The organism is Novosphingobium mangrovi, assembly GCF_022818885.1.
In the GTDB taxonomy this organism is placed as follows: domain Bacteria; phylum Pseudomonadota; class Alphaproteobacteria; order Sphingomonadales; family Sphingomonadaceae; genus Novosphingobium; species Novosphingobium mangrovi.
In genome coordinates this window covers 334977-390776 of the sequence record NZ_JALHAT010000003.1, presented here as the reverse complement: position 1 = coordinate 390776, position 55800 = coordinate 334977, and the positions used below count along the sequence as shown (strand labels likewise).

56 protein-coding genes (2 of these 56 running past the window's edge) are annotated in these 55800 nt (G+C 64.9%); 35 read left to right on the top strand and 21 right to left on the bottom strand.

Going from position 1 to position 55800, the window contains the following annotated elements; all coding sequences use genetic code 11:
• Window positions 1-485: the end of a patatin-like protein gene (locus tag MTR65_RS04135; protein WP_243797338.1), read on the top strand. The gene continues 1834 nt to the left of window position 1, outside the view; only the last 485 of its 2319 coding nucleotides appear in the window; its start codon lies off the left edge, out of view; the stop codon is at window positions 483-485.
• A gap of 15 nt (window positions 486-500) precedes the next feature.
• Here the strand turns inward: MTR65_RS04135 and dnaJ are convergent, their stop codons facing one another.
• A complete protein-coding gene (gene dnaJ, locus MTR65_RS04130; RefSeq protein WP_243797336.1) occupies window positions 501-1652 on the bottom strand; it encodes a molecular chaperone DnaJ in 1152 nt (383 codons plus the stop codon).
• Window positions 1653-1734: 82 nt separating this feature from the next.
• Window positions 1735-3648: a molecular chaperone DnaK gene (gene dnaK, locus MTR65_RS04125; protein ID WP_243797333.1), complete on the bottom strand. Its 1914-nt coding sequence runs from the start codon at window positions 3646-3648 to the stop codon at window positions 1735-1737.
• 193 nt (window positions 3649-3841) lie between these two features.
• On the opposite strand from dnaK, the gene MTR65_RS04120 reads away from it, so the two are divergent.
• A complete protein-coding gene (locus MTR65_RS04120) occupies window positions 3842-4405 on the top strand; it encodes a copper chaperone PCu(A)C (protein ID WP_243797331.1) in 564 nt (187 codons plus the stop codon).
• Between the two features lie 44 nt (window positions 4406-4449).
• A complete protein-coding gene (locus MTR65_RS04115; protein ID WP_243797329.1) occupies window positions 4450-4899 on the top strand; it encodes a vgr related protein in 450 nt (149 codons plus the stop codon).
• A 68-nt stretch (window positions 4900-4967) separates the two neighbouring features.
• Here the strand turns inward: MTR65_RS04115 and MTR65_RS04110 are convergent, their stop codons facing one another.
• From MTR65_RS04110 to hrcA, 3 genes are all read right to left on the bottom strand, one after another.
• Window positions 4968-5234 (bottom strand): YMGG-like glycine zipper-containing protein, encoded by a 267-nt coding sequence (locus tag MTR65_RS04110; RefSeq protein WP_213501746.1) that lies wholly within the window; start codon window positions 5232-5234, stop codon window positions 4968-4970.
• Window positions 5235-5412: 178 nt separating this feature from the next.
• Window positions 5413-5991 carry a nucleotide exchange factor GrpE gene (gene grpE, locus MTR65_RS04105; RefSeq protein ID WP_213501744.1) on the bottom strand — a complete coding sequence of 193 codons (579 nt, stop codon included), beginning with the start codon at window positions 5989-5991 and terminating at the stop codon, window positions 5413-5415.
• Window positions 5992-6008: 17 nt separating this feature from the next.
• Window positions 6009-7052: a heat-inducible transcriptional repressor HrcA gene (gene hrcA, locus MTR65_RS04100; protein WP_213501742.1), complete on the bottom strand. Its 1044-nt coding sequence runs from the start codon at window positions 7050-7052 to the stop codon at window positions 6009-6011.
• Between the two features lie 84 nt (window positions 7053-7136).
• Here hrcA and rph point away from each other — a divergent pair, with 84 nt between their 5' ends.
• Genes rph through MTR65_RS04080 form a run of 4 tightly spaced genes read left to right on the top strand, consistent with a single transcriptional unit; the run spans window position 7137 to window position 10582 of the window.
• Window positions 7137-7853: a ribonuclease PH gene (rph, locus tag MTR65_RS04095; RefSeq protein WP_243797325.1), complete on the top strand. Its 717-nt coding sequence runs from the start codon at window positions 7137-7139 to the stop codon at window positions 7851-7853.
• 24 nt (window positions 7854-7877) lie between these two features.
• The gene (gene rdgB / locus MTR65_RS04090; RefSeq protein WP_243797322.1) at window positions 7878-8507 is read left to right on the top strand and encodes an RdgB/HAM1 family non-canonical purine NTP pyrophosphatase; all 630 of its coding nucleotides are present in this window, start codon (window positions 7878-7880) and stop codon (window positions 8505-8507) included.
• Window positions 8508-8519: 12 nt separating this feature from the next.
• Window positions 8520-9671: a radical SAM family heme chaperone HemW gene (hemW, locus tag MTR65_RS04085; protein WP_243797319.1), complete on the top strand. Its 1152-nt coding sequence runs from the start codon at window positions 8520-8522 to the stop codon at window positions 9669-9671.
• Window positions 9668-10582 (top strand): tyrosine recombinase XerC, encoded by a 915-nt coding sequence (locus MTR65_RS04080; RefSeq protein WP_243797317.1) that lies wholly within the window; start codon window positions 9668-9670, stop codon window positions 10580-10582. The genes hemW and MTR65_RS04080 overlap by 4 nt, the downstream gene beginning before the upstream one ends.
• Here the strand turns inward: MTR65_RS04080 and MTR65_RS04075 are convergent.
• Together MTR65_RS04075 and gshB are read right to left on the bottom strand one after the other, a co-directional pair.
• A complete protein-coding gene (locus tag MTR65_RS04075) occupies window positions 10579-11181 on the bottom strand; it encodes a DedA family protein (protein ID WP_243797315.1) in 603 nt (200 codons plus the stop codon). The genes MTR65_RS04080 and MTR65_RS04075 overlap by 4 nt on opposite strands.
• 39 nt (window positions 11182-11220) lie before the next feature.
• The gene (gene gshB, locus MTR65_RS04070) at window positions 11221-12207 is read right to left on the bottom strand and encodes a glutathione synthase (protein ID WP_243797313.1); all 987 of its coding nucleotides are present in this window, start codon (window positions 12205-12207) and stop codon (window positions 11221-11223) included.
• Window positions 12208-12316: 109 nt separating this feature from the next.
• Between gshB and MTR65_RS04065 the strand changes: the two genes are divergently transcribed.
• Window positions 12317-12526, top strand: coding sequence for a hypothetical protein (locus MTR65_RS04065; protein ID WP_226635498.1), 210 nt, complete (start codon window positions 12317-12319; stop codon window positions 12524-12526).
• Between the two features lie 35 nt (window positions 12527-12561).
• Here the strand turns inward: MTR65_RS04065 and MTR65_RS04060 are convergent, their stop codons facing one another.
• Window positions 12562-12924: a YraN family protein gene (locus tag MTR65_RS04060; protein WP_243797310.1), complete on the bottom strand. Its 363-nt coding sequence runs from the start codon at window positions 12922-12924 to the stop codon at window positions 12562-12564.
• Entirely contained in the window at window positions 12921-13748 is an 828-nt protein-coding gene (rsmI, locus tag MTR65_RS04055) for a 16S rRNA (cytidine(1402)-2'-O)-methyltransferase (protein WP_243797308.1), read from the bottom strand. The genes MTR65_RS04060 and rsmI overlap by 4 nt, the downstream gene beginning before the upstream one ends.
• Window positions 13749-13787: 39 nt before the next feature.
• Between rsmI and MTR65_RS04050 the strand changes: the two genes are divergently transcribed.
• The 3 genes from MTR65_RS04050 (at window position 13788) to MTR65_RS04040 (ending at window position 18178) form a co-directional block, all read left to right on the top strand.
• On the top strand, window positions 13788-14957 hold the full coding sequence (locus MTR65_RS04050; RefSeq protein WP_243797306.1) for a penicillin-binding protein activator: 1170 nt from the start codon (window positions 13788-13790) through the stop codon (window positions 14955-14957).
• 91 nt (window positions 14958-15048) lie between these two features.
• Entirely contained in the window at window positions 15049-17061 is a 2013-nt protein-coding gene (parE, locus tag MTR65_RS04045) for a DNA topoisomerase IV subunit B (protein WP_243797536.1), read from the top strand.
• Between the two features lie 304 nt (window positions 17062-17365).
• Window positions 17366-18178 (top strand): hypothetical protein, encoded by an 813-nt coding sequence (locus MTR65_RS04040; protein ID WP_243797303.1) that lies wholly within the window; start codon window positions 17366-17368, stop codon window positions 18176-18178.
• 9 nt (window positions 18179-18187) lie between these two features.
• Here MTR65_RS04040 and MTR65_RS04035 read toward each other — a convergent pair whose 3' ends face one another.
• Window positions 18188-18913, bottom strand: coding sequence for an NYN domain-containing protein (locus MTR65_RS04035; RefSeq protein ID WP_243797301.1), 726 nt, complete (start codon window positions 18911-18913; stop codon window positions 18188-18190).
• Between the two features lie 38 nt (window positions 18914-18951).
• Window positions 18952-20154 carry a glycosyltransferase family 87 protein gene (locus MTR65_RS04030; RefSeq protein WP_243797298.1) on the bottom strand — a complete coding sequence of 401 codons (1203 nt, stop codon included), beginning with the start codon at window positions 20152-20154 and terminating at the stop codon, window positions 18952-18954.
• Between the two features lie 148 nt (window positions 20155-20302).
• Here MTR65_RS04030 and MTR65_RS04025 point away from each other — a divergent pair, with 148 nt between their 5' ends.
• From MTR65_RS04025 to ygiD, 5 genes are all read left to right on the top strand, one after another.
• Window positions 20303-21148 carry an AAA family ATPase gene (locus MTR65_RS04025; RefSeq protein WP_243797295.1) on the top strand — a complete coding sequence of 282 codons (846 nt, stop codon included), beginning with the start codon at window positions 20303-20305 and terminating at the stop codon, window positions 21146-21148.
• Window positions 21145-21576 carry a GFA family protein gene (locus MTR65_RS04020; protein WP_243797292.1) on the top strand — a complete coding sequence of 144 codons (432 nt, stop codon included), beginning with the start codon at window positions 21145-21147 and terminating at the stop codon, window positions 21574-21576. Before MTR65_RS04025 ends, MTR65_RS04020 begins: the two co-directional genes overlap by 4 nt.
• A gap of 4 nt (window positions 21577-21580) precedes the next feature.
• The gene (locus MTR65_RS04015; RefSeq protein ID WP_243797289.1) at window positions 21581-22462 is read left to right on the top strand and encodes a DUF817 domain-containing protein; all 882 of its coding nucleotides are present in this window, start codon (window positions 21581-21583) and stop codon (window positions 22460-22462) included.
• Window positions 22453-23631, top strand: a complete 1179-nt coding sequence (locus MTR65_RS04010) for a vWA domain-containing protein (protein ID WP_243797285.1) — start codon at window positions 22453-22455, stop codon at window positions 23629-23631. Before MTR65_RS04015 ends, MTR65_RS04010 begins: the two co-directional genes overlap by 10 nt.
• A 76-nt stretch (window positions 23632-23707) precedes the next feature.
• Window positions 23708-24523, top strand: a complete 816-nt coding sequence (ygiD, locus tag MTR65_RS04005; protein WP_243797281.1) for a 4,5-DOPA-extradiol-dioxygenase — start codon at window positions 23708-23710, stop codon at window positions 24521-24523.
• 51 nt (window positions 24524-24574) lie between these two features.
• Here the strand turns inward: ygiD and MTR65_RS04000 are convergent, their stop codons facing one another.
• Window positions 24575-25780 carry an exo-beta-N-acetylmuramidase NamZ family protein gene (locus MTR65_RS04000; RefSeq protein WP_243797278.1) on the bottom strand — a complete coding sequence of 402 codons (1206 nt, stop codon included), beginning with the start codon at window positions 25778-25780 and terminating at the stop codon, window positions 24575-24577.
• Window positions 25777-26322, bottom strand: coding sequence for a DOMON-like domain-containing protein (locus MTR65_RS03995; protein WP_243797275.1), 546 nt, complete (start codon window positions 26320-26322; stop codon window positions 25777-25779). The genes MTR65_RS04000 and MTR65_RS03995 overlap by 4 nt, the downstream gene beginning before the upstream one ends.
• A gap of 133 nt (window positions 26323-26455) precedes the next feature.
• On the opposite strand from MTR65_RS03995, the gene tyrS reads away from it, so the two are divergent.
• From tyrS to MTR65_RS03965, 6 genes are all read left to right on the top strand, one after another.
• Window positions 26456-27688: a tyrosine--tRNA ligase gene (gene tyrS / locus MTR65_RS03990; RefSeq protein WP_243797273.1), complete on the top strand. Its 1233-nt coding sequence runs from the start codon at window positions 26456-26458 to the stop codon at window positions 27686-27688.
• Window positions 27689-27796: 108 nt separating this feature from the next.
• The gene (locus MTR65_RS03985; RefSeq protein ID WP_039393781.1) at window positions 27797-28135 is read left to right on the top strand and encodes a PilZ domain-containing protein; all 339 of its coding nucleotides are present in this window, start codon (window positions 27797-27799) and stop codon (window positions 28133-28135) included.
• 121 nt (window positions 28136-28256) lie between these two features.
• Complete coding sequence (locus MTR65_RS03980) at window positions 28257-30488, top strand: TonB-dependent receptor (RefSeq protein WP_243797271.1); 2232 nt, start codon at window positions 28257-28259, stop codon at window positions 30486-30488.
• A 43-nt stretch (window positions 30489-30531) separates the two neighbouring features.
• Window positions 30532-31812: an MFS transporter gene (locus tag MTR65_RS03975; protein ID WP_243797533.1), complete on the top strand. Its 1281-nt coding sequence runs from the start codon at window positions 30532-30534 to the stop codon at window positions 31810-31812.
• Between the two features lie 15 nt (window positions 31813-31827).
• Entirely contained in the window at window positions 31828-32745 is a 918-nt protein-coding gene (gene cysK, locus MTR65_RS03970) for a cysteine synthase A (protein ID WP_243797269.1), read from the top strand.
• Window positions 32742-33464, top strand: a complete 723-nt coding sequence (locus MTR65_RS03965) for a dienelactone hydrolase family protein (RefSeq protein WP_243797266.1) — start codon at window positions 32742-32744, stop codon at window positions 33462-33464. Before cysK ends, MTR65_RS03965 begins: the two co-directional genes overlap by 4 nt.
• A 27-nt stretch (window positions 33465-33491) precedes the next feature.
• On the opposite strand, the gene hisI is transcribed toward MTR65_RS03965, so the two are convergent.
• A complete protein-coding gene (gene hisI / locus MTR65_RS03960; protein WP_243797263.1) occupies window positions 33492-33869 on the bottom strand; it encodes a phosphoribosyl-AMP cyclohydrolase in 378 nt (125 codons plus the stop codon).
• A 417-nt stretch (window positions 33870-34286) separates the two neighbouring features.
• Window positions 34287-35027, bottom strand: coding sequence for a ComF family protein (locus MTR65_RS03955; RefSeq protein WP_243797260.1), 741 nt, complete (start codon window positions 35025-35027; stop codon window positions 34287-34289).
• A 73-nt stretch (window positions 35028-35100) separates the two neighbouring features.
• Here MTR65_RS03955 and MTR65_RS03950 point away from each other — a divergent pair, with 73 nt between their 5' ends.
• The gene (locus tag MTR65_RS03950; RefSeq protein ID WP_243797257.1) at window positions 35101-35868 is read left to right on the top strand and encodes a methyltransferase domain-containing protein; all 768 of its coding nucleotides are present in this window, start codon (window positions 35101-35103) and stop codon (window positions 35866-35868) included.
• Window positions 35869-35913: 45 nt separating this feature from the next.
• Here the strand turns inward: MTR65_RS03950 and ppdK are convergent, their stop codons facing one another.
• Genes ppdK through MTR65_RS03935 form a run of 3 tightly spaced genes read right to left on the bottom strand, consistent with a single transcriptional unit; the run spans window position 35914 to window position 41621 of the window.
• The gene (ppdK, locus tag MTR65_RS03945; RefSeq protein ID WP_243797254.1) at window positions 35914-38577 is read right to left on the bottom strand and encodes a pyruvate, phosphate dikinase; all 2664 of its coding nucleotides are present in this window, start codon (window positions 38575-38577) and stop codon (window positions 35914-35916) included.
• A gap of 52 nt (window positions 38578-38629) precedes the next feature.
• Window positions 38630-40714 (bottom strand): glycine--tRNA ligase subunit beta, encoded by a 2085-nt coding sequence (gene glyS, locus MTR65_RS03940; RefSeq protein ID WP_243797251.1) that lies wholly within the window; start codon window positions 40712-40714, stop codon window positions 38630-38632.
• A 1-nt stretch (window position 40715) separates the two neighbouring features.
• A complete protein-coding gene (locus tag MTR65_RS03935; protein WP_039393797.1) occupies window positions 40716-41621 on the bottom strand; it encodes a glycine--tRNA ligase subunit alpha in 906 nt (301 codons plus the stop codon).
• 274 nt (window positions 41622-41895) lie between these two features.
• Here MTR65_RS03935 and MTR65_RS03930 point away from each other — a divergent pair, with 274 nt between their 5' ends.
• From MTR65_RS03930 to MTR65_RS03910, 5 genes are all read left to right on the top strand, one after another.
• Window positions 41896-42810, top strand: coding sequence for a TraB/GumN family protein (locus MTR65_RS03930; protein WP_243797247.1), 915 nt, complete (start codon window positions 41896-41898; stop codon window positions 42808-42810).
• An 11-nt stretch (window positions 42811-42821) separates the two neighbouring features.
• Window positions 42822-43688 (top strand): TraB/GumN family protein, encoded by an 867-nt coding sequence (locus tag MTR65_RS03925; protein ID WP_243797245.1) that lies wholly within the window; start codon window positions 42822-42824, stop codon window positions 43686-43688.
• Between the two features lie 135 nt (window positions 43689-43823).
• On the top strand, window positions 43824-44450 hold the full coding sequence (locus MTR65_RS03920) for a 50S ribosomal protein L25/general stress protein Ctc (RefSeq protein WP_243797243.1): 627 nt from the start codon (window positions 43824-43826) through the stop codon (window positions 44448-44450).
• 120 nt (window positions 44451-44570) lie between these two features.
• Window positions 44571-45146, top strand: a complete 576-nt coding sequence (gene pth, locus MTR65_RS03915; protein ID WP_243797239.1) for an aminoacyl-tRNA hydrolase — start codon at window positions 44571-44573, stop codon at window positions 45144-45146.
• A 132-nt stretch (window positions 45147-45278) separates the two neighbouring features.
• Window positions 45279-45671, top strand: a complete 393-nt coding sequence (locus tag MTR65_RS03910) for a PEP-CTERM sorting domain-containing protein (RefSeq protein WP_243797237.1) — start codon at window positions 45279-45281, stop codon at window positions 45669-45671.
• Between the two features lie 123 nt (window positions 45672-45794).
• Here the strand turns inward: MTR65_RS03910 and MTR65_RS03905 are convergent, their stop codons facing one another.
• Window positions 45795-47321: a tetratricopeptide repeat protein gene (locus tag MTR65_RS03905; protein ID WP_243797235.1), complete on the bottom strand. Its 1527-nt coding sequence runs from the start codon at window positions 47319-47321 to the stop codon at window positions 45795-45797.
• Window positions 47322-47472: 151 nt separating this feature from the next.
• Here MTR65_RS03905 and ychF point away from each other — a divergent pair, with 151 nt between their 5' ends.
• The 3 genes from ychF to MTR65_RS03890 all read left to right on the top strand — a co-directional run bounded on the left by ychF (window position 47473) and on the right by MTR65_RS03890 (window position 50265).
• Entirely contained in the window at window positions 47473-48573 is a 1101-nt protein-coding gene (gene ychF, locus MTR65_RS03900; protein ID WP_243797233.1) for a redox-regulated ATPase YchF, read from the top strand.
• A gap of 126 nt (window positions 48574-48699) precedes the next feature.
• Window positions 48700-49506: a DUF1206 domain-containing protein gene (locus tag MTR65_RS03895; protein ID WP_226635559.1), complete on the top strand. Its 807-nt coding sequence runs from the start codon at window positions 48700-48702 to the stop codon at window positions 49504-49506.
• Between the two features lie 6 nt (window positions 49507-49512).
• On the top strand, window positions 49513-50265 hold the full coding sequence (locus MTR65_RS03890; RefSeq protein ID WP_243797231.1) for a glutaredoxin: 753 nt from the start codon (window positions 49513-49515) through the stop codon (window positions 50263-50265).
• 7 nt (window positions 50266-50272) lie between these two features.
• Here MTR65_RS03890 and MTR65_RS03885 read toward each other — a convergent pair whose 3' ends face one another.
• Window positions 50273-50782, bottom strand: a complete 510-nt coding sequence (locus MTR65_RS03885) for a hypothetical protein (protein ID WP_243797228.1) — start codon at window positions 50780-50782, stop codon at window positions 50273-50275.
• Entirely contained in the window at window positions 50779-52629 is a 1851-nt protein-coding gene (gene mutL, locus MTR65_RS03880) for a DNA mismatch repair endonuclease MutL (RefSeq protein ID WP_243797226.1), read from the bottom strand. Before mutL ends, MTR65_RS03885 begins: the two co-directional genes overlap by 4 nt.
• A gap of 263 nt (window positions 52630-52892) precedes the next feature.
• Here mutL and MTR65_RS03875 point away from each other — a divergent pair, with 263 nt between their 5' ends.
• The 4 genes from MTR65_RS03875 to mrdA all read left to right on the top strand — a co-directional run.
• Entirely contained in the window at window positions 52893-53939 is a 1047-nt protein-coding gene (locus MTR65_RS03875) for a rod shape-determining protein (RefSeq protein WP_039393837.1), read from the top strand.
• 199 nt (window positions 53940-54138) lie between these two features.
• Window positions 54139-54930 (top strand): rod shape-determining protein MreC, encoded by a 792-nt coding sequence (mreC, locus tag MTR65_RS03870; protein WP_243797223.1) that lies wholly within the window; start codon window positions 54139-54141, stop codon window positions 54928-54930.
• Entirely contained in the window at window positions 54930-55484 is a 555-nt protein-coding gene (gene mreD, locus MTR65_RS03865; protein WP_243797220.1) for a rod shape-determining protein MreD, read from the top strand. Before mreC ends, mreD begins: the two co-directional genes overlap by 1 nt.
• A protein-coding gene (mrdA, locus tag MTR65_RS03860) for a penicillin-binding protein 2 (RefSeq protein ID WP_243797217.1) crosses the window boundary here: on the top strand, window positions 55481-55800 show its beginning. It continues 1786 nt past the right edge of the window; the window shows 320 of its 2106 coding nt (coding positions 1-320); it begins with the start codon at window positions 55481-55483; its stop codon lies beyond the right edge, outside the window. The genes mreD and mrdA overlap by 4 nt, the downstream gene beginning before the upstream one ends.

Genomic DNA, 55800 nt, shown 5'->3' with positions numbered 1-55800 from the left:
GAAAGGTCGACGCGATCCTGGCCGAGGCGCTCTCGCAAATGCCGCGTGTGCTGCGTCGGCGCATGCTTCTCGCGTATCTGGGCTTTCCCTTCTACGACGCCGCGACCCTGCCCATGCTGCGCGGCGAAGGACTGAACGAGTTCGACCCGGTCCAGGTCGATCGCATCTCCCCCGAGGACTGCACCGCGATCCGGCCCGAGGGCACGCCCTCGCCCTTGCGCGGGACCGAGTTCTACACGTTTGGCGCCTTCTTCAGCCGCGCCTATCGCGAGAACGACTATCTATGGGGAAGGCTCCACGGCGCAGAACGCATGATCGACCTCATCGCCTCAGCCGTTCCGAGAGAGCATGCGCTGGGCCGAAACGAGATCGACGCGATCCGGCGTGAGGTATTTCTGGCCATCCTCGACGAAGAAAGGGACCGGCTTCAAGCCGATCCCTCCCTTGTCGATCAGATCCGCAACGAGGTCCTCGCGCGGCTGTAACAGCTTGCGCCAACCTCAGTCAGTGAGGTCGCTCCAGGCGTCCTTTATGCGGTCGAAGAAACCCTTGGACTGGGGACATTCGTCACCCGTCTCGGTTTCCTGCAGTTCGCGCAGGATTTCCTTCTGGCGTGCGCTCAGCCGGGTCGGGGTCTCGACAGTGATCTCAATGACGAGATCGCCGCGGCCACGGCCCTGCAGCACGGGCATACCCGCACCGCGCTTGCGCAACTGCTTGCCCGACTGGATCCCGGCGGGAATGTCGAGCGCGATCATCTCGCCGTCGATGCCCGGGATTTCGATCGAGCCGCCCAGCGCCGCCGTCGTGAAGGTGATCGGAACGCGGGTGAGGAGCGTCGTGCCCTCGCGCTCGAACACCTTGTGGCGCCTGACGTGCAGGAAGATATAGAGGTCGCCCGGAGGCGCTCCGAATGGCCCGGCTTCGCCCTTGCCAGCAAGGCGGATGCGCGTGCCATTGTCGACGCCCGGCGGAATGTCCACCTCGATCGTCTGCGGCTTGTCGACGCGGCCTTCGCCGCCGCACGCCCGGCACGGTTTCTCGATGACTTCGCCGCGGCCATGGCAGGTCGGGCAGGTCCGCTCGACAATGAAGAAGCCCTGCTGCGCACGGACCTTGCCGTGCCCGTTGCACATCGAACAGCCACGCTTGCCGGTGCCCGGCTCCGCGCCCGAACCCTCGCAGGGTTCGCACGGCTGCGACACCTCGATGGTGATTTCGGTCTTGCGGCCGTTGAACGCGTCCTCGAGCGAGATCTCCATGTCGAAAGGAAGATCCGCGCCCCGACGCGCCTGCTGACGCCCGCCTCCGGCACCGCCCCCGAAGGCACTGCCGAAAATGGATTCGAAGATATCGCCGATGTCGCCGAATTCGGCGCCCATGCCGCCGCCACCGTGGCCGCCGCCACCGCCCATGCCCTGCTGGAACGCAGCGTGGCCGAAGCGATCGTAGGCCGCGCGCTTCTGCGGGTCCTTCAGGACGTCATAGGCTTCGCTGCACTGCTTGAAGCGGGCCTCGGCCTCGGCATCGCCCGGGTTCTTGTCCGGGTGAAAGCGCATCGCCATGCGGCGGTAGGCCGACTTGATCGTCTTGTCGTCGGCATCGCGCGAGACTTCGAGAAGTTCGTAATAGTCGATTTCGGTTGCTGACACTGTGGTCTCACCTCCTTCGATGCTGCAAGGCGCCACCGGTGTGGATCACACCGATGACGCCTTCACAGTTTCATCCGGACTGTCAGCCCTTGTTGTTTTCGTCGACTTCCGAGAATTCGGCATCGACTACATCATCGTCCGCCTTGGGGGCTTCGCCACCCTCGGCGCCGCCAGCGGCCTGTTCCTTCTCGTAAATCGCCTGGCCCATCTTCATGGCAACCTGGGTCAGCGCATCGGTCTTGGCCGTGATCTCGGCAGCGTCGTCGCTTTCCAGAGCGGTCTTGGCTTCGGCAATCGCGGCTTCGACCTCTTCCTTCAGACCGGCGTCGATCTTGTCGCCGTTCTCGGAGAGCTGCTGCTCGGTCGCGTGAACAAGGCTTTCGCCGTTGTTCTTAGCTTCGGCCGATTCACGACGCTTCTTGTCCTCGTCCGCGAACTTCTCGGCGTCCTTGACCATCTGGTCGATGTCGGCGTCCGAAAGACCACCCGAGGCCTGGATGCGGATCTGTTGTTCCTTGCCCGTGCCCTTGTCCTTGGCGGACACGTTCACGATGCCGTTGGCGTCGATGTCGAAGGTCACCTCGATCTGCGGGACGCCGCGACGGGCCGGGGGAATGCCGACGAGGTCGAACTGGCCGAGCAGCTTGTTGTCCTGCGCCATCTCGCGCTCGCCCTGGAACACACGGATCGTCACCGCCTGCTGGTTGTCCTCGGCGGTCGAGTAGACCTGGCTCTTCTTGGTCGGGATCGTCGTGTTGCGGTCGATCATCTTGGTCATGATGCCGCCCAGCGTCTCGATGCCCAGCGACAGCGGGGTCACGTCGAGCAGCAGCACGTCCTTGACGTCGCCCTGAAGCACGCCGGCCTGGATCGCGGCGCCCATGGCAACCACTTCGTCCGGGTTCACGCCGGTGTGAGGATCCTTGCCGAAGAAGTCCTTCACGACTTCACGGACCTTGGGCATGCGGGTCATGCCGCCCACGAGAACGACGTCATCGATTTCCGAAGCCGAAACGCCGGCATCGGCGAGAGCCTTCTTGCAGGGCTCAAGCGTGCGCTTGATGAGGTCGGCGACCATCTTTTCCAGGTCCGAACGGGTGACCGTCTCGACGAGGTGAAGCGGGGTCGTCGCGCCGCCTTCCATACGCGCGGTGATGAAGGGCAGGTTGACTTCGGTCGAGGCCGTCGAGGACAGCTCGATCTTGGCCTTCTCGGCCGCTTCCTTCAGACGCTGCAGGGCCAGCTTGTCGGTGCGGAGATCCATGTTCTCCTTGGCCTTGAACTTGTCCGCCAGCCACTCGACGAGCTTGGTGTCGAAGTCTTCACCGCCCAGGAACGTGTCGCCGTTGGTCGACTTCACCTCGAACACGCCGTCACCGATCTCAAGGATCGATACGTCGAAAGTGCCGCCGCCAAGGTCGTAGACGGCGATGGTCTTGCCGTCGTTCTTGTCGAGGCCATAGGCAAGCGCGGCCGCGGTCGGCTCGTTGATGATGCGCAGCACTTCAAGACCTGCAATCTGACCGGCGTCCTTGGTCGCCTGGCGCTGCGCGTCGTTGAAGTAGGCGGGCACGGTGATCACGGCCTGCGTCACGGTCTCGCCAAGATAGCTCTCGGCGGTTTCCTTCATCTTCTGCAGCGTGAAGGCGGAAACCTGCGAGGGGCTATAGTCTTCGCCGCCAGCCTGGACCCATGCGTCGCCGTTCTTGCCCTTGACGATGGTGTACGGGACGAGCTCGGTGTCCTTCTTGGTCACCGGGTCGTCGAAGCGGCGGCCGATGAGGCGCTTCACCGCGAAAATCGTGTTGTCGCCGTTCGTGACCGCCTGGCGCTTGGCCGGCTGTCCGATCAGGCGTTCGCCGTCCTTGGTGAAGGCGACGATGGACGGCGTCGTGCGCGCGCCCTCGGAGTTTTCAATTACCTTCGGCTTGCCACCGTCCATGACCGCAACGCAGCTGTTGGTGGTGCCAAGGTCGATACCAATTACTTTACCCATTATCCCCATTCCTCACGTCAGTGGTTGACACCGCACGGATCGCCTCCCTGGCTTGAGGCAAGGCGGCTTGTGCAGCTCGGTGACGTTCAATCGTCGAAGCGGGATATAGGTGCGGTTTTTCTTGGAACAAGACCATTGCGATGGCATTAGCGCAATCCACGCCATCAGAGCTTCCCGCAAGGACCGGTTTCGCATGTTCACCCGCAAAAACGCCGCCTTTTCCGCCCTGTCGCTGGGCCTTCTCGCACTTGCGGGATGCCAGCAATCGGCCGAGCCCGACGCGCAAGGCTCGGCCTCCGCGCCCGCCGAAGCACTTGGGCCTGACGCCAAGCCCGGCACCAGCGCCAAGGCAGGACGGATGATCCTGCCCGTCGTCGCGGATCGCCCGGCAGCGGTCTATTTCACGTTCACCAACGCAAGCGATGCGCCTGTCGAACTGGCCGCGATCCATATCGCGGGGGCCGACAGCGCCGAGATGCACAAGACCGAAGGCGGGCAGATGCGTGCAGTTGAGCGCGTGGCCGTCGACGCGGGCAAGAGCGTCGAGTTTGCGCCGGGGGGCCTGCACGTCATGGCCTTCGATCTCGACGACAGCCTGAAGAGCGGCGGCACGACCGAAATGACCATCACGTTTGAGGGCGGCGACAAGCTTTCGATGCCGCTTGCCATAGAGAAGATGGGCGCAGGCATGCACGCCGATGCGAGCATGGATCACGGCGCGATGGACCATGAGGCCATGGACGGGATGGAGCACTGAGCCCACCCTCAGCCCCGACCTGCCCTGCGGGCGGGGCGCGCGCCTTGACCCGCGGTGAAATCGCGCTTGCCCGGAGCATCTTCGGCGAGGCGATTTCCTATGACGAGGTGCGCATCAAGCGTACCAAGTGGTTTCCACTGCAGCCCCGCGCAGCGGTCATGGCGCCGTGCGGACATATCCATTTCCATCCGGCCTGCGAGATCTACCGCGATGATTTCGCTTGCGGAGATCTCAGTCTGGAAGGCCTGTTCATCCATGAGATGACCCATGTCTGGCAGGCGCAGACGCGCGGGCGCCTGTTCCTGCCGACGCGGCGTCATCCCTTCTGCCGCTATCACTATGCCCTGAAGCCAGGCTGGACGCTTGAACGCTATGGCCTCGAGCAGCAGGCCGAGATAGTGCGGCACGCCTTCCTGCTTCAACGCGGCGTGGTGCTGGCCGGAGCTCCGCCTCTCGCCTCGTACCGGGCGATCCTGCCGTTCGGGCCGGGGTGATACGAAAAAGGGCGCGGTGACCGCCTTGTCACCACGCCCTTTGCATCCCCCTGCCGGAATAGTGTCGATCAGCAATCGTCGTCCCAGTAGCGGTCGCCCGAACGGTCTCGGCGATAGCAGCCACGGTCCTTGTCCACCTGCGAACCCGCCGCGGCGCCCGCGGCCGCACCAATGGCTGCGCCCGTGCCGACATCGCCGCCCGCAAGAGCGCCAATGCCCGCGCCCACCGCGCCGCCCGCAGCAGCCCCTTCGCCGGTGTAGTTGCTGGCGCAACCCGCCATCGTGAATGCGCCCGCTGCCATCACCGGCAGAATGAGCTTGCTGTACGCCCGCATACTGAGATCTCCTTGAAATTGCCTGTTTCCATTTTCAACGAGACCTACGCGCAAGAGTTCCTGACTTTTTGTCCAGGCATCCCGGCACCCGCAAACAGCAAAGGCGCAGACGAGCCTCTGCCCGCCTGCGCCTTTGCGTGTTTCAAGCCGCAAAAGCGGCCTGCGAGAATGCCCTCGATCAGTCCGGCTTCTTGGCCACGGCCACCATGGCCGGACGCAGGAGACGATCCTTGATCATGTATCCAGCCTGGAGTTCCTGCACGACCGTACCCGGCTCGGCGTCGGCTGAGGGAACCTCGATCATCGCCTGGTGCTGGTTGGGGTCAAGCGGGAGGCCCATTGCCGCGATGCGGGTGATGCCGTGGTTGGTGAACACCTTGTCGATCTCGCGGTTGGTCGCCTCGATACCGGTGACGATGTTCTTCATCTTCTCGTCCTCGCGCTGGTCGGCCGGAATGGCCGAAAGCGCACGGGCGAGGTTGTCGGAGACCGAGAGGATCTCACGCGCGAAGCTGGTGGCGGAGTAGTTGCGGGCGTCCGCGATGTCCTTCTCCAGACGGCGACGCACGTTCTGCGTCTCGGCACGCGCGTAGAGCGCTTCCTGCTTCACCGTTTCCAGCTCTTCACGCAACCTGGCAAGTTCGTCTTCCACGCCGTCACCGTTCGCTTCGCTGTTGTCGAGCATCTCTTCGGGCACGCCGTCCAGTTCCTTGGCCACTTCCTGGTCAACCGGCGGCTGAGTCTTGTCGTCAGTCATGTCTTCTATGGTTCCAGCTATCCGATAAGCTTGCCCAGACTTCGGGCAGTGAAGTCCACCATGGGGACGACCCGCGCGTAATTCAACCGCGTCGGACCGATAACCCCCACCACGCCGACCACCTTGCCATCGCGATCACGATAGGGCGAGGCGATCACCGAGGACCCGGAAAGCGCAAAGAGGCGATTTTCCGAGCCGATGAAGATGCGGGTCGAGCGCGCTTCACGCGCACTCTCCAGCAGTTCGGCAACCGACTGCTTGTTTTCAAGGTCATCGAGGAGCGAGCGGACACGCTCCAGGTCCGAAAGCGTGCTTTCGTCGAGGAGGTTTGCCTGCCCGCGCACGATCAGAACCGGACGCTCCAGCGCGTCCTCGCTCCACACCGCGATCCCGCGCTCGACCAGTTCGCGGCTCGCCGCATCCAGTTCCGCCTTCCCCGAGGTGATCTCGGCCTGCATCAGCCGGGTCGCCTCTCCGAAGGTGCGCCCCTTCAGATGCGCACTGATGAAGTTGGAGGCCTGCTCCAGGCTTCCCTGCGTCAGGTCGTCGGGAAGGTCCACGACACGGTTCTCGACCGCGCCATCGTCTCCCACGACGACCGCCAGCGCCCGGCCCGGCGCCAGCGGCACTAGTTGCAGGTGGCTGAGGCGCGGCTCACGGCGCGGAACCATCACCAGGCCTGCACTCGACGTCAGGTTGGAGAGGAGCGAGCTCGTCGCCTCCAACGCCGCCTCGATCGGCCCGGGCGCGGAAAGCCCACGCTCGATCGCCTGGCGCTCCTCGATACTGGGCTCGGCCATCTGCATGATGCCATCGACGAACAGGCGAAGGCCCGCCTCGGTCGGCAGGCGTCCCGCGCTGGTGTGCGGGGCGGCCAGCAGCCCCAGCGACTCCAGGTCTGCAAGGACCGACCGGATCGAGGCGGGCGAGAGATTGACGCCCCCGGCCCCGGCCAAGGCCTTGGAGCCGACCGGGGTTCCGGTATCGAGATAGCCCTCCACGACAAGGCGGAAGATCTCGCGGGCGCGGGTGGTCAATTCGGTGATGGGCGGTGTGGGCATGATGCGTGACAATTTAGCCTCTGCTCTTGCAGCCTCAAGCCCAATGCGCGTAGGGGCGGCTCGAAAATAGAGAAAGGCAAATCCATGCGTCCTTCCGGCCGTGCATCCGACGAGATGCGCACCATCGACATCCAGACCGGTTTCACCAAGCACGCCGAGGGCTCCGTGCTGATTTCCTTCGGCGACACCCGCGTGCTGGTCACTGCTTCGGTCGAGGAAAAGGTCCCGCCGTTCCTGCGCGGCAAGGGTGAAGGCTGGGTCACGGGCGAATATTCGATGCTGCCGCGCGCCACGCACACCCGTGGCAGCCGCGAAGCCGCCAAGGGCAAGCAGTCGGGCCGCACGCAGGAAATCCAGCGCCTGATCGGCCGCTCCTTGCGCGCCGTCGTCGACATGAAGAAGCTGGGTGAGCGTCAGATCGTGCTCGACTGCGACGTTCTCCAGGCCGACGGCGGCACCCGCACCGCCTCGATCTCGGGCGCCTGGGTCGCGCTGCGCCTTGCCGTCGACAAGCTGATGGAAGAGGGCAAGATCAAGGAAGATCCCATCGAAGGCCGCGTCGCTGCAATCTCCTGTGGCATCTGCGAGGGCACCCCGGTGCTGGATCTGGACTACATCGAGGACAGCTCGGCCGATGCCGATGCCAACTTCGTCCTGATCGAAGGCGGCAAGATCGCCGAGGTCCAGGCCACCGCCGAAGGCGCGACCTATGACGAGGAAGGCCTCCTGCGCCTGCTGCGTCTCGCCAAGATCGGCTGCGACCAGATCTTCGCCGCGCAGGCCAAGGCTGTCGGCAAGTAAACTAGAGGCACGAGGAGGGATCCCATGACCCGCAAGCTCCAGGGCGGAAAGCTCGTCATTGCCACGCACAATGCAGGCAAGCTGAAGGAAATCGGCGCCCTCCTCGCGCCCTATGGCCTCGAATGCGTCTCGGCGGGCCAGCTTGGCCTGCCTGAGCCGGAAGAGACCGGCACGACCTTTGCCGAGAACGCGCTCATCAAGGCGCACGCGGCGGCCAAGGCCGCGCAGCTCCCGGCACTTTCGGATGACAGCGGCCTCTCGGTCGCCGCGCTCGATGGACGCCCCGGCGTCTACACCGCGGACTGGGCCGAGCGGCAGTGGTTTGAAGGCGAACCGGGGCGCGACTGGTTCATGGCGATGGGCAAGGTCGAAGGCCTGCTCGCCGAAAAGGGCCCTGATGCCGACCGCTCGTGCTGGTTCTCCTGCACGCTCGCGATTGCCTGGCCCGATGGCGAGGAAGTAGTCTACGAGGGCCGCGTCAATGGCACCTTTTCCTGGCCTCCGCGCGGCCGTGTCGGCTTCGGCTATGACCCGGTGTTCGTGCCCGAGGGCAAGACCGTGACCTTCGCCGAGATGGAACCGGCCGACAAGCAGGCGATGAGCCACCGCGCCGATGCCTTTGCCAAGCTGGTCGCGGAGCAGTTCGGCAGCTAAGCTGGGCCGATCATGGCGCGCGCACTCTACATCCACTGGCCGTTCTGCCTCGCAAAGTGCCCTTATTGCGACTTCAACAGCCATGTCCGCGACCGCGTCGACAATGGCGCGATGGAAGCCGCGATGCTGGCCGACATGCGCCACGAACATGCACTTGCCGGTCGCGAGCCGCTTCATTCCATATTCTTTGGCGGCGGCACGCCCTCGCTGATGCCCCCTGCCCTTGTCGAGCGGCTGCTGCGCGAGGCGCGGGATCTCTGGGGCTTTGCCCCGGACATCGAGATCACGCTGGAGGGCAACCCCTCCTCGATCGAGGCGGCGAACTACGCCGCGCTTGCCAGTTGCGGGATCAACCGTGTGTCGCTCGGCCTCCAGGCGCTCGACAACGAAACCTTGCGCTTCCTGGGGCGCCTCCACGATGTTTCGGAGGGCTTGAAGGCACTCGAAGTCGCGCAGGCCCGGTTCGCGCGCGTGAGCTTCGACCTGATCTATGCGCGCCCCGGCCAGTCCCTGGAGCAGTGGGACGCTGAGTTGGCACGTGCGCTTGGTTTTGGCACCGGGCACCTCTCGCTCTACCAGCTCACCATCGAGCCGGGCACGAAGTTCGAGACGATGGTCCGCAAGGGCGATTTCACGCCGCTGGACGAAGACGCCTGCGCCGACATGTTCGCCCTCACCCGTGCGCGTACCGCAGCGGCGGGCCTTCCCGCTTACGAGATCAGCAACCACGCCCGCCCGGGCGAGGAAAGCCGCCACAACCTCACCTATTGGCGCTATGAGGACTATTGCGGGATCGGCCCCGGCGCGCACGGCCGCCGAGCGAATGCCGCCACGGTCCGCCATCGCAAGCCGGAAAACTGGCTCAATGCCTTTGCCAGCTCCGACCATGGCATCGTCGAGGAACGCGCTCTTGCGGTGCCCGAGCAGGCCTCCGAAGCCATGCTCATGGGCCTGCGCCTGCGCGAAGGGATCGACCTTGCCCATCTCGCCCAGCGTTTCGGCCTTCCGGGCAGCGCCTTGTGCCATGGTGACAAGGCCGCGTTTTACGCGAGCCAAGGCCTCGTCTGGCAGGACGGGAGCCGGATGGGCGTGACAGAGGCGGGCATGCCGCTCCTCGACGGGCTCCTCGCCGAGCTCGTTCCCGAAGACCTGGTGGCGGTGTGACCCGCGCTGATGTGCTTGAGGCCTGGGGAAACCACCTCGCCCAGGCCCGTCGCCGCAGCGCCCACACGACCCGCGCCTATCTCGCGACTGCCGCGCGGCTGCTCGATTTCCTGGGCAAGGACATTACCGCAAGCGTTGCCTGGGCCGAACTTGCCCGGTGCACCAGCGAAGACCTGCGCCGTCACCTCGCCGCGCGCCGCGCCGGGGGCATCGGCAATGCCTCAGCTGCGCGCGAACTCTCCGCGCTCAAGGCCTTCCTGATCTTCGCGCGCCAGCAGGCGGGCGACGCCATGGCCGCCCCGCCCCGGGTTCGGGGGCCGCGCGTGAAGAAAGGCATCCCGCGCCCGGTCACGCCCGACGAGGCGGTGAACCTAGCCGCCATGGCCGATGAACTTGCCTCGGACGACTGGATCGGGGCGCGCGACCGCGCGGTGCTGGTCCTCCTCTATGGGTCGGGCCTGCGCATCTCCGAGGCGCTTTCGCTGACGGGTGCCGTGATGCCGCTCGGCGACCGCCTTGTCGTGCTGGGCAAAGGCAACAAGGAGCGCGTCGTTCCCATCCTTCCCATCGTGCGCGCCGCAATCGAGGATTATCTCGCCAAGTGCCCCTGGCCTCTATCAGCCCACACCGCGCTGTTTCGCGGTGCCAAGGGAGGAGCCCTTTCGCAGGGCATGGTGCAAAAGGCGATGGCGCGTGCGCGCACGGCTCTGGGACTACCGCAGACGGCTACGCCCCATGCCTTGCGCCACAGTTTCGCCACGCACCTGCTGGGGGCCGGAGCGGATTTGCGTTCGCTGCAGGAATTGCTTGGCCACGCCTCGCTCGGCTCCACACAGATCTATACGCAGGTCGATGCCGCGACCCTGCTCGACGTTTACCGCAACGCCCACCCGCGTGAGAACGAGAGCTAAGAGCGCCCTCGCCGCCAGGTCACGATCCGCCAGACGTACCACACCAGCGCCACTGCGATGAGCGCGAGCGCGCTCCCGCTCAACCAGTCCTCGGCGTGCTGGAGAGTGCGCCCAAGCCAGGCTCCCCCGATGATGAGGACCACGTTCCAGGCTCCGGTACCAATGGCGGTGAAGGCCAGAAAGCGGACATGGCCCATATGCGCAAGGCCTGCCGGGACCGAGACGACGGTGCGGAACATCGGCAGCAGCCGCAGTCCAAGTACGACCCAGTGCCCATGCCGCTTGAGGAAGCGGCTCGAGCGCTCAATATCGTTCCAGTCCAGCGTCAGCCAGCGACCCCAGCGGTCGATGAAGGGGTGGAGCCGCTCATAGCCCATGCGGTGCGCCCCCAGGAACAGGACGTAGTTGCCTAGCGTCGCCCCTGCCGTCGCCCAGCAGAGCAGCGGCAGAAAGCTCATGTCCTCGCGCGCGACCGCAAGGCCGCCAAGCCCCATGATCAGCTCGGAAGGGATGGGCGGGAAGATATTCTCCAGCGCCATCAACACGAAGACGCCGAAATAGCCACCCTCGCGGATGACGTCGTAGATGAGGTCGCTCACGAAGCGGTCTCCGTCCTGCCCCTCCCCCGAGAAGCGGGTTTACATCGCCGCGTGGCGCGCCTCGATGGCATCCCAGATCCTGGCGCCGGTGTCGGTGCCGTTGAACTTGTCGATGGCCACGATGCCCGTGGGCGATGTCACATTGATCTCGGTAAGCCACTTGCCCCCGATCACGTCGATGCCCACGAAAACGAGGCCGCGCGCCTTGAGTTCCGGCCCCATCGCCGCGCAGATCTCTTCCTCGGTCGAGCTGAGCGTACAGGCTTCGGCCGAACCGCCGACGGCCAGGTTGGAGCGGAATTCGCCCTCGCCCGGCTTGCGGTTGATCGCACCCGCGACCTCACCATCGACGAGCACAATGCGCTTGTCGCCCTCGGCGACGCCGGGAAGGAAGGGCTGGACCATGAACGGCTCGACCCAGGCGTTCTGGAACATCTCGACGAGTGCGCCAAGGTTGCTGCCGTCTTCGGGCACGCGGAAGATCGCCTTGCCGCCATTGCCGTGGAGCGGCTTGACGACGAGATCGCCGGGAAGGCCCTTGTCGACCATCTGTGCCTGGAAGCGCTTCACGTCCTCGATACGGCGGGCGATGAAGGTCGGCGGCATGAAGCGCGCATAGTCGAGCACGAAGACCTTCTCGGGCGCGTTGCGCACCGAGGCCGGGTCGTTGACGACGAGGGTCTGGCCCTCGAGCCGTTCGAGCAGGTGCGTGGCGGTAATGTAGCCCAGGTCAAAGGGCGGATCCTGGCGCATGAGAACCACGTCGATGTCCTTGACGAGGTCGATCAGGCGGTACTCACCGCGCATATAGTGGGCCCCCTCCACGGGCTGGACGGTGATCGGCGCGCCCCAGCAGGTGAGCTTTCCAGCCGCACCTTCGTTCGTGTCGTAGGCAAGCGTGCGCACGTCGTAGTGGAACAGTTCATGCCCGCGCGCCTGCGCGCTCAACATCAGTGCGAACGAGGAATCGCCCGCGATGTTGACGCTTTCGATCGGGTCCATCTGTACGGCAATGCGCAAGGTCATATTATCGAGTCCTGAGGGTTCCTACCGGGAGGCCGCTTAAAGCGAATCATGGGGCAACGCGAGTAGTTATCGCTGCGAAGCAACACACTTCTTGGGAGTTTCGGACCACATGAACAAGACCACCCTGACCCTTCTCGCCAGCCTTTTCGCGGTTTCGGGCCTCGCGCCTCTCGCTGTGGCCGCCGAGCCGGATCACCATGAGGAAGGCCACAAGGACGAGGGCCACCACGAGGACGCCGACAAGGGCGACCATCACGAGGACGGTCATCACGAAGGTGAAAAGGGCGAGCATCACGACGAGCCCAAGCCGCACGCCTGACACGAGCCCCCCGCCGGCCCGCGTGACCGGTGCCTTCAGGATCCCGGCATCCAGGCATTCTCGATCACGCGCGGCCAGCATCCCGGCGACAGCAACAGGACATCGATCCGCACGCTGTCGCCGGTTTTTTCGTAGCGACTTGCCACCAGGTTCGCCGCGTCGGCCACGCGCCGCAGCCGCCAGCCGTCAATCGCATGATCGAGATCGGCCCTGTTCCGACGCCATTTGACCTCGACGAAGCACAAGGTCCGCCCGCGCCGAACCACCAGGTCTATCTCGCCGCGGCGGGTCTTCACCCGGCGCGCGATCACGCGCCACCCTTTCAGACGCAGATACCATGCCGCCCAGGCTTCGCCGCGCCGTCCATCGCGCTCTGCCTGTTCGCGGCGCGCGCTCACCGCAGTTCCAGAGCCCGCGCGTAGAGCGTCTTGCGATCCAGTCCGGTCGCCTTGGCCACTTTGGCTGCGGCCTGCGAGGCCTTCGACACCTCGAGCTCGGAGCGCAGCAGCGCATCGACATCAAGTGCCTCGTCCGGCGCGTCCGAAGGCGGCGCGATCATCAGCACGATCTCGCCCTTGGGAGGATGAACCGCATAGTGCGCGGCGATATCTTCCGGCAGACCGGTCCGGCATTCCTCGAACTTCTTGGTCAACTCGCGCGCGACCGACACCTCGCGTCCGGGCAGGTGCGTCGCAATCGCCGTCAACGCGGCCTCGAGGCGCGGAGCCGTTTCATAGAAAATGAGTGTCGCGCGCACAGAGCGCAGTTCGGCGAGGACATCCTCGCGCGCCTTGGCCTTGTTGGGAAAGAACCCTGCGAACAGAAAACGGTCGTTCGGCAGGCCCGATAGCGTCATTCCGACCACCGCGGCACTCGGTCCCGGAAGGCTGGTGACCGCAATGCCGCGGTCACGCGCCTCGCGCACGAGGCGATAGCCGGGATCAGAAATGAGCGGAGTTCCTGCATCGCTGACAAGCGCCACGGGGTGCTCGGCCATCAGCGCGAGCAACCGTTCGCGGTCGCCCTCGCCCGCGTGATCGTCATAACGGATGAGCCGGGTCTTGAAGCCCAGGTGGTGCATCAATTTGCCCGTAACGCGCGTATCCTCGCACGCGACCGCCTCCACGCCCCGCAGCACATCGACAGCACGCATCGTGATATCGCCAAGGTTGCCAATCGGGGTTGCCACTATATAGAGGCCGGGATCTAAAGAATGTTCCATCGCGGGACTCATGCCCAAGCACTACGGGAGCGGCAAGCAATGTTCGACATGCGCCTGAAAAGTTTCACCAATCGGCGCAACTTGCTCGCCGCCGCGGCGATGACCCTGGTCGCTGGCTGCAGCGTCGTTCCCAAGACCACGGCGCCCGATCTTCCGCCCGAACCCGAGCCGACGCAGAGCACGCTTCCGACCGACACCGCGCACCACCGCGTGGCTCTGCTGGTCCCCACCAGCGGCAACAATGCCGAGGTCGGCCAGTCGATTGCGAACGCGGCCACGATGGCCCTTCTCGACACCAATGCCTCCAACCTGCGCATCACGACCTACGACACCGCGAGCGATCCCTCGGGCGCCACGCGCCGCGCGCTGTCCGACGGCAACCAGCTGATCCTGGGGCCCCTCCTCTCGGACAACATCGTCTCGGTCAACAACGTGGCACGGCCCGCGGGCGTGCCGCTCATCTCGTTCTCGAACGATGAAAAGATGGCCTCGGACAATGTCTTCGTCATGGGCAACCTGCCCGGCCAGTCAGTCACCCGCACCGTTGAGTACGCCCACTCAAAGGGCATCTCGGCCTTCGCCGCGCTGATCCCGCGCGGGGACTATGGCGAGCGCACCAGCTCGGCGCTCATGTCGGCGGTGCGTGCCAACGGCGGCGCCGTCATCGCCATGGAATCCTACGAACGCTCGCCCACCTCGATCCGGGCTGCAGCGGCGCGCATCCAGTCCAAGAAGGGCTATGGCGCCCTCCTCATTGCCGACAGCGGCAGTCTCTCGGCGCAGGCCGCCACGACCTTCAAGGCGGGCGAGGACACCGCTTCGGTCCGTCTTCTGGGTACCGAGCTGTGGGGCGGTGAAAAGCGCCTCGCCACGACCCCTGCGCTGCAGGGCGCCTGGTTCGCGACCGTTTCCGACCAGCGCTTCTCGCAGTTTGCCTCCAGCTACAAGAGCCGCTTCGGCGCACAGCCCTATCGCATCGCGACGCTTGGCTACGACGCCGTGCTCCTGACGCTGCGCGTGGCGCGCGACTGGAAGCAGGGTTCGAAGTTCCCGACCGCCAGCCTCGTTTCGGCCGACGGCTTCCTCGGCCTTGACGGCCCGTTCCGCTTCAGCAAGGGCGGTGTCGTCGAGCGTGCCCTGGAAGTGCGCGAAGTCAGTTCGGGTTCGGTCCGTGTCGTAAGCCCTGCCCCGACCCGCTTCGACAAGTAAACCGGCCGGTTTCGCCGACTTGCGCCACAATGGCGGAAAAAGCGGCGATGGCCGCTTGATTGCGGAACAAAACGGGCCCTATACACCGGGCATGTCCGATAACCTGTTCGAGAACATGCCCGGCGCGGGCAGCGGTGAAACCTACGATGGCTCGGCGATCGAGGTCCTGGAGGGGCTTGAGCCGGTCCGCCGGCGCCCCGGCATGTACATCGGCGGGACCGACGAACGTGCTTTGCATCACCTCGCGGCCGAAGTCCTCGACAACGCGATGGACGAAGCGGTGGCTGGCCACGCCAACCGCATCGAGGTCACTTTCGAAGAGGAGCCCGGCACGGCCGGACGGATCACCATCACCGACAACGGGCGCGGTATCCCGGTCGATGAACATCCCAAGTATCCCGGCAAATCCGCGCTGGAAGTAATCCTCTCGACGCTGCACTCGGGCGGCAAGTTCTCGGGCAAGGCCTACGCCACCTCGGGCGGTTTGCACGGTGTGGGCATCTCGGTCGTCAACGCCCTGTCGACGAAGACCCGGGTGGAGGTTGCACGCAACAAGGAACTCTACGCACAGGAGTTTTCCAAGGGCCAGACGCTCGGGCCCATCCAGAAGATCGGCGCGGCGCCCAACCGGCGCGGTACGGCCGTAACCTTCACGCCTGACATCGAGATCTTCGGCGAACTGAAGTTCAAGCCGGCGCGCCTGTTCAAGCTGGTGCGGTCCAAGGCCTACCTCTTCGCCGGGGTCGAGATCCGCTGGAAGTGCTCGCCCGCACTCGCCTCTGAAGAGGTCCCTGCCGAAGCCACCTTCCAGTTCCCGGGCGGCCTTGCCGATCATCTGGCCGAACAGATCAAGGGGCGCTCCTGCGTCACCGCCGAGTTCTTCTCCGGTTCACAGGACTTCCCTGAGAACGATGCGGGTCAGGAACAGGGCCGCGTGGAATGGGCAATTGCCTGGCCGCTTTATTCGGACGGCGCCTATTCCTGGTACTGCAACACCATTCCCACGCCCGATGGCGGCACCCACGAGCAGGGTCTGCGGGCCGCGCTCACCAAGGGCATCCGCGCCTTTGCCGAACTGATCGGCGAAAAGAAGAAGGCCAAGGACATCACGCCTGACGACGTGGTGACCGGATCGGAAATCATGCTCTCGGTCTTCATTCGCGATCCCCAGTTCCAGAGCCAGACCAAGGACCGCCTCACCAGCACCGAGGCGACCCGCCTCGTTGAAAACGCCGTGCGCGACCACTTCGACCTGTTCCTCTCGCACAACCTCGATCGCGGCAAGGCGCTGCTTAGCGCCATCCTGGAGCGGGTGGAAGAACGCCTGCGCCGCAAGGCCGAGCGTGAGGTCAAGCGCAAGACCGCCACCAACGCCAAGAAGGTGCGCCTTCCCGGCAAGTTGACCGATTGTTCGGGCGAAGGCGATGGCGATACGGAACTCTTCATCGTCGAAGGCGACAGCGCCGGTGGTTCGGCCAAGCAGGCGCGCGACCGCAAGACACAGGCCATCCTGCCCATCCGCGGCAAAATCCTCAACGTCGCTTCGGCAAGTGCCGACAAGATCCGCGCCAATCAGGAAATCGCTGACCTCATGCTCGCCATGGGCTGCGGCGTGCGCAAGGACTGCAACCCGGACAACCTGCGCTATGACCGCATCATCATCATGACCGATGCCGATGTCGATGGCGCGCACATCGCGACGCTTTTGATGACGTTCTTCTTCCAGGAAATGCCCGAGATCGTGCGGCGCGGCCACCTTTATCTCGCCCAGCCGCCGCTCTACCGCCTGACCCATGGTTCAAAGTCCGCCTACGCGCGCGATGATGAGCACCGCGCCGAACTCGAAGCCACCGTTTTCAAGGGCAAGAAGGTTGAAGTCGGCCGCTTCAAGGGCCTTGGCGAGATGAACCCGCAGCAGCTGCGCGAGACGACCATGGCGCCGGCCAGCCGCTCGCTGGTGCGCATCACCCTGCCCGCCGAGTACGAGGATCGTGCCGTGGTCAAGGACCTTGTGGACCGCCTCATGGGCCGCAATCCCGAGCACCGATTCCAGTTCATCCAGAACCGCGCAGGCGACGTCGACCGCGACCTGATCGACGCCTGATTTTTGCGCCTCTCAACGGTGAAAAGCGGCAAAACTTCAAGGGGCACTCGCCCCTTGCCCGCCTAGCCTGCAAATTTGCCTCTTGCGCACAAGGGAGCGTGCGCAAGATAAGCTCGACAGTGTCGGGAGCCCGAGGGCGATGGCCCTCGGAAGTTTCCTTCTCATTGCATTTCTCCCTTTGACTGATCTCGCCGGTCCTGCCTACGAAACATGAAAACGATTGTTAGGCCGGGGCCCAGCGGGTGCGGCCCGCCTGTCGACGTGTTATATTTGCCATCCGACACCCGTTGTATCGGAGGTCTCCATGGCATTCACACGACACATTCCGAGCCTTGCTCTGGTCCTCGCGCTGTCCGCTTGCAATGAAGCCGCGATGGAAGGGGCTACCCCCAGTTCGATGCCGAGTGATGTCCCCGAGGAAGCCTTGATGGCTCCCGCCGATCCGGGCGAGACGGCTTTTTGCGACGTGGCGGGGCGGCGCATGACGCTGGAAGACTGCGCCGACCTCACCAGCGCCATGGAGCAGGCACGGCAAGGCACCGCCGCCTTCAACGTGCCCGAGGAACTGATGCGGGACGAAACCGTCAACATCCGGCTTTCGATCGGGTTTCCTGCAGAAACTCCGCCGGATGAGCCCGAGGAGGGGATGTCCCTCCGCCCCCGAACGCCGCAGGAAGAGCTGGCAGGCCAACCCGGTACTATCGAGACCTATACCCCCATCGTCGGGCGGATCATGCGCGCCGAACTCACAGGCGATGGGTTTCACATAGAGCCGATGAACCCGGCCGAACAAACAGTCAGCGACCAGACTGCCACGACGTGGGAGTGGGCGGTCACGCCCCTGCGGCATGGCGCGCAGGAGCTTGCCTTGCGCACCGTCGTGATGGGTGTGACGGCGGACGGCACACGCTATGCGCTCCTGCCGACAATGCATATCGAGCAGGTCCGCATCGAACGGACCGCATGGCAAGCGACGATGGATACCTTTCGCGACCTGCCCGAGGTGTTCAAGGTCCTCACCGCCGTGTTGACGGGAGCCACCGCCCTCCTTGCCGCCTTCTGGGCTTTCCGCAAGGCGCTGCGAAAGCCCAAGGACGATCCCGGAAAGAAGCCCTGAAGCCGCCTATCAGCGCATGCGCTTGACGAAGACGCCGTTCGCGCGCTGTTCGATGGCAAATTGCGGCAGGCTCTGCACCAGTTCGGACAGGCGTGAGAAGCCGTAACTGCGCGCGTCGAAGCTGGACCGGTTGGCCGCCCGCTGGCCGACTTCAGACAGGCTCGCAAAGCCTTCATCGTCGCGCTTGCTGGCCCTCCACGCATCGCCTAGAAGTTCGACCAGCGCGTCCTCGACTTGCGGCTTTGCGACTGGAACCTCGGAGCCCGTTGTCTTGGCGCCCTGCTCGGCATTCAAGGCGCCGAGGTCGATAAAGCGGGTGCAGGCCTCCCGGAACGCCTCGGGTGTGCGGTCCGTCCCAAAGCCATAGACCGGCGTGCCGTTCTGCCGGATACGAATGGCAAGCGGCATGAAATCGCTGTCGCTGGTCATGAGCCCGAACCCGTCGACGTGCCCCCCGTAGAGCAGGTCCATCGCATCGATGGTCATCTTCATGTCCGTGGCGTTCTTGCCCTTGGTCACATCGAATTGCTGCTGAGGTTCGAGCGCATAACGATGCACCAGCTCGGACCAGCCCTTGAGGCCCGGCTTGCTCCAGTTGCCATAGATCCGCCGAATGTTCACGGTTCCAAGGTCCCCCAGGATCGTGAGAGCGCTCTCCAGAGTGGAAGGCGATGCGTTGTCGCCATCAATGAGAAGGGCGATATTACGGCTTGAGCGACGGCTATGGTCGGACACGTTTGCAATTCCTCGACTGGCTTTCGGGCATCAGGTCTTCACGTTTCACAATGCACACGCCCGCGCTCGGTTGCCCGCGACCAGATTGCCGCGAAGAACCCGGCCAGCACCAGCGGCATGATCGGTATCGAGACATGCAGGGCCAAAGGACGGGCAAAGGCTGTCGCCGCGAACACCGTAAACAGCGTCAGTTTCTCCCAGCGCCAAAATCCATGATGTAGCCCCTCGCCTGCCAGCCACAGTATCGGAAAAGCGAGCAGGACCATGTCGTAGTCGAGCACGAAAGGTGTGACCAACGGGGCCCCCGCCAGGACCAGCGCCGCAAGCCCCCGATCCCAGCGCCGGTTCCAGGCCGTCCGTAACACCAGGGCTGCGACCCCGACACTAAGCGCACCTTGCGCTGAAGAGGCGAGCGCCCCGGAGACGCCGAGCAGGCGCAATCCCGCAAACAGGCTGACCATCTTGCCAAAGCCGACCGCACCATCATGCATGGCCGCTTGCGCACGGGCCGTTGCGGCGAACCAGTCGCTCCAGACCTGCGCCCCGAATATCACGGCACTGAACGCCGCCAGCGCGATGGCCGTCACGCTCGCAACCACGACCACCTTCCACTCGCGAGAGGCCAGCAGCGCAATGGGGACGAGCACCCCGAACTGCGGCTTCACCGTGGCCAGGCCCAGGCAGATGCCCGCCAGAACTGGCCTTTTGCGCACCTGCAGCAGACCTGTCCCGAGAAGAGCTGCGACCAGCCACGACGTCTGCCCATGCGTCAGCACAATCGCCATCGCCGGATAGGCGACTAGCGCCAGCCAGAATGGTACTGCCTTGCCCGCCTCGAAACGCCATTCGCGCAACGCCACAATGAAGAGCGAACCTGTCGCCCCCAACCAGATGCCCAAGGCGGGAAAGTAGCCAAGCCCTCCAAGTGGCCAGCAAAAAGGCAGGAAGGAAGGGGGATAAAAGAAGGCGGTGAAATGCCCTGGCGATGCATAGAGCACGCGCTGGGCAGAAATATGGGCAGCCGCATCATAAGGATTCCCACCTGCATGCAGCATCTGTCCGGTCGTCCAGAAGCTGATGAAGTCGGTTCCAAGCAGGAAGCCATTGGCATCGAGCCCGCCGTGTGAGGTCGCCACGACAATTGCGATCATGGCAATATTGCCCAGGGCCAAGATGCGCAGGTAGCTTCGTACCCTGTTGGCCCCCAGCCAGTTCATATCGCGCAGGAAAGCAATACCCATGAGCGCGTGCTTGCATCGCGAGGGCGGCGAAGTCCATCGCTTCGATACCCCGCTTGCCATGCTGCGGCGCAAAACCTAGCTTGGTATCGAGAGGGGCTGCTGCAATTGCAGCCTCCTTCCAAGGCTCACGAGAGGAAGTACCTAGCCCATGCAGCGTTTCGAAGGCACCCGCGATTACGTCGCTACGGACGATCTCAAGGTTGCGGTCAACGCCGCTGTGCTCCTGCGCCGCCCCCTCCTTGTGAAAGGCGAACCCGGCACCGGCAAGACGGTCCTTGCCGAACAGATCGCGGCGGCTCTCGATGCGCCGCTCATCACGTGGAACGTCAAGTCCACCACCAAGGCACACCAGGGGCTCTACGAGTATGACGCGGTGGCACGCCTGCGCGACGGCCAACTGGGTGACGAGCGGGTGCACGATATCGCCAACTACATCCGCAAGGGCAAGCTGTGGGAAGCCTTCACCAGCGAACGCCTGCCGGTCCTCCTCATCGACGAGATCGACAAGGCCGACATCGAGTTTCCGAACGACCTCCTCGCCGAACTCGATCGCATGGCCTTCGACGTCTACGAGACGGGTGAGCACGTGGCCGCGCGTGAGCGGCCCATCGTCGTCATCACCTCGAACAACGAGAAGGACCTGCCCGACGCCTTCCTGCGCCGCTGCTTCTTCCACTACATCAAGTTTCCCGAGCGCGAGACGATGGAAGCCATCATCGACGTGCATTTCTCCGACATCCAGAAGACCCTCGTGCGCCGTGCGATGGAGATCTTCTATGAATTGCGCGAAGTCCCCGGCCTCAAGAAGAAGCCCTCGACCAGCGAGCTGCTCGACTGGCTCAAGCTCCTGATGAACGAGGACATGCCGCTGGAGGTCCTGCAATCGCAGGACAAGGGCAAGGCGATCCCGCCCCTGCACGGCGCGCTTCTCAAGAACGAACAGGACGTGATGCTGTTCGAAAGGCTCGCCTTCATGGCGCGTCGTGGCGAATGAGCGCCCCCTATCATGGCGCGTGCAACTGCGGCGCGGTCACGCTGACGATTGCAGGCGAACCACTCTGGGTACGCCAGTGCTGGTGCCGCCAGTGCCAGAAGGCCGCAGCAGGGAATGCCACCTGCAATGGACTATTCCGCACGGAAGGTATGACTGTCAGCGGTAGCGTCACCTGGCGTGGCTACACGGCCGCGAGCGGCAACACGGTCGAGCACGGTTTCTGCCCCAGCTGCGGAAACCAGCTCTTTGGCCGCAATCCCATCCGGGAAGGCGCACAAGTCGTGCGCCTCGGCGCACTGGATGACGCGCAGGACCTCAAGGTCGATGCCATTATCTGGACGAGCGAGGCACCTGCCTGGGCCTATTTCGATCCCAGGGTCGAACAGTGGCCGGCCCAACCGCCGGGACCGACAGCGAAATCGGCTTGATCGGATGGGTGCGTCCTCTTCCCACACCCGCTTCGCGGAGATCCGCGCACGACTGGAAGGCATTACTCCACCTGCGGGCCCTTGGGCCTGGATCTACGAGTTCTTGCTCTTCGGTTTCAAGCAAGCGTGGGCCTGCCTGTTCGGCGGGCTGCTCCTGGCGCTCCTCCTGACCACACACCTGTTCTATCCTGCAGAGGCAGGATTCGCGCGATACGATTTCCTGACCCTGTCCGCTCTTGCCATTCAGATTGGCCTGCTCGCGCTGCGCCTTGAAACCTGGGACGAGGCCAAGGTCATCCTCGCTTTCCACGTTGTCGGGACGGTGATGGAGCTGTTCAAGACCGCCGTAGGTTCATGGGTCTACCCCGAACCCAATGTTCTGCGCATAGCCGGTGTCCCGCTCTTTTCGGGTTTCATGTACGCGGCAGTGGGGAGCTATATCGCCCGGGTCTGGCGCATCTTCGACTTTCGTTTCACCGCCTACCCTTCACGCGCACTCAGCGCCGCGCTGGCCGTGGCGATCTACATCAATTTCTTCGCGCACCACTGGCTACCCGACCTGCGCCTTGCGCTATTCGCAGCGCTCACTCTGCTCTTCGCCCGGACCCGCATATGGTTTCGCCCCTGGCGCGCCGAACGATGGATGCCGCTTCTTCTGGGCTGGTTGCTGGTGGCGCTTTTCATCTGGTTCGCCGAGAACCTCGCAACCTTCTCGCGCGCCTGGATCTATCCCGATCAACGCGAGGGCTGGGCACTGGTCCATCCCGGCAAACTCGGCGCGTGGTATCTACTCATGTATATTTCCTTCGTCCTCGTCGCGGCGGTGCATCGTCCCCGCCCGCGCACGGTCCCTCCGGCAAAGGGGAGCCTCGCGTCATGTTCCTGAACTTCATCGACGAATTGCGCGCGGCCGGTATCCCGGCATCGCTCAAGGAGCATCTCGTTCTCCTCGAAGCGCTCGAGCGCGAGGTCATCGAGCAGACACCCGAGGCGTTCTACTATCTGAGCCGTGCGACTTTCGTGAAGGATGAAGGGCTGATCGACCGCTTCGACCAGGTCTTCCAGAAAGTCTTCAAGGGCGTTCTGACCGATACCGGCCAGCAGCCGGTCGCTATCCCGGAGGAGTGGCTCAAGCGCCTTGCCGAACGCTATTTCAGCCCTGAGGAGATGGAGCGCGTCCAATCGCTGGGCGACTGGGACGAGATCATGGACACGCTCAAGAAGCGCCTGGAGGAGCAGAAGGAGCGCCACCAGGGCGGCAGCAAGTGGATCGGGACCGGCGGGACCTCACCCTTCGGCCATTCGGGCTATAACCCCGAAGGCGTGCGCATCGGCGGCACCAGCCAGCACAAGCGCGCGATCAAGGTCTGGGAAAAGCGCGAGTTCGCCAACCTCGACAGCACCAAGGAACTGGGCACCCGCACGATGAAGGTAGCGCTGCGCCGTCTGCGCCGCTTTGCCCGCGAAGGCGCGGCCGAGGAACTCGATCTCGACGCGACGATCCGCGGCACAGCCAAGCAGGGCTGGCTCGATATACGGATGCGGCCCGAACGACACAACGCGGTGAAGGTGCTGCTCTTCCTCGACGTCGGGGGATCGATGGATCCCTTCATCGAGATGATGGAAGACCTCTTCAGCGCGGCCACCAGCGAATTCAAGAACATGGAGTTCTTCTACTTCCACAACTGCCTCTACGAAGGCGTGTGGAAGGACAACCGCCGGCGCTGGTCGCAACGCATTCCGACCTGGGATATCCTCCATAAGTACGGGCACGACTACAAGGTGATCTTCGTGGGCGATGCCGCGATGAGCCCTTACGAAGTCAGCTATCCGGGAGGCTCGGTCGAGCACATGAACGAGGAGCCCGGCTCGACCTGGATGCGCCGGGTGGTCCAGACCTATCCGGCCACCGTCTGGCTGAACCCTGTGCCCGAGCGCCAGTGGGGCTATACGCCCTCTACCCAGATGCTGCGCGAACTGGTCGGCGGCGCCATGTTCCCGCTGACGCTGGGCGGTCTCGACGAGGCCATGCGCGCCCTCACCCGCAAGAAATGAGCCTGCGCAAAAGCTCATAGGGGGTATGCAAGAGCGCTGGATTGATCGCGGCCACGCATGGGACCATCTTGGCGCCATGACACACGCACAGCCTGCCTTCTTCATCGGTCACGGTTCGCCCATGACCATGATCACCGACAACCCGGAACGTCGTTTCCTGGAAACTCTGGGCCCACTGCTGGAACGTCCCAAGGCGATCCTGACAATTACGGCGCACTGGGAGAGCCAGGGGACTACACGTATCTCTGAAGGTGAATTTCCTCGTACAATCCATGACTTCCGTGGATTTCCTCAGGAACTTTACGATATGCAGTACCCGGCCCCGCTCGCCGCAGACCTGCATGACAAAGTACTTGAACTTGCTGGCGACATCCCGGTTCGCGGCGACGCCAGCTGGGGCTTCGACCACGGCGTCTGGGGCGTCCTGCGCCCGCTCTTCCCCGAGGCCGACATTCCTGTCCTTGCGATGAGCGTGAACCATTCGCTTTCACCCGAACAGCACCTGGAACTGGCGCGCCGCCTTGCCCCCCTGCGCCGCGAAGGCGTGATGATCGTGGGCAGCGGAAATGTCGTCCACAACCTGCGCCTCTACCACGCGACGCACGGCACGAAGCCCGACTGGGCGGTGGCTTTCCAGGACCGCATAACCGCCGCCGTGATCGCGAACGACCATGGCGCGCTGACACAGTTCACCCGCGACGACCAGGCCGCAGCCAATGCGATCAACTCAGGGGAGCACTACCTTCCGCTGCTCTACGCGGTCGGTGCAAGGCTGCCCGAGGACGAAGTCGGCGTGTTCAACGACAGCATCGAAGGCGCGCTTTCAATGACCTCGTACATGCTCGGCGACCCAAGTGTCCTGAACAAGGTCGCCGCGCCCATCGCCGCCTGATCGGCCATCCCTGGCGGGGCTGGGCCGATCGCGCCCAGTCCCGCTAGAGCCTCAGTCCCGATAGAGCAGGAGGTCGGCCACTTCGGCGTGCCAGGCCTGCTCGTCGAAGGATGCAAGCGCGTCGAGATCACCCGGCACCGCCGCCGGATCATCGACCCACTCACGCAGCGCCGGACCGCCGTTGATGACGTCGATCGCGAGCCGGTCGAATTCGTACTCGTAGGGAAAATCGCGCCAGAGCGGATAGTCGGGATAGAGATTACGGATGGCCTTGAAAGCCAGCGCCTGGAGCCGCCAGGGCTTGAACGCCCCATGGTCGTAGAACGTCCCTTCGGCATGGACCATGAGCGCGCTGCACAAGGTGCCCTGGTGCTTGTGGAAGGTCGGCTCGAACCAGCATTCGCGAAGCGCGCAGCCTTCCAGCCAGTGCGGCGCGACGCGCTCCATCTCGGTCAGGATCGCCTTGGCATCAAGATCGGGCGCGCCGAACAGCACTTCGAGCGGGCGGGTGGTGCCGCGCCCTTCCGAAACCGTCGCGCCCTCGATCATCACCGTTCCGGCATAGGCGCGCGCCATGTTCACGCTCGCGGCATTGGGGCTGGGGTTGATCCAGATGCGATCCTCGGGCCAGCCGTAGCCCGGCCCTTGCGAGGGGCGCCAATCCTCCATCGCGATGACCTTGTAGTCGACATCGATGCGATAGTGCCGCTTGAACCAGAAGCCCATCTCACCCAGCGTCAGGCCATGGCGCATCGGCATGGGTCCTGCGCCCACGAAGCTCTCCTGCCCCGCGATCAGCCTTGTACCCTCGATCGGGCGTCCGGCAGGGTTGGGTCGGTCGAGCACCCAAACCGACTTGCCCTGCGCCGCGGCGGCTTCCAGTAGGTACAGCAGCGTCGTGCAGAAGGTGTAGATGCGGCAGCCCAGATCCTGGAGATCGAACAGGAAGACATCGGCCGTATCCATCATCGCCGCACTGGGGCGACGGACCTCGCCGTAGAGGCTGAAGACCGGGATGCCGTAGACGGGATCGCGCTCGTCCGCGCTCTCCACCATGTTGTCCTGCTTGTCGCCCTTCAGGCCGTGCTGGGGCCCGAAGGCCGAGGTAACATTGATCCCGGCCGCGATCAGCGCGTCAAGCGAATGGACGAGATCGGCCGTGAGCGAGGCGGGATGCGCGACGAGGGCCACGCGCTTGCCCTCGAGGGGCTCGCGCAGTTCGGGGTCTGCCAGGAGACGATCGATACCGAATTTCATGCCGCTTGCGGTGCCGCAACTGCCAGCGTGAAGCAAGTCGGATCATGGAAATCGGGCGCTTCGCCCGCGTGCGTCAGCGCCCAGTAGCTCTTGTGCCCCCCCTCCTCCTCGATCACGGCACTTATGCCGCAACGCCAGGGCATCGCCGGCAGTGCGGCGCGGGGAATAGCCGCATCGAAGATCGCCATCGTCTCGCCCACGCGCATCGTGCACACCGGCTCGCGCGGCGCGGCCCGTTCGGTCATACCCTCGCGGCGCGCGGTGAAATCATAAGCTGCCCAGCGCTCGGAAGGGGAGAGGTTGAACTCGGCATAACCCTCTCCTGCCGGATTGGCGACGAAGAGTTCAAAGCAGGTCCTCTGCCACAGGTTGTCCGCCCGGCCCTTGCCCGCAAACGGCGGGACAACCAGGCCCTGCGCACCATCGATACGCCAGCGCAGCCGCACCCAATCGGCTTCGGGCGTCAGCCGTCCGGTCACGGCCTCGATTCCTTGCGCGGGCGTGGCGGGATGGCAGGCCAGCGAAAATGTCTGGGGTCGCATGGGTTTGGCGCTCCTTTTTGGACGAACAGTCCTAGACGGGGCCGGGGGCCAGGTCGAGACGGCATGGATGCGGCGGCGTCCGCCCGCCACGCTCTTGCCTCGCGCGAAAGCTGTGGCTAAGCGCTCTCCCATCATGACCCAGTACACATCGGACCTCCTTCGCCTGCTCGACGAGCGCGGCTACATCCACCAGATGACCGACGCCGAGAGCCTCGATGCCCTCGCCGCCAAGGAGGTCGTACCGGGTTATGTGGGCTTCGATGCTACCGCCTCCTCGCTCCACGTCGGCAACCTCGTCTCGATCATGCTGCTGCGCCGTCTGCAGCAGGCCGGGCACAAGCCGATTGTCCTGATGGGCGGCGGCACCACCCGCATCGGCGATCCGACGGGCAAGGACGAAGTGCGCAAGATGCTCTCGGACGACAAGATCGAGAGCAACATCGCCTCGATCCGCACAGCCTTCGAGCGCTTCCTCACGTTCGGCGATGGCCCGACCGATGCCATCATGGTCAACAACCACGACTGGCTCGGCCAGCTCGGCTACATCGAAATGCTGCAGAAGGTCGGCACCCACTTCACCGTCAACCGCATGCTGAGCTTCGATTCGGTCAAGCTGCGCCTCGAGCGCGAGCAGCCGATGACCTTCCTCGAATTCAACTACATGATCCTGCAGGGCTATGACTTCCGCCACCTGTCACAGGACATGGGCGTGCGCCTGCAGATGGGCGGCTCGGATCAGTGGGGCAACATCGTCAACGGCGTCGAGCTATCCCGCCGGATGGACGGCACCGACGTGTTCGGTCTCACCACCCCCCTCATCACCAAGGCTGACGGCACCAAGATGGGCAAGTCGGTCTCGGGCGCGGTGTGGCTCAACGAGGACATGCTCCCCGCCTACGATTACTGGCAGTTCTGGCGCAATTGCGATGACCGTGACGTGGGCAAGTTCCTGCGCCTGTTCACCGACCTTCCGCTGGACGAGATTGCCCGCCTCGAAGCGCTCGAGGGCGGCGCGATCAACGATGCCAAGGTGATCCTCGCCAACGAAGCGACCAAGCTGTGCCGCGGCGAAGACGCGGCCAAGGCCGCCGAGGCAACGGCCGCCCAGACCTTTGCGGGCGGTGGCCTGGGCGATGATCTGCCGACCCTGGAAGTCGGCGCGGATGGCATCCGCCTCAACGCGGCGTGCACCGCGCTCGGCTTCACCGGTTCCAACGGCGAGGCCAAGCGCAAGGTCGCCGAAGGTGCGGTGCGCCTTGATGATGCGGTTATGGATGATCCGGGCTTTCTTATCGAGGTCCCCGCCGGAACGTCGATCAAGCTCAGCGTGGGCAAGAAGAAGCACGGCATCCTGAAGGCTATCTAACGCGACTAACGGCAAATTTCCGCCGCGGCGCCTGCCAGTCTTAACGCATTATTTGCCATTTGGAGCCAATAGTGCGCCACTGGTCCCCACAAGCAAAGGCAGGCAGCCATGAGTGCAGGAGCACAGCTCACTGTAACCGACAAGAGGCGCGCAGCGCGCCACCCGGTCGACTACAAGGTGATTGCCGAGCATCGCCAGCAAGGTGACGTGCACCTGCACATCGTCAATATCTCTGCACAGGGGTTCATGGCCCAGGGGGACCTGGGTCTTGAGCGCGGTGAACGACTGGTCATGCGCCTGCCCGTCATCGGACGGATCGAGGCGCACCAGATCTGGGCCCACGAAGGGCGCGCCGGCTTCCAGTTCGAGCGTATCATTCGCATCGATGACTTCCTGAAGCTCGTGGACGAACTCCAGCCCAACCCACGTCTGCGCCCGCGCCGCTGAGAAGGCGAAGAAGCGCACCCATTCTCAAACGCTTAAGCTTGGACATATAGCGATTGTAACAAATTGTTTCTGCGCACCGCATGCACTTGTTACAGTATAACATCACCAGTAGCGGAGCGACATGAGCACGCACCCGTTCCGAATCGCATTCGCGCCCCGCGCGATGTCCGCCTCCCTTCTCGCCCTCGCTTGCGCCCTCCCCCAGGTTGCCCATGCCGAAACGCCGGACGAACCGGCGCAGGCAGGTACTGGCACGGGTGCCACCCCGGCCCACGGCAAGGTCCACGAGGAGACCCCGAAGGAAATTCTCGTCGTCGGCCATCCCCCGACGGATTTCGGCCTGCTCGCCGCAACGGCCAGCATCGGCGGAGATGAGCTCGTCGCGGCTGACCGTGCACAGATCGGTGACATTCTCGATGGTCTCCCGGGTGTTGCCTCGACCAGCTTCGCGCCCGGCGCCTCACGCCCGATCCTGCGCGGCTTCAGCGGGGACCGCATCCGCGTGATGACCGACGGTCTGGGCTCGCTCGACGCTTCGAACGTCTCGGTCGACCACGCCGTCGTGTTCGACGCGCTCACCGTCGATCACATCGACGTCTTCCACGGCCCCTCGGTCCTGCTCTACGGCGGCAACGCCATCGGCGGCGCGGTCAACGCCACCGACACCCGCATTCCGCGCCAGGTGCCCGAGCGCATCACCGCGACCGGCATGGGCAGCTACGGCACCGCGGCTGACGAGCGCATGCTGAGCGGCAAGATCGACATGCCACTCGGCGACCGCTTCGTGGCCCATGTCGACGGCTCCTGGCGCAAGAGCGATGACCTGCGCATCGGCGGCAATCTCTATTCGCCAGCCCTGCGCCACGAGATGGAGCACGCGGCCGAGCACCTCGCCGAGGAAGGCGAGACCGACGAAGCGAATGAACTTCTCGCCGATGCAGGCCGCCGAGGCCGTGCCCCCAACACCGCCGCGCGCACGTACACCATCGGCGCGGGTCTCGCCTTCATTGATGCCGGCGGCAGCCTTGGCATTTCCTACCAGCGCTACGATTCGCGCTACGGCATTCCGGGCCGCCCCTTCTTCGAGGACCCGCATGGCCACGACGATCATGATGACCATGACGATCACGATGATCATGATGATCACGACGACCATGGCGAAGAAGGCCACCACCACGGCGAGGAACCGGTCACCATCGACCTCGTCCAGAACCGCTTCGACCTGCGCGGCGAACTGATCCTGGGCGGTCTGTTCCAGAGCCTCCAGCTGCGTGGCGGCTACTCCGACTACACCCACACCGAGTACGAAGGCACCGAGACCGGGACGATCTTCGACAGCCAGGCAATCGAGGCCCGCGCCGACCTCGTCCAGACCGACCGCGGTGGCTGGCGCGGCCGCAGCGGCGCGCAGTACTTCTGGCGCAAGATGAACGTGAACGGCCCCGAGGCGGTGGTGCCGGACTACCAGATCGAGCGTTTCGGCCTCTTCACGCTGCAGTCGCTCGCGCTGGGCTCGGGCTTCACTATCGACGGGTCGGGCCGCTACGAGAGTTCGCACGTCTCCTCGCGCTCGATGGACTTCGACAAGCAGTTCCACCTGTGGTCGGGCGCTGCGGGCATGAGCTGGAAGTCGGGCACGGGCCTGACCCTGGGCGCGAACTTCATCCACGGCGAACGCGCGCCCTCGCCCGAGGAACTTCTGAGCGATGGCATCCACGTCGCAACGCAGGCGTACGAGCTGGGTGACCGCACGCTCGGCACCGAACGCAGCAACGGCGGCGAAGCCTTCATCCGTTATTCCAGCCCGCGCTTCGAGCTGTCGCTGACCGGCTACATCACCGACTTCGACAACTACATCGCCTCGGTCGCGACCGGCGGCGAGGAAGACGGGCAGCCGATCTACCAGTACGCCGAGGCCGGGGCCCTGTTCAAAGGCTTCGAGGCCCAGGCCAGCTTCCAGGCCGCGCAGTGGAGCGGTGGCCAGTGGAGCATCGATGCCACCTCGGACTACACACACGCCAGCCTCGACGACATCGGCCCGGCCCCGCGCATTCCCCCGCTGCGCCTGCGCGGTGGCAGCGACCTGACCTTCGGCGACCTGCACCTGCGCGGCGAAGTGGAATGGAACGCCAAGCAGGACCGCGTCGGGACGTACGAGAACGCGACCGACGACTTCACCCTCGTCAACCTGCGCGCTGACTGGCACCCCATGGGCGAGCAGGGCCCGGTCACGCTGATGCTGGCGGCCAACAACCTGTTCGACGTCATCGGACGCCGTTCGGCCTCCTACACCAGCGACTTCATGCCCATCTCCGGGCGTGACGTGCGCATCACGGCAAAGATCACCTATTGATGATAAAACGCTGCATGGCTTGGCAATTCCCGGCCTCACTGCCATGCAGCGTCCCGTGACTACGAAAAGCCCCTCCGCCGCGCCGACATCACCGCTGCAGATCGCAGACTACCGCCGGTTCTGGCTGGCCCGCTTCTGCGCGGTGCTCGCCTCGACCGGCATGGTCGTCATCATCGGCTACCAGCTCTATGACGTGGCTCGCGCCGACTATGGCATGTCGATTGCGCAAGCGTCCTTCCAGCTGGGCCTTCTGGGGCTGGCTCAGTTCATTCCGATCTTCCTGCTGACGCCGGTCGCTGGCGTCCTGGCCGACCGCATGGACCGCCGCAAGCTCGCCGGATCGGCCGCCTTCCTCGACTGTCTGGTGGCCATCGGGCTTGCCGTCACCACCGCGATGGAGCTGCGCAACCTGCCCGTGCTCTATGCCTTTGGCGTCCTGCACGGCACCGTGCGCGTCTTCGTGCGGCCCGCCATGGGAGCGATTGCTCCCAACATCGTGCCTGCGGACATGATCCCCAAGGCCATTGCTCTCAATTCGATGGCGATGCAGATCGGCGTCATCTTCGGGCCGGCCGTGGCGGGCTATCTCTTCGCCTGGGACAGACCCCTCCCCTATTCCGTCTCGGCCGTCGCCGAGGTCGTGGCCGCGATCGCGATCCTCTCGATCCGCAACATGCCCCCGCTCCACGCCGACGCACGCAAGGCCCATCCGGTGCGCCAGATCATCGACGGCTTTCACTTCATCTGGAAGGAACGCTTCCTCTTCGGCTGCATCTCGCTTGACCTCTTCGCCGTGCTCCTGGGCGGAGCCACCGCACTCCTCCCCGTCTTTGCGCGCGACATTCTCCAGGTCGGGCCTCAGGGCCTTGGCGAGATGCGCGCGGCAACCGCAGCGGGCGCCGCCATTGTCGGCGTGATCCTCTCCTTCCGTCCTCTCTCGAAGGAGGTGGGCTCGAAGATGCTCTGGTCGGTCGCCGCCTATGGCGCCGCAACACTTGCCTTCGGGCTTTCGCGCAACTTCATGCTTTCGCTCGTGTTCCTAGCTCTTCTGGGCGCGGCCGACATGGTTTCGGTGTTCATCCGCGGCTCCTTGGTCCAGTTGCGCACGCCCGATGACAAGCGCGGGCGCGTCTCGGCGATCTCGGGCCTTGCCATTTCGGCCTCCAACGAACTGGGCGAAATGCAGTCGGGTGTGGCTGCGGCCCTCCTGGGTGCAACAGGAGCCGTTGTTTTCGGCGGCGCCGGGGCCATATTCGTTACTGCCGTCTGGGCCGTGCTGTTTCCCGAGATCCGGCGCGCGCGGACATTTGAACAACACTACTAAGAGGGACCCGGAGCCATGAAGGCCAACAGCGTTCTCGAGACAATCGGCAAGACCCCGCACATCCGCCTGGCGCGGCTGTTCCCCGACCACGAGGTCTGGGTGAAGTCGGAGCGCACCAATCCGGGCGGTTCGATCAAGGACCGCATTGCGCTCGCGATGATCGAGGCCGCCGAGGCCGAGGGCAGCCTGAAGCCGGGCGGCACCATCGTCGAGCCGACCTCGGGCAACACCGGGATCGGGCTTGCCATGGTGGCGGCCGTCAAGGGCTACAAGCTGGTCCTCGTCATGCCCGAATCGATGTCGATCGAACGCCGCCGCCTGATGCTCGCCTACGGCGCCAGCTTCGACCTGACCCCGCGCGAAAAGGGCATGAAGGGCGCCATCGAGCGCGCCAGCGCCATCGTTGCCGAGACGCCCGGCGCCTGGATGCCCCAGCAGTTCGACAACGCCGCGAACCCCGCGATCCACGCGCGCACGACGGCGCAGGAGATCCTGGCCGACTTCGCCGACAGCCCGATTGATGCACTCATCACGGGCGTGGGCACCGGCGGGCACCTCACCGGCTGTGCCGAAGCGCTGAAGGCAACCTGGCCCGAGATGAAGGCTTACGCAGTGGAACCCGAACTCTCCCCCGTGATCTCGGGCGGCCAGCCCGGCCCGCATCCGATCCAGGGCATCGGCGCAGGCTTCATCCCCTCCAACCTGCACACCAAGGCCATCGACGGTGCCATCAAGATCGACGGCGCCGAGGCCAAGGCCATGGCCCGCGAATGCGCGACCAAGGAAGGCATGCTGGTGGGTATCAGCTCGGGCGCGACGCTTGCCGCAATCAAGCACAAGCTGGCCGACCTGCCCGCTGGCAGCCGCGTGATGGGCTTCAACTACGACACCGGCGAGCGCTATCTCTCGGTGCCCGACTTCCTGCCCGAATGAGCGACCTCAGCCCGCACAGCTACCACCACGCGGGCACAGAGCTGACCGGATGGATTGCCCGTCCGGTCGGCGCTGCGCGCGCAGCCCTGGTGCTGTACCCGACGATCATGAACATCAACCCGGCCATCGAACGCCGCGCGGCGATGTTCGCAGAACTGGGCTTTCTGGTTCTGGTAGCGGATTTTTACGGCGAGCCGGTCGCCGATTTTGAGGCTTCACGCGGTCTGGCCGAGGCCTTGCGCACGAACGTGAAGCATTATCGGGGACGGATTGCTGCGGCCATTGCCGCGCTGCGAGACCTGCCCGAAGCGGAAGATCTGCCACTTCTGGCCGCTGGCTACTGCATGGGCGGACAGGCGGTTCTCGAAGCGGCGCGTGATCGCCAACCCTTGCGCGCCGGTGTGAGCTTCCACGGCCTGCTCTCGACCGACAGTCCGGCTCATCACGACAGCATCGCAACTCGTCTGCTCATCTGCCACGGCGATGCCGACCCGATGGTGCCGCGCGACCAGGTTCTCTCGTTCTGGGAGGAAATGGACCACGGCGGTGCGGACTGGCATTTCCATGCCTACAGCGGTGTGCGCCACGGTTTTACGGATCCCGGAAGCGATGCGCGCGGCAGTGAGGCCATTGGCTATGACGCCAGCGCGGATCGCCAATCCTGGGCGGCCATGCGCAGCTTCTTCAAGGACGTTCTGGAAACGCCCTCACCTGCGTGAGGGCGCTCCTATTTCTTCCAGCTGAGCTCAGTCGGCGAAGTGAACCAGTTCGTCGCCCTCAAGGCGGCGGTAGAAGCAGCGGCGCGCGCCGGTGTGACAAGCCGGGCCTTCGGGCGTGACCACAAGGGTCAGCGCATCCTGGTCGCAGTCAACCTGAATGTCCTGAACGCGCAGGAAGTGCCCCGAAGTTTCGCCCTTCAGCCAGAGCTTGCCGCGTGAGCGGGAATGGAAATGGGCAAGGCCGGTCTCACGCGTCTTGGCGAGCGCTTCCTCATCCATGTAGGCGACCATCAGAATGTCCTTGGTCTGCGCGTCGACTGCGATTGCGATCAAGAGACCTTGTGCGTCGAACTTGGGAAGGAACGCGGTGCCCTGTTCCCGATCGGCGTTGCAAGCGTCTGCCATTTTCCAAAAGTTCCTCTAACACGCGGCCGCGGGTTTCGATTGTTGCAGGATAACAACAGCTGCGGCCCAAAATCGTCCCTATTCCCGGAAACCGCTTTCCAATTGCCGCTCAGTGACGGAAAAAGGTCTCGCAGCTGGGGGGCTGCTTCTGACCCATAGGGTGCTGAATGACAAGCGCCACGGTTCAGGGAGAATTCGCGGTGGGTTCCATCAAGATAGGGCCGACCGCCTTGAGGGACGGACCAAGCGACTTAGGGGAAGTTGCTTCGATTCGCAGGGTCCGAACAGTTTCGTCACGAGGACGCCCGGAATGCCAGTCATTCCGGGCGTTTTCGATTCTGTCCCAAAAACTTCCGACCATTGGTCCGGCAGCGTGAAGCTCCCTGACAGGTGCCTAGTGCACCACCTGGATGACATTCATGTGGCACTGAGCGCTTCGTCGAGCACGCGCGCAAAGCACGCGATGACCACCCTCTTCGCACCCGCCTTCTTGAGCGCCGACACGCACGCGTCCGTCGTGGCACCACTCGTCATCACATCATCGACCAGGAGCACCTGCGCGCCCTTGAATTTCGCCTTCATTCGAGGATTTACGCAGATTGCGCCGGAAAGCGTACGCTTGCGGGCAACCGCCCCGAGCCCGCCCAGCGAAGGCGTCGACTTCGTGCGCACAAGCCCTTCGGGCAGGAGCCGTGCGCCGCGTGGCCGGGCGAGCCCCTTGGCAAGCTCGGCAGACTGGTTGTAGCCCCTTTGCCACAGGCGCCAGCGGTGCAGTGGCACCGGAACCACAAGCCAATGCTCATCAAGAAAGGGAAGCCGTGCCAGCATCAACTGCGCAAGCAACGGCGCGAGCCCGATGCGGTTGCCATGCTTGAGTGCCAGAACCAGCTTGCGCGAGGCGGCGTTGTAGAGCGTTGCCGAAGCGATCCCGTCGTGCCGCGGAGGATCTTTCAGACACGGCGCGCAGCAACTTCCTTCCGCGACCTGGTGCGCGAACGGGCGCCCACAGCTTGCGCAGGCCGGCGTTCCCGGGAGCGCCAGTTCGCTCCAGCAATTCGCGCAGAGGCCCGTCTGCGCCGCGATCATGTCCCCGCACAAGGGGCATCGCGGCGGAAACACGAGGTCTATGAGCGGAGAGAAGGCCTCGCGGATGCGCATGGATGCAGCCTAGGCGCGCGGCCTTGCCGCACAAGCGGTTGCAACCTTTTAACCAACGCGGCAGGGAGCGATCATGGCCAGCACACCTCCCCGCACCCCGCCCCGCATCTTCTCACGCAGCCGCCGCACAGCCCTGCGCCAGCGCCTGCGGCACCTGCAGCAGCGCCGGAACGCGGCGCGCTACCTCATCGAGGACATGATCGAGGACGTCCACGAACGCCTCGGCTTCCTGCGCTTCGAGCCCAGGACTGTGCTCATCGTGGGCGACTACACCGGAGAACTGGGCCGCGCGATGCGCGCGGCAGGCCGCGAGGTCACCGAAATCGACCCCGCCGACGGCTTTGACGAGGAGCAGCCCTACCCCTTCAGCGAATTCGACCTGATCGTGAGCCTGGGCACGCTCGACACCGTCAACGACCTTCCCGGCGCCCTCATCCACATCCGCCGCGCACTTGCGCAAGGCGGCATGATGATCGCCAGCTTCCTGTCGCTTGGCAGCCTGCAGAACCTGCGCGAAGCGATGCTGGAAGCCGACGGCGAGCGGCCCGCACCGCGCCTCCACCCCATGGTCGATGTACGCGCGGGCGGAGAATTGCTCCAGCGCACGCTCTTTGCCGATCCGGTGATCGACCAACGCCCGCTCAAGGTCGCCTTCCGAAGCCTGGACAGCCTCGTGGCTGACCTGCGGGCCCAAGGCGCCTCCAATGTGCTGAGCGATGCAGGTCCGATCCTGGGTAAGGAAGCCCGCAAACGCGCTTCGGCCGCCTTCGCCGCGCGGGGCGAAGACGGCCGAACCGTGGAAACTTTCGAGATCCTCACCCTTTCGGGCTGGCGAAAGTAATTCTGGAGCGGCGTCGAGAGCGTCTCGACGCCGCCCTGTTTCTGATCAGGCCAGCGCCGCCTGCGCCGCGGCCAGACGCGCGATCGGCACGCGGTAGGGCGAGGCGCTGACGTAGTCGAGGCCGACCTTCTCGCAGAACGCGATCGAGGCCGGATCGCCGCCGTGTTCGCCGCAGATGCCCAGCTTCAGGTCCGGGCGGGTCGTGCGGCCACGTTCGGCACCCAGCTCGACCAGCTGGCCCACGCCCTCGACATCGAGGCTCACAAACGGATCGCGCGGGTAGATACCCTTCTCGACATAGGGGCTGAGGAAGCGGCCCGCATCGTCGCGGCTGACGCCCAGCGTCGTCTGCGTGAGATCGTTGGTGCCGAACGAGAAGAAGCGTGCTTCCTGCGCGATATCGCCCGCCATCAGGGCCGCGCGCGGCAGCTCGATCATGGTGCCCACGATGTATTCGAGCGTGCGCCCCTTCTCGGCGAACACCGCCGTGGCGGTCTCGTCGACGACCTTCTTGAGGATCGCCAGTTCCTTCCGGGTAGCAACCAGCGGGATCATCACTTCGGGCACAGGTGCATCACCCGAGGCCTCGGCCACGTCGCAGGCTGCCTCGAAGATCGCACGCGCCTGCATCTCGTAGATTTCCGGGAACGTGATACCCAGACGGCAGCCACGGTGACCCAGCATCGGGTTCAGCTCGTGCAGTTCGCCCGCACGGCGCTGCAGCGTGTCGACACCGATGCCGATGGCTTCGGACAGCTCGACGAACTCGGCCTCGCCCTGCGGCAGGAACTCGTGCAGCGGCGGATCGAGCAGGCGGATGGTGACCGGAAGGCCCGCCATAACATCGAAGATCGCGTGGAAGTCCGCGCGCTGTTCGGGGAGCAGCTTCTCCAGCGCGGCGCGGCGACCGGCTTCGTCTTCGGCCAGGATCATCTGGCGCACGGCCGAGATGCGGCCCGCATCGAAGAACATGTGCTCGGTGCGGCACAGGCCCACGCCTTCGGCGCCGAACTGGCGGGCCATCTTGCAGTCGGTCGGCGTCTCCGCGTTCGCGCGCACCTTCATGCGGCGGTGCTTGTCGGCCCACTCCATGAGCGTGCCGAAATCGCCCGCGAGTTCCGGCTCGATGGTGGGCACTTCACCCGCCATGATCTCGCCCGTCGCGCCGTCCAGCGTGATGACATCGCCTTCCTTGAGCTCGCGATAGCCGATGCGCAGGGTGCGGGTCTTCATGTCGATGGAGACACCCGAGGCGCCCGAGACGCAAGGGCGGCCCATGCCGCGTGCGACCACGGCCGCGTGGCTGGTCATACCGCCGCGCGCGGTCAGGATGCCCTTGGCCGCGTGCATGCCGTGGATGTCCTCAGGCGAGGTCTCCACGCGCACCAGGATCACCGCTTCGCCCAGTTCGTTGCGCTTTTCGGCCGTATCGGCGTCGAGCACGATCTGGCCCGAGGCCGCGCCCGGCGAAGCGGGCAGGCCCTTGGCGAGAATGTCGCGCGGGGCTTCGGGATCGAGCGTGGGGTGCAGAAGCTGGTCGAGCGCCATCGGGTCGACGCGCTTGATTGCGGTCGCCTCGTCGATGAGCCCCTCGCCCACCATCTCGACCGCCATCTTGAGCGCGGCCTTGGCCGTGCGCTTGCCCGAACGGGTCTGCAGCATCCAAAGCTTGCCCTGCTGCACGGTGAACTCGATGTCCTGCATGTCCGCGTAGTGCTTCTCGAGCAGCTCGAAGACGGCGGCGAGTTCGCCATAGGCCTTGGGCATCGCCTCTTCCATCGAAGGCGCGGTGGCGCCAGAGGCTTCGCGGGCGGCCTTGGTCAGGTACTGCGGAGTGCGGATGCCGGCGACGACGTCCTCGCCCTGCGCGTTGACGAGGTATTCGCCGTAGTAGGCCTTGTCGCCGGTCGCGGGATCGCGGGTGAAGGCAACGCCGGTGGCCGAGGTCTCGCCCATGTTGCCAAAGACCATGGCCTGCACGTTGACGGCCGTGCCCCAGTCACCCGGGATGTCGTTAAGGCGGCGGTAGACCTTGGCGCGGTCGGAATCCCAGCTGTCGAAGACGGCGCGGATCGCGCCCCAAAGCTGCTCGTGCACGTCCTGCGGGAACGGCTTGCCCAGTTCCTCCGAGACGATGGCCTTGTATTGCGTGACGATGCCGCGCCAGTCGTCGGCCGACAGCTCAACATCGTTCATGAAGCCGTTGTCTTCCTTGACGATCTCGAGAGCTTCCTCGAAGCGGCCGTGGTCGAGGCCAAGGACGACGTCGGAATACATCTGGATGAAGCGGCGGTAGGAATCCCAGGCGAAGCGGTCATCACCCGAGACCTTCGCAAGTCCTTCGACCGTCTCGTCGTTGAGGCCCAGGTTCAGGACCGTGTCCATCATGCCCGGCATCGAGACGCGCGCACCCGAACGGACCGAGACGAGCAGCGGATCGGCGGCATCGCCAAAGCTCTTGCCCACGGTCTTTTCGATGTGGGTCAGCGCCTCGACGACGTCGGCGCGCAGCGCGTCCGAAAAGTCACCACCCTCGGCAAGATACTTTACGCACTCCTCAGTCGTGATCGTAAAGCCGGGAGGAACAGGAAGACCAATCCCCGCCATTTCGGCAAGATTGGAACCCTTACCCCCCGTAATCACCTTGTCTTTTGCACGGGGATCGTCATGCTTGACGCCACCGCCGAAGGTGTAGACCTGCCTCGTCATTGTATTGGCTTTCCTAATTACGTCCGACCCTCCTCCAGGCCGGGCAAAAATACTAGCCTTCGATCCGGGAGAAGTCAGCCACTTTGTGCACTGCAGCGCGGAAACGGTCGAGGAGGCCCAACCGTTCCGTGCGCTTCGCCGGATCGCTGTCGTTCACGGTTACATCGTTGAAAAATGCGTCAATCGGAGCGCGCAGCGAGGCGAGCGCCGCCATCGCGCCCGCAAAGTCCTCGGCCTCCACGCAGGCCACAGCCTTCGGCGCTGCAGCGGCGAGCGCATCCATCAGCGCCTGCTCGGCCGGTTCGGGCGTGTAGGACAAGCGCCCGCGCTGGGCGTAGACCTCGGTCATGTCGGGATCGTCGACGTTTTCCATCGGATCCTCGTCGCCCGTGCGCGCCACTTCGTTGGCCACAAACCCTTCCTTCTTGAGGATGTTGTTGGCGCGCTTGTAGCCCGCCAGCAGGTTTGCGCCATCGTCCGTTTGGACAAAGGCCTGGAGCGCGTGGACGCGCGCGAGCAGGCGGACCAGATCGTCCTCCCCGCCGAGCGCGAAAACCGCGTCGATCAGGTCGTGGCGAACGCCCGCTTCCTTCTGCTGGACCTTGAGACGGTCGGCGAAGAAGTCGAGGAGGTCACCTTCAGCAACGCCGAAGCGCAGCTTGTTGTCCGTGATAAGGCGGATCACACCCAAGGCTGCGCGGCGCAGAGCAAAGGGGTCCTTCGAGCCAGTCGGCTTCTCGTCGATAGCGAAGAAGCTGCGGAGCGTATCCAGCTTGTCAGCCAGTGCCACGGCCACCGAAACCGGTGCGGTCGGGACGTCATCACCTGCGCCGACCGGCTTGTAGTGGTCGCGGATGGCGTCGGCGATTTCATCGCCCAGACCTTCGGCGCGGGCGTAGTAGCCGCCCATCAGGCCCTGCAGTTCGGGAAATTCGCCGACCATTTCGGTGACGAGGTCCGCCTTGCACAGCTCGGCCGCCTTGCGGGCAAGCGCGGGATCGCAGTCAGGCACGATGCCCTCGGCGGCCAGCCATTCGGCGAGCTTCGCAACGCGCTCGACCTTGTCGGCGACGGTGCCCAGCTTCTCGTGGAAGGTGATGCGACCCAGCTTTTCGGCCTGCTTCGAAAGCGGCGTCTTGCGGTCCTGCTCCCAGAAGAAGCGCGCGTCGGAGAGGCGCGCGGCGAGCACCTTGCGGTTGCCCGCAACGATGCCCTCGCCGCCGTCGACAGCCGCGATGTTCGCGGTGCACACGAAGGCGTCGGCCAGCTTACCGTCCTTCTCGCACACAAAGTACTTCTGGTTGACACGCGCGGTGAGCTGGATGGTTTCGGGCGGGACTTCGAGGAAGTCCTCGTCGAAGCGGCCGAGCAGCGGCACGGGCCATTCGGTCAGACCCGCGTTCTCGATCACGAGGCCCTCGTCCTCGACCAGCGTGAGGCCAGCGGCGCTTGCGGCCTCGGCGGCCTTGCTGCGGATGAGGTCCTGACGCTCGGCATGGTCGACCAGCACGTAAGCGGCGCGCAGCGTCTCGACGTAGGTGTCCGCGCCCGAAAGCGTGATCTCGCCCGACGCGTGGAAGCGGTGGCCCTTGGTAACGCGGCCCGAGGTAATGCCTTCGACCGCACATTCGACCAGGTCATCACCCAGGATCGAGACGATGCCCGAAAGCGGACGCACCCAGCGAAGGCTCTCCGGGCTAAGCGATGCGGCGCCCCAGCGCTGCGACTTGGGCCAGGGGAAGGCGCGGATGATCGCGGGGATGGCCTCGGCCAGTACGTCCTTGACGGCGCGGCCCGGCTTCTCGACGACCGCGAAGTACGTGTCCTTGCCCTTGATGTCGCGCACTTCCAGCTGGTCCTTGGACAAGCCGGTCTTGCGCAGGAAGCCTTCCAGCGCCTGTTCGGGCGCGCTGGTGGCAGGCCCCTTGGTTTCCTCGCGCACGGCCTCGGTCTGAACCGGCAGGTCCTTCGCGATCAGCGCGAGGCGGCGCGGCGTTGAGTAGACGGTGATACCGCCCACCGAAACGCCCGCGTCCTTCATTTCCTTGCGGAAGAGCTTTTCCAGGTCCGCGCGGGCCCCGGCCTGCATACGGGCGGGAATTTCCTCGGAGCGCAGTTCAAGCAGAAAATCGGTCATCTTACGCACTCCACCCCGGGAAATCCTTTTCCCAGCGCTCTGCATTCACTTCGATGTGCGAGGCGCAGGCCCCCTTGGCGAGATCGCGCACGCGGCCGATGTAGCTGGCACGCTCCTGCACCGAGATCACGCCGCGCGCCTGCAGCAGGTTGAACAGGTGGCTGGCCTCGATCGCCTGGTCGTAGGCGGCGAGCGGAATCTTCGCCTCGATGCAGCGCTGGCTTTCCGCCTCGGCGGCCTTGAAGCCTGCGAACAGCGCGTCGGTGTCGGCGATCTCGAAGTTGTACTTCGACTGCTGCTTCTCGTTCTGGAGGAAGACGTCGCCGTAGGTCACGCCTTCGTTGTTGAACTTGAGGTCATAGACCCAGTCGACACCCTGGATGTACATCGCAAGGCGTTCCAGGCCGTAGGTCAGCTCGCCCGTCACCGGCTTGCAGTCAAACCCGCCGACCTGCTGGAAGTAGGTGAACTGGGTGACTTCCATGCCATCGCACCAGACTTCCCAGCCCAGCCCCCAGGCGCCCAGCGTCGGGCTTTCCCAGTCGTCTTCCACAAAGCGGATGTCGTGCGCGAGCGGGTCGATCCCGATCTCGGCAAGGCTTGCAAGGTAGAGTTCCTGGAGGTTCTCCGGGTTCGGCTTCAGGACCACCTGGTACTGGTAGTAGTGCTGGAGACGGTTCGGGTTCTCACCATAGCGGCCATCGGTCGGACGGCGCGAGGGCTGCACGTAGGCGGCCTTCCAGGGCTCAGGGCCCAGCGAGCGCAGCGTCGTTGCCGGGTGGAACGTACCCGCGCCCACGCGCATGTCGTAAGGCTGAAGGATCAGGCAGCCCTGCTTGCTCCAGTAATTGTGGAGCGTGAGGATCATGTCCTGAAAGCTGAGCGGCTCTTTCGCAGGCGTCGGCATGGGTAATCCGTCTTGTTCTTTTCGTGTCGAATGTGACGGCCCGCCTTTGGCGGATGGAGCCCGGCAAATCAACTGCGCTGCGCCCATTTCCCACCCAAGTGCGGGATTTGGGGAACAACCTGCCGCAGTATCCTCACTACATCCTCCGCCGCGCCGACACGATCGGACGGACCTGCTCCTAGAAAGCGATCGCACCGAATGCGGCCTTCTTTCGCAAGATTATCCGATTTTCACCCTACCCGCGCGCGCTGCGGCTCCCTATTCAGGATGCAACATGCGTACACGCCTTCTTTCGCTCACCGCGAGCCTTGCCCTTTGCACCCTCGCCCTGCCCTGCTCGGCCCGCGCCAAAGAGCCTGCCCCCCTGCCCGCCGAGACGGAGGCGCGCCCGGTGCGCCCCGCGCTCTGGAAGGTCGCGGACGAGGACACGACGATCTGGCTGTTCGGCACGATCCATGTCCTGCCCGAAGCGGTGGACTGGAATAGCGGCGCGGTTGCGCAAGCCCTTACCGCGTCCGATACGCTCGTCACCGAGGTCCCCATGGACGCACAGGCAAAGACGCAGGCCATAATGATGCGCCTCAGCCAGCGCGAGGACGGGAAGAGCCTGCGCGACACGCTCTCACCCGAGCACCGCGCGAGCTACGAAGCGGCCCTTCGCAAGCTTGGCCTCCCGCTTAATGCCTTTGACCGCACCGACAGCTGGTTTGCCGCCCTCATGCTCTCGCTGCTCCCGCTCCAGGCCGCAGGCTATGACCTTGCGCACGGCGTCGACACGCAGGTTTCCGAGCTCGCCAAGGCGCGCGGCATGGACCACCAGGCGCTCGAAACGCCGGAATTTCAGCTTGGCCAGTTCGAGAACCTCTCGCCCGAGACCCAGGAAACCTATCTTGCCGAAGTCATCGAGGGCCTGCCCACGATGGAAGCCGACATCACCGAGATGGTCGGCGCCTGGAAGGCGGGAGAGGCGCAGAAGCTCGCCCAGATCCTGAACGAACAGGAAAGCGACCCGGCGATCCGCGAGGCCTTGCTCACCACACGCAACCGTAACTGGACCACTTGGCTGGAAGAGCGCCTCGAAACGCCGGGCGAAGTCTTCCTCGCGGTGGGCGCCGGACACCTGGCGGGCAAGGACAGCGTGCAGGAACTGCTCGCGCGCGAGGGCATCACCGCCGAGCGCATTCAGTAAGGCCGCTGCCAATGCGCATGCTTCGCGGACTTCTTGCCTCCTGGCTGCTGGGGCTGGCGCTTGCCGCCTGCGGACCCGCCCCCCTCCCCGCGACCCCGGCCTTGTGGGCCGTGCGCGACGAGGCGGGCCATGAAGGCTGGCTGTTCGGCACGATCCACAGCGCACCCGCACCACTTGATTGGCGCAACGACACAATCGACGGAGCGCTCACCAAGGCCGGTGCGATCATGGTCGAAGTCGGCAACCTGCAGGACGATGCGGCCGTTGCAGCCACCTTCGCACGCCTTGCCCGGGGCGAGAACGAGCCTCCCCTGAGCACCCGCGTCGCCCCTGATGACCGAGCGGCACTGAAGGCGCTCATGGACAAGGCGGGCTATGCCGACGGGCAGTTTCGCGAGGTCGAGACCTGGGCGGCCGCGCTGACACTGGCGCGCAACTCCGAAGACGGCAGCGATGCCGCAAATGGCGTCGACCGCGCAGTGCTGAAGGCTGCAGGCGCGCGTCCGGTGTTTGAACTGGAGGGTGCCGAGGCGCAGCTCGGGATCTTTGATGCACTCCCCGAACGCGAGCAGCGTGACCTTCTGGGCGCCGTTGCCCAGGAAGCCACATCCCCGGACGGCGCGGATCTGCTCAAAGGCTGGCGCTCAGGCGACATCACGGCGCTCGAAGCCGAGACGCGCCGGGGGCTGCTGGCCGATCCGGAGCTGCGCGAGGCACTCTTTACCGCGCGCAACGCGGCGTGGACCGTCAAGATCGCCGATGCCGTGCGCGAAGGCCGACGCCCGTTCGTCGCCGTGGGCGCGGCGCACATGGTCGGCCCGGACGGGCTGGTTGCCTTGCTCGAGCACGCGGGGCTCACCGTCGAGCGCCTGCAATAGCGCTTGCCTTTACCCGCCTTTGCGCATAAGGGCCCTGCCTTCTGTCATGGTCATCCCTGGAGGCGTGGCAGAAGGTGCGGGGCCGATGGTCGGTCCCGAACCGATCTTTTATCCAGTTTTCGAAAGGCACGTACCATGAGCGATACGCTTACCCTGCCGGCCGAGACGCGCGAACGGGCAGGCAAGGGAGCCTCCCGCGCCCTGCGTCGCGAAGGCCGTACTCCCGCCGTGATCTATGGCAACAACGAAGAACCGATTGCCATCCACGTCGAGGAAAAGGAGCTGATCCGTCAGCTCGGCACCGGTCACTTCTTCAACTCGATCGTCGAGGTCGAGATCAATGGCAAGAAGGTGCGTACGCTCCCCAAGGACGTTGCGCTTCACCCCGTCACGGACTTCCCGCTTCACGCGGACTTCCTGCGCCTCTCGAAGAACGCCACCGTGCACGTCAACGTGCCCGTCGCGTTCGCCAACGAAGAGCTGTCGCCGGGCCTGAAGCGTGGCGGCGTGCTCAACATCGTTCGTCACGAGCTTGAGCTGGTCTGCCCCGCGGACAAGATCCCCGACGAGATCTCGATCGACGTCACCGGCTTCGACGTCGGCGAATCGATCCACGCCAGCCACGTGACGCTGCCCGCCGGCGTCGAGCAGGCGATCACGGACCGCGACTTCACCATCGCGACGATCGCGGCGCCCTCGGCTCTCAAGAGCGAAGAAGGCGACACGACCAAGAGCGAAGGCGAAGGCGAAACCGCCGAGTAATCGCCTCGCGACAAGTTCAGGCCCTTTCCGCCCCGGCTACCGGTGCGCGGAAAGGGCCTTTTCTTTTGGGCGCTTGCACGCCACTAAGCGCGCGCTCAGGACAGACCGAAAGGACAGGCAATGGCCACGCAACTGTGGGTGGGACTTGGCAACCCGGGACCGCAATATGCCATGCAGCGGCACAACGTGGGCTTCATGGCCCTCGACACGATTGCCGACGTGCACCGCTTCGGCCCTGTCCAGAAGAAATTCCAGGGTTGGCTTCAGGAAGGTCGGCTCGGGAGCGACAAGATCCTGTTGCTCAAGCCTGCCACCTTCATGAACGAGAGCGGCCGCTCGGTGGGTGAGGCCATGCGCTTCTACAAGCTGGAGCCCGACGCCCTCACGGTCTTCCACGACGAACTCGACCTTGCCCCGTTCAAGGTCAAGGTGAAGCAGGGCGGCGGCCATGCCGGGCACAATGGCCTGCGCTCCATCGGCCAGCATCTGGGGCCCGACTACCGCCGCGTGCGCCTCGGCATCGGACATCCCGGCCACAAGGACCGGGTCACCGGCTATGTGCTGGGCAACTATGCCAAGGCCGAGATCGACCCACTCGCCGACATGCTCGGGGCAATCGCCGCGGAGGCCAACTGGCTCGCCGAAGGCAACGATCCGCGCTTCATGAGCGAGATCGCCCTGCGTCAGCAGGCCTGACTTCTGTCGAGTTAGTTTACAGTTGGGTAATGCGATTAGTTACATTAACCACTAACTATGGCTGAAAACTGCGATTGGCACAGCCATTGCGAAGATGGACGTACATCTCAAGTTTACAGGGGTTACGTCAGGATGCTTCGCAAGACTTTCAATACTCTCGCTATTTCCACGGCACTTTCGGTCGCCTTCGCCACCCCTGCGCACGCCACCTTCTTCTGGTGGCCGACGTCTTCGGGCGGCACCCACTCGCACTATTGTGACTGCGGCCACTCGGGCGGCTCCACCATGTGCGGCGGAAGCACCTCGACAACCTCGGGCGGTACGACCACCACCTCAGGTGGGACCACGACAACTTCGGGCGGCACCACGACGACGACTTCGGGTGGCACGACCACCACGTCGGGTGGTACGTCTGGTGGCTCGTCGGGCGGCACCGACGTTCCTGAACCCGGCATGCTGGGCATGATGGGCCTTGGCGTCATCGGCCTTGCCTATGCGCGCCGCCGCAAGCGCCGGGTCGCCTGAGCCAGCGCACCATACACCTGCCGCGCGCCCACGCCCATCACGGGCGCGCACGCAGGAACATCGGGTAAGTGCGCCGCCGTTCCCGTTGGTGGATGCACGCAGCCCCGAAAGGCCGTCGAAGGTTCAGCTTTCGGCGGCCTTTGCCTTTGCGAGCGAACGCGCGATAGCCGCGTTGGCAGGATCGGCTTTCGCGGCCGTGCGCAGGAGTTGCCGCGCCTTTTCCAACTCGGTGCCGCTTTCCAGGCGCACGAGCCCGGCCGCGTAGATGCAATCGGGGTTGTCAGGAGCCTGCGCCATCGCCCGGTCAGCATAGCCAACCGCGCTCGCAACCTCGCCCAGGTGCATGTAGGCCAGAGCAAGGCGGCGCAGCACCTCGGCATCTCCTGCACCTGACAGCATGGGCTGGTAGATCGCCACCGCCTTCGCCCACTCCTGCCGCGCCATGGCACGTGCGCCGTCCTCGATACGCGCCTGCGCGGCCTCCAAACGCGCCGGTTCGAGCCGTGCAGCCAGCGCGGCTGCTTCGGGTGCGCCCACCGCTTCGGCCGCCTGGCGTGCGGCGTTGATGGCTTGAGGCCCCGCCAGCGGGCTCGTGGCGAGCGGCCGCAAGGTCTCCCAAGCATCACCGGGATTGTCGGTCTCGATCTGCGCAATCCCTAGCATGAGCCTGGAATAGGGATTGCCCGGAAGTGCCAGCGAAGCTCTCTGGAAGATAACACGCGCCTGTTCGGCATGGCCGAGGCGCAGCAGCGCTTCCCCGTAGCTCAGGCTGAGCGGCGAACCTGGCTCAATCTGCGCTTCGCGCGCCTGCAAGGCCGTGCGGATCGTCTCCCACTCGCCCTTCTCGGAGAGGAGCTGTATCCGCATGGCCTCGACCTCGGGCGTTGCGCCCAGATCCTTGCGCGCGGTCTCGATCACCTTCATGGCCGCATCGACATCGCCCTTGATGTCGTACTGGTTGGCCAGCGCCACACGCGGTGCCGCCCGTTCAGGATAGACCTCCACCACCTTGCGGAACGCGGCGATGGCAGCCTCGGTCCGTCCGCGCGCAGCCGCAAGATCCCCGGCCAGCACCAGCGTTTCGTAAGCCCCCGCATCGCGCGCGGCCATACGGCGATAGATCGCCTCGGCCGCGTCGAACTGGCCTTCCTGCAAACGGAACCGCGCATAGGCCTCGGCAAGGCGGATACCGCCGCCCTGCGCCATCCCGGCTTCAAACGCGGCAATGGCGGCGTCACGCCGGTCGAGCGCCAGATTGGCCTCGGCGCGCACGCGGGCGGCATCTTCGCCCTCTGCGGCGCCCAGACGCTCAAGCGCCTCGGCATGTCGTCCCCGCAGCAGCGCGATCTCGGCCTTCAGGACCGAGAGGCCGCTCCCCGTTCCGCCCGCCTGTTCCAGGCGACGAAGCGCGCCTTCCGCCCCATCGGGATCACCCAGGCCCAGGTAAGCGCGCGCCAGCACTTCGAGCATGGCCGCATTGCCCGGATCCGCCTGCAAAGCCGAGGCGACCTCGACACGCGCCTGGTCGAAATCCTCCCGCGCCAGACTATCCTGTGCCTTTCCAAGGAGGGTCTCGGGACTGTCGCCACACGCGGCGAGCAAAGAAAGGGCCACGAAGGGCAGCGCGAAGCGGGCAAGGGATCGGCTCATGGAATGCTACCTAGCGACAAGCCCTGAACTTTCCGTTATGCGCACCTGCCTGACCGCCTTGTGCATTTCCTGAACCGAAATGCACCGCAAAAACTGGCCAAGAGGGCGCTACGGCGCTATGGGCAGCCAAATTTTCATACCGGAGTAGATAATGGGTTTCCGTTGCGGAATCGTGGGCCTGCCCAATGTCGGCAAGTCAACCTTGTTCAATGCGCTCACCGAGACGCAGGCTGCCCAGGCTGCCAACTATCCCTTCTGCACGATCGAGCCCAACGTCGGGCAGGTCGGCGTACCCGATCCGCGCCTCGACAAGCTGGCCGAGATCGCGGGATCGGCCAAGATCATCCCGACCCAGCTTTCGTTCGTGGACATCGCCGGGCTCGTGCGCGGCGCCTCGAAGGGCGAAGGCCTGGGCAACCAGTTCCTGGGCAACATCCGTGAAGTCGACGCGATCATCCACGTGCTGCGCTGCTTCGAGAACGACGACATCCAGCACGTCGACAACAAGGTCGACCCGATTGCGGATGCCGACACGGTCGAGACCGAGCTCCTGCTCTCCGACCTTGAAAGCCTCGAGAAGCGTGTTCCCGCCGCCCAGAAGCGCGGCGCGAGCGGTGACAAGGAAGCCAAGATCGCCGCCTCGGTCCTGGGCCAGGCGCTCGACCTCCTGCGCGAGGGCAAGCCTGCCCGCCTGACCGAGCCCAAGGACGAGGAAGAGGCCCGCGTGTTCCGCCAGGCCCAGCTCCTGACCGCAAAGCCCGTCCTCTACGTCTGCAACGTCGAGGAAGAGGCTGCGGCCGAGGGTAACGAATTCTCCCAGCGCGTCTTCGAGAAGGCCGCTGCCGAAGGCGCGACCGCCGTCATCGTCTCGGCCGCCATCGAGGCCGAACTGGTCGGCATGGACAAGGAAGACCGCGGCGTCTTCCTTGAGGAAATGGGCCTGGCCGAAGCCGGCCTCGCACGCATCATCCGCGCGGGCTACGAGCTTCTCGAACTGCTGACCTTCTTCACAGTCGGCCCCAAGGAAGCGCGCGCCTGGACCGTCCACAAGGGCGCCAAGGCCCCTGAGGCCGCAGGTGAGATCCACTCCGACATGCAGCGCGGCTTCATCCGCGCCGAGACCATTGCTTTTGATGATTTCGTCGCGCTTGGCGGCGAAGCGGCGGCCAAGGAACAGGGCAAGCTGCGTCAGGAAGGCAAGGAATACGTGGTGCACGATGGCGACGTCATGCACTTCAAGTTCAACGTCTGATCCAGTTCCCAAAACGACATGTATCCCGCTCCCCTCGACATGAGGGGGCGGGACAGGCCCGGCACTAAACGCAGGCCCATGCGTTGCCCTTGCAACCCCTTAACGAGTTGCAAGGAACACGCCCCCATGATCGACCGATCCGAAAAGATCGTCTGGCTTGCCCGCCTGGGCTTCGTGGCGCGCGGCGTCGTCTATGCGCTGCTGGGCTATCTGGCCCTGTCGAGCTCCTCGAGCCAGACGGTAAGCTCCGGCCAGTCCGGTGTCCTTGGTTATATCCAGCATATCCCGGGCGGCGTCCCGATCCTCTTTGCCGCCTCAGCCGGACTTCTGGGCTATGCCCTGTTCCGGTTCTCCTCGGCCTTTCTCGACATCGAAAATCGCGGAACTGACGCCAAGGGCATCGCCACGCGCACCGGGCACCTGTGCAGCGGCGTGCTCCACCTAGGCCTTGCCTGGTCGGCGCTCCAGTTCGCCATTGGCAGCAAGCAGAGTGCAGGTGATCGTACCCACGACATGGTTTCGACCGCGCTTGGTTTCGAGCTCGGCCCCCTCGCCCTTGCCATCGCCGGTGTCGCGCTGGTGACCGGCGCCCTCTTCCAGGCGCGCGAGGCAATCACGCTCGGCTTCATGAAGTGGGTCTCCCCGCGCGCCCCGACCTGGAGCTGCTGGCTCGGCCGTGCCGGTTATGCCGCCCGTGCGGTGGTCTATCTTCTCATCGGATGGTCGCTGCTGCGCTCGGCCTGGTCCGAAAACAGCTCCGAGGCGCGTTCGGTTGGCGGGGCCATCCTCGACCTGCGCGAAATGGGCGCCGTTCATACGGCGGTGGCAGCAGGCCTCCTGCTGTTCGGGCTCTTCAGCCTGATCATCGCGCGCTACCGCATCATTCCCGATCCGGGCCGCAAGTTCCACGCTGCCCGGCAGGCCCTGAGTTGATCGTTTATGCCCCATCCCAACCAGAACGCCGTCCTCTACCGAATGGTGATGGACAAGCACATCTGCCCCTTCGGCCTCAAGGCCAAGCATCTGCTGGAGCGCAAGGGCTATGACGTTGAGGACCACTGGCTCCAGACCCGTGAGCAGACGGACGCCTTTCAGGAAAAGCACGATGTGAAGACCACCCCGCAGATATTCATCGCGGGGCAGCGCATCGGCGGCTACACCGACCTGCGCAAATTCCTGAAGCTCGATGTGCCGGACACGGATCGGAAAAGCTACACGCCCGTCCTAGCCGTCTTCCTGACGGCCGCGGCTCTTGCGATTGCGAGCAGCTGGGCGGTCCTTGGCACCGCGATGACCGTGCTGACAGCCGAGTGGTTCGTCTCGATCGCGATGATGCTGCTCGCCATGCTCAAGCTCCAAGATGTCGAGCAGTTCTCGACGATGTTCCTGAGCTACGATCTTCTGGCCCGGCGCTATGTGCCCTACGCCTATGCCTACCCCTTCCTGGAATGGACCGCAGGCGCGCTGATGACGGCGCATGTCCTGCCCATCGTCTCCATCCCCGTCGCGCTCGGCATCGGAAGCGTGGGCGCCGCCTCGGTCTTTTACGCGGTCTACATCCAGAAGCGCGAACTCAAGTGCGCCTGCGTTGGCGGAACCGCCAATGTTCCGCTGGGCTTCGTCTCGCTGACTGAAAACCTCTTCATGATCGGCATGGCGATCTGGATGCTGGCAAAGGCCACCGCCCTGTAACGCGAAGCTATTCGGCGTCCGGCGGCGTGCAGTCCATCATGCCGTCGGCCATGAAAGCCACCCGTTCCTGCGCATCGTGGAGCATGATGCGCGCGGGCCAGTTCACGGCATCCCCGCCCGTCTCATCATCGGGCAAGCGAATGATATCCAACCAGTTTTCAAGTCCAGTGTAGGTCGAATGTGCCCCTCCGGGCAGCTCGGCACTGGTCGTGCGCGCGGCGTAGCGATCAAGGTCGGGCGGCACGATCATGAAGCCCTCGTCCGGACCTGCGACGAAAATCGGGTCCTTGTCACCCTTGGCCGTGAAGCGGCAACCGCGATGCGACAGGCCATAGCGCTCCATGTCCACATCGGCGATGGGCTGCGGAATGATCGGCTCGAACGGAGCCTTGCTCATCCGCTTGACCATGGCGACGTCCTTCGCCGCATCGGCTTTCCTTTCGGCCACGGTATCCTCCGAGCCACAGGCGGCCAGCGCCGTAACCAGCGCCAGCCCCATCCATCTTGCGTGCATCATTTTCGCCCGAACAGTTTCTCGATATCTGCGTGAGCCAGCTTAACCCACGTCGGGCGCCCATGGTTGCATTGGCCTGAGCGCGGCGTGTGCTCCATTTCACGCAGCAGCGCATTCATCTCGGCCACCGAAAGCGTGCGACCGGCCCGGACCGACCCATGGCAGGCCATCGTTGCCAGCACGAGATCGAGCCGCTCGCCCAGAAGCAAGGCATCGCCGTTCTTGGCCAGATCGTCCGCCACATCGCGCACCAGCGCCTCTGCGCTCGACTTGCGCAGGACAGAGGGGATCGCGCGCACCAGCATCGCGCCAGGCCCGAAGCGCTCGAGCACGAGGCCAAAGCGCGCGAGATCCTCCAGCTTCTCCTCCAGCGCATCGCACGCGACTTCCTCCAGTTCGACGACCTCGGGGAGGAGCAGCGCCTGGCTGCGGTTCATCGCCTCTTCCGCGCCCGCCGCCTTCAGACGTTCGAGCACCAGACGCTCGTGCGCGGCGTGCTGATCGACGATGACCAGGCCATCTTCCGCTTCGGCCACGATGTAGGTGTTCGAAATCTGACCGCGCGCTACCCCCAGAGGATAGCGCAGCGCCTCTTCCTCGGCGGCATCGGGCTCTTCCGATAAAGCTTCGGCCCGGCCCGAGGGCTGCGCCATGACGTCAGCCTCGTAGGCGCGCCAGGCAGCGGCGCCTTCGGCCACGCGCCCTGCCCCCCCGCCACTCGGGAAGGAGGTGCGCTGGGGGGCGTATTCGCGTGCAAAGAGCGAGCCGATCGAGGGCGCGGGCTCGCCGCTGCGGCCCGGGGCTGCGGGCTCGACCTGCCAGTTGCCCATGGCGTTCGCCGAAGGCGGCTGCGCGCTCTTCTGGCCGGCAGCTTCCAGCGCATGGCGAAGCGCGCCCACCAGGAAGCCGCGGATGAAAGCCGGGTCGCGAAAGCGCACTTCGGTCTTCGCGGGATGGACGTTGACGTCGACTTCCTCGGGCGGGATCGAGAGGAAAAGCGCCAGCACCGCATGACGGTCACGCGCCAGCATGTCGGCATAAGCCCCGCGTACGGCGCCTGTCAGCAGGCGGTCCTTGACCGGACGTCCATTGACGAAAAGGTACTGGTGATCGGCGACACCGCGGTTGTAGGTCGGCAGGCCCGCAACGCCCGTCAGGTGGGCGTTGCCCCGCTCGGAATCGATGAGGACGCCGTCTTCGGCAAGTTCACGCGCCACGAGGCGGGCGACCCGCGAGGCCAGCTCTTCGTCGGGCTGGACCGCAATCACCCGACGCCCGTCATGTTCGAGGACGAAGCCGATGTCGGGCCGCGCCATCGCGAGGCGGCGCACCACGTCCTGGCAGGCGGCGTATTCGGAGCGCGGCGTGCGCAGGAACTTGCGGCGCGCAGGCACCTTGCCGAACAGGTCCTCGACCCGGATGCGAGTTCCGGGCGGCAGGGCAGCGGGGCCATCCTCAGTCACCACGCCATGGTCGGTGACCCGCTTCCAGCCTTCATCCGCCCCGCGCGGGCGGCTCTCGATGGTGAGACGCGCGACCGAGCCGATGGAGGGTAGCGCCTCGCCGCGAAAGCCCAGTGTCGAGACCATCTCGATGTGTTCGTCGGGAAGCTTGGAGGTCGCGTGGCGCTCCAGCGCCAGCGCCATCTCGTCCGGGCGCATGCCGCAGCCGTCGTCGGTGACCTCGATCATGTCGAGCCCGCCCGAGGCGATGCGCACGGTGACCTGCGTGGCGCCTGCGTCCACGGCGTTCTCGACCAGCTCCTTGAGCGCCGAGGCCGGGCGCTCGACAACCTCACCGGCGGCGATACGGTTGACGAGATGTTCGGGCAAACGGCGAATCGTGGGCATGGAATTCCTGAATTTCCGGAGAATTTACGGTGACTGCACGCGCATAATCAGAGCACTTGCGCACAAGGGCACCCCTAGGCCTTGAAACTAACGACGAAGCGCCGGGATTTCGAGACGGATCCCGGAGGAAACCCACCGAAAATCGACACAAATTTTTGGCCTTTCGCGAATCGATGGTTTAAGGGAGCCTCTCTCTTGCAAAACAGACTTTCGCGGGCACGCTTCACGCACCACCCCGCGACTGGAAATCATACGGATAATAGATGGCTGGCCCCTTCTCGCGATTCTTCAAACTCGGCTCTCAGGACATGGCAATCGACCTGGGTACCGCGAACACGCTCGTTTACGTGCAGGACCGCGGCATCGTTCTGAACGAGCCCTCGGTCGTCGCGATCGAGACCATGAACGGCGTGAAGAAGGTCAAGGCGGTCGGCGACGACGCCAAGCTGATGATGGGCAAGACGCCCGACAACATCGAGGCCATCCGCCCGCTTCGTGACGGCGTCATCGCCGACATCGAAATCGCCGAAGAGATGATCAAGCACTTCATCCGCAAGGTGCATGGCAAGTCCAATCTCTTCCGCTACCCCAAGATCGTGATCTGCGTGCCCTCGGGCTCGACCTCGGTTGAGCGCCGCGCCATCCGCGACGCGGCGAGCAACGCCGGCGCGCGCGAAGTATTCCTGATCCTGGAGCCGATGGCCGCTGCGATCGGCGCCGACATGCCTGTCACCGAACCTGTCGGTTCGATGGTCGTCGACATCGGCGGCGGCACGACCGAGGTCGCCGTGCTCTCGCTGCGCGGTCTTGCCTACACCACCTCGGTGCGCGTGGGCGGCGACAAGATGGACGAGGCCATCGTCTCCTACGTGCGCCGTCACCACAACCTCCTGATTGGCGATGCCACGGCAGAGCGCATCAAGAAGGACTACGGCATTGCGGTCATGCCCGAAGATGGCGCGGGTGAGACGATCCACATCAAGGGCCGCGACCTCGTCAACGGCGTGCCCAAGGAAATCTCGATCACGCAGGCCAATGTCGCCGAAGCGCTGGCCGAACCCATCGGCGCGATCATCGAAGGCGTGCGCATCGCGCTGGAGAACACCGCGCCCGAACTCGCTGCCGACATCGTCGACCAGGGCATCGTCCTGACCGGCGGCGGCGCGCTCATTCGCGGCCTCGACGACTACCTGCGCGAGGAAACCGGCCTTCCCGTCAGCGTTGCCGAGGACCCGCTGTCCTGCGTCGCGCTCGGCACCGGCCGCGCGATGGAAGATTCCGTGTACCAGGGCGTACTGATGTCCGCCTGATCCACCGCCAGGGCGAAGGGCGCACAGCGCGCCCCTCGCCCGTTGATTGATGCAATACCCGGAGCCCCTCCCCTCGCGGGAGAGGTCCGGCTCGAGTTGGAGTGCAGGGCGCATGGCGCCGCCGGCAAGCAAGCGCTCCGGATATTCCCGCAGAGCGCAATTTTCTTCGTTTCTCAGCCATACCGCGGGCGTGGTGGGCGTGATCATCGGGCTTGTCCTGATCGTGATCTCGGCCGTTAATCCCAGCAGTTTCCAGAGCTTGCGCGCGATTGCCGCCGACGCGACCGACCCGGCCGCCGAAGCGACCGCAAAGGGGCGCAGCTTCGGCGACAACGTGCTGAACAGCGTTACCGGCTTCTTCAAGATGGGAAGCCGCCACGCGAAGCTCGAAAAGGAGCTCGCGATCGCGAAGTCGCGCCTCGTCGAGGCCGAAGCCATCGAGGCCGAGAACGCGCGCCTCAAGGACATGCTCAAGCTCACCCGCACGCGCAAGGACGTGGTTGCGGTCGCCACCCTCACCGCCTCGACCCCGTCGAGCACGCGCCGTTTCGCGACGCTGGGCGTCGGGCGCAACAAGGGTCTGGAAAAGGGCATGCCGGTTCGCTCCGCCCGCGGGCTCATCGGCCGTGTCCTTGAAGTGGGCCAGACCAGCGCGCGCGTCCTCCTCATCACCGACACCGAGAGCCTGGTTCCGATCCGCCGCACCAAGGACGGCGTGGCCGGCTTCGCGCAGGGCCAAGGTGATGGCACCTTGCGGGTTCGCCTCGTGAACCTGGGCATCAATCCGCTCAAGAAGGGCGATGTCATCGTCTCCTCGGGCGCTGGCGGTCTTTACCGCCCTGGCACGCCGATGGCGGTCCTCACCGAAATCCTGCGCGACGGCGCCATTGCCCGCGTGATCAGCAACCCGACCGATGCCGACTACGTGCTCGTCGAAAGGGCCTGGGCCCCCGAGGCACCGCCGGTCGAAACCCCTGCGGAGAAGCCCTAGTGCTCGAAGGCCCCACGACGCGCCGCGACGATGGGCCGCGTCCGCGGATCAACCGGGCCCCCTCCCCGATCCTGGCTCAGGTCGTGCCCTGGCTGTCGGTGGTGCTGGCGACGATCGTGCCGACCTGGTTCGTGATTGCCTCGGCGCCGATGTTCCCGCCGTTCGGGTTCCTGACCTTCCTCGCGTGGCGTCAGCTGCGCCCAGGGCTCCTGCCGCTTTGGGCGGGCCTTCCGCTCGGCCTCGTCGACGATCTGTTTTCGGGCCAACCCTTTGGGTCCGCGGTCCTTCTCTGGTCGCTTGCGGCCATGGCCATCGACAACATGGAAGAGCGCTTCCCCTGGCGCAATTTCGCCACCGAATGGCTGGTAGCCACCAGTCTCATCATCCTCTACATTCTGGGCAGCTATCTCCTGTCCAATCTGGTCGCCGCCAATGCCCCCATTCATGTCGTGGTGCCTCAACTCGTGATCTCGATCTTCGCCTACCCCCTCATCGGACGCCTGGTTGCCGTTCTTGACCGCCTGCGCCTGACCGCGGTGCGGATCTCCCGATGAAGTTCCGCTTCCGTCGCGCCAAGCCCAAGCCCCACATCTCCAACGGCATCCTGCGCAACAGTTTCGACCGGCGCACTGTCGTACTCGGCTCGGTTCAGGGCGGGGTGGCCTGCCTCCTCGCCGCGCGCCTGGGCTACCTCGCCGTATTCGAGAACGAGAAGTACCAGCTCGAGGCCGAGAGCAACCGCGTCAACCTCTCGCTGATCGCGCCGCGCCGGGGCTGGATCCTCGATCGCCACGGCACCCCGCTCGCCTCCAACCGCGCCGATTTTCGCGTCGACGTGATCCCTGAGCGTATGCACGACAAGGCCGAGAC

Bases quoted from the DNA above. Each gene is read 5' to 3' on its own strand.
- dnaK (WP_243797333.1), bottom strand. From the start codon at position 3,648: ATGGGTAAAGTAATTGGTATCGACCTTGGCACCACCAACAGCTGCGTT.
- MTR65_RS04120 (WP_243797331.1), top strand. From the start codon at position 3,842: ATGTTCACCCGCAAAAACGCCGCCTTTTCCGCCCTGTCGCTGGGCCTT.
- MTR65_RS04110 (WP_213501746.1), bottom strand. From the start codon at position 5,234: ATGCGGGCGTACAGCAAGCTCATTCTGCCGGTGATGGCAGCGGGCGCA.
- grpE (WP_213501744.1), bottom strand. From the start codon at position 5,991: ATGACTGACGACAAGACTCAGCCGCCGGTTGACCAGGAAGTGGCCAAG.
- hrcA (WP_213501742.1), bottom strand. From the start codon at position 7,052: ATGCCCACACCGCCCATCACCGAATTGACCACCCGCGCCCGCGAGATC.
- rph (WP_243797325.1), top strand. From the start codon at position 7,137: ATGCGTCCTTCCGGCCGTGCATCCGACGAGATGCGCACCATCGACATC.
- rdgB (WP_243797322.1), top strand. From the start codon at position 7,878: ATGACCCGCAAGCTCCAGGGCGGAAAGCTCGTCATTGCCACGCACAAT.
- hemW (WP_243797319.1), top strand. From the start codon at position 8,520: ATGGCGCGCGCACTCTACATCCACTGGCCGTTCTGCCTCGCAAAGTGC.
- gshB (WP_243797313.1), bottom strand. From the start codon at position 12,207: ATGACCTTGCGCATTGCCGTACAGATGGACCCGATCGAAAGCGTCAAC.
- MTR65_RS04065 (WP_226635498.1), top strand. From the start codon at position 12,317: ATGAACAAGACCACCCTGACCCTTCTCGCCAGCCTTTTCGCGGTTTCG.
- rsmI (WP_243797308.1), bottom strand. From the start codon at position 13,748: ATGGAACATTCTTTAGATCCCGGCCTCTATATAGTGGCAACCCCGATT.
- MTR65_RS04050 (WP_243797306.1), top strand. From the start codon at position 13,788: ATGTTCGACATGCGCCTGAAAAGTTTCACCAATCGGCGCAACTTGCTC.
- parE (WP_243797536.1), top strand. From the start codon at position 15,049: ATGTCCGATAACCTGTTCGAGAACATGCCCGGCGCGGGCAGCGGTGAA.
- MTR65_RS04040 (WP_243797303.1), top strand. From the start codon at position 17,366: ATGGCATTCACACGACACATTCCGAGCCTTGCTCTGGTCCTCGCGCTG.
- MTR65_RS04030 (WP_243797298.1), bottom strand. From the start codon at position 20,154: ATGGGTATTGCTTTCCTGCGCGATATGAACTGGCTGGGGGCCAACAGG.
- MTR65_RS04025 (WP_243797295.1), top strand. From the start codon at position 20,303: ATGCAGCGTTTCGAAGGCACCCGCGATTACGTCGCTACGGACGATCTC.
- MTR65_RS04020 (WP_243797292.1), top strand. From the start codon at position 21,145: ATGAGCGCCCCCTATCATGGCGCGTGCAACTGCGGCGCGGTCACGCTG.
- MTR65_RS04015 (WP_243797289.1), top strand. From the start codon at position 21,581: ATGGGTGCGTCCTCTTCCCACACCCGCTTCGCGGAGATCCGCGCACGA.
- MTR65_RS04010 (WP_243797285.1), top strand. From the start codon at position 22,453: ATGTTCCTGAACTTCATCGACGAATTGCGCGCGGCCGGTATCCCGGCA.
- ygiD (WP_243797281.1), top strand. From the start codon at position 23,708: ATGACACACGCACAGCCTGCCTTCTTCATCGGTCACGGTTCGCCCATG.
- MTR65_RS04000 (WP_243797278.1), bottom strand. From the start codon at position 25,780: ATGAAATTCGGTATCGATCGTCTCCTGGCAGACCCCGAACTGCGCGAG.
- MTR65_RS03995 (WP_243797275.1), bottom strand. From the start codon at position 26,322: ATGCGACCCCAGACATTTTCGCTGGCCTGCCATCCCGCCACGCCCGCG.
- tyrS (WP_243797273.1), top strand. From the start codon at position 26,456: ATGACCCAGTACACATCGGACCTCCTTCGCCTGCTCGACGAGCGCGGC.
- MTR65_RS03985 (WP_039393781.1), top strand. From the start codon at position 27,797: ATGAGTGCAGGAGCACAGCTCACTGTAACCGACAAGAGGCGCGCAGCG.
- MTR65_RS03980 (WP_243797271.1), top strand. From the start codon at position 28,257: ATGAGCACGCACCCGTTCCGAATCGCATTCGCGCCCCGCGCGATGTCC.
- MTR65_RS03975 (WP_243797533.1), top strand. From the start codon at position 30,532: ATGCAGCGTCCCGTGACTACGAAAAGCCCCTCCGCCGCGCCGACATCA.
- cysK (WP_243797269.1), top strand. From the start codon at position 31,828: ATGAAGGCCAACAGCGTTCTCGAGACAATCGGCAAGACCCCGCACATC.
- MTR65_RS03965 (WP_243797266.1), top strand. From the start codon at position 32,742: ATGAGCGACCTCAGCCCGCACAGCTACCACCACGCGGGCACAGAGCTG.
- hisI (WP_243797263.1), bottom strand. From the start codon at position 33,869: ATGGCAGACGCTTGCAACGCCGATCGGGAACAGGGCACCGCGTTCCTT.
- MTR65_RS03955 (WP_243797260.1), bottom strand. From the start codon at position 35,027: ATGCGCATCCGCGAGGCCTTCTCTCCGCTCATAGACCTCGTGTTTCCG.
- MTR65_RS03950 (WP_243797257.1), top strand. From the start codon at position 35,101: ATGGCCAGCACACCTCCCCGCACCCCGCCCCGCATCTTCTCACGCAGC.
- ppdK (WP_243797254.1), bottom strand. From the start codon at position 38,577: ATGACGAGGCAGGTCTACACCTTCGGCGGTGGCGTCAAGCATGACGAT.
- glyS (WP_243797251.1), bottom strand. From the start codon at position 40,714: ATGACCGATTTTCTGCTTGAACTGCGCTCCGAGGAAATTCCCGCCCGT.
- MTR65_RS03935 (WP_039393797.1), bottom strand. From the start codon at position 41,621: ATGCCGACGCCTGCGAAAGAGCCGCTCAGCTTTCAGGACATGATCCTC.
- MTR65_RS03930 (WP_243797247.1), top strand. From the start codon at position 41,896: ATGCGTACACGCCTTCTTTCGCTCACCGCGAGCCTTGCCCTTTGCACC.
- MTR65_RS03925 (WP_243797245.1), top strand. From the start codon at position 42,822: ATGCGCATGCTTCGCGGACTTCTTGCCTCCTGGCTGCTGGGGCTGGCG.
- MTR65_RS03920 (WP_243797243.1), top strand. From the start codon at position 43,824: ATGAGCGATACGCTTACCCTGCCGGCCGAGACGCGCGAACGGGCAGGC.
- pth (WP_243797239.1), top strand. From the start codon at position 44,571: ATGGCCACGCAACTGTGGGTGGGACTTGGCAACCCGGGACCGCAATAT.
- MTR65_RS03910 (WP_243797237.1), top strand. From the start codon at position 45,279: ATGCTTCGCAAGACTTTCAATACTCTCGCTATTTCCACGGCACTTTCG.
- MTR65_RS03905 (WP_243797235.1), bottom strand. From the start codon at position 47,321: ATGAGCCGATCCCTTGCCCGCTTCGCGCTGCCCTTCGTGGCCCTTTCT.
- ychF (WP_243797233.1), top strand. From the start codon at position 47,473: ATGGGTTTCCGTTGCGGAATCGTGGGCCTGCCCAATGTCGGCAAGTCA.
- MTR65_RS03895 (WP_226635559.1), top strand. From the start codon at position 48,700: ATGATCGACCGATCCGAAAAGATCGTCTGGCTTGCCCGCCTGGGCTTC.
- MTR65_RS03890 (WP_243797231.1), top strand. From the start codon at position 49,513: ATGCCCCATCCCAACCAGAACGCCGTCCTCTACCGAATGGTGATGGAC.
- MTR65_RS03885 (WP_243797228.1), bottom strand. From the start codon at position 50,782: ATGATGCACGCAAGATGGATGGGGCTGGCGCTGGTTACGGCGCTGGCC.
- mutL (WP_243797226.1), bottom strand. From the start codon at position 52,629: ATGCCCACGATTCGCCGTTTGCCCGAACATCTCGTCAACCGTATCGCC.
- MTR65_RS03875 (WP_039393837.1), top strand. From the start codon at position 52,893: ATGGCTGGCCCCTTCTCGCGATTCTTCAAACTCGGCTCTCAGGACATG.